Annotated in this window: 57 protein-coding genes, 2 tRNA genes and 1 pseudogene (1 of these 60 cut by a window edge); 1 reads left to right on the forward strand and 59 read right to left on the reverse strand. The window is 51.2% G+C overall.

All coding sequences use genetic code 11. The features are described 5' to 3' along the window. The 56 genes and pseudogenes from DG046_RS04635 to DG046_RS04910 all read right to left on the reverse strand — a co-directional run. A partial coding sequence (locus DG046_RS04635; RefSeq protein WP_199909583.1) for a transposase occupies positions 1–586 on the reverse strand: 586 nt, incomplete at its 3' end. Positions 587–722: 136 nt separating this feature from the next. Further along, complete coding sequence (locus DG046_RS04640) at positions 723–1,139, reverse strand: SoxR reducing system RseC family protein (RefSeq protein WP_108831390.1); 417 nt, start codon at positions 1,137–1,139, stop codon at positions 723–725. 4 nt (positions 1,140–1,143) lie between these two features. Further along, complete coding sequence (gene aspS, locus DG046_RS04645) at positions 1,144–2,922, reverse strand: aspartate--tRNA ligase (protein WP_108831391.1); 1,779 nt, start codon at positions 2,920–2,922, stop codon at positions 1,144–1,146. Between the two features lie 8 nt (positions 2,923–2,930). After that, positions 2,931–4,463 (reverse strand): Mur ligase family protein, encoded by a 1,533-nt coding sequence (locus DG046_RS04650; RefSeq protein WP_108831392.1) that lies wholly within the window; start codon positions 4,461–4,463, stop codon positions 2,931–2,933. Next, the gene (hemZ, locus tag DG046_RS04655) at positions 4,460–5,839 is read right to left on the reverse strand and encodes a coproporphyrinogen dehydrogenase HemZ (RefSeq protein WP_108831393.1); all 1,380 of its coding nucleotides are present in this window, start codon (positions 5,837–5,839) and stop codon (positions 4,460–4,462) included. The genes DG046_RS04650 and hemZ overlap by 4 nt, the downstream gene beginning before the upstream one ends. Beyond that, positions 5,836–6,456, reverse strand: coding sequence for an MBL fold metallo-hydrolase (locus DG046_RS04660; RefSeq protein WP_108831394.1), 621 nt, complete (start codon positions 6,454–6,456; stop codon positions 5,836–5,838). The genes hemZ and DG046_RS04660 overlap by 4 nt, the downstream gene beginning before the upstream one ends. Then, positions 6,456–6,905 (reverse strand): D-aminoacyl-tRNA deacylase, encoded by a 450-nt coding sequence (dtd, locus tag DG046_RS04665; RefSeq protein ID WP_108831395.1) that lies wholly within the window; start codon positions 6,903–6,905, stop codon positions 6,456–6,458. Before dtd ends, DG046_RS04660 begins: the two co-directional genes overlap by 1 nt. A gap of 9 nt (positions 6,906–6,914) precedes the next feature. Then, the gene (locus DG046_RS04670) at positions 6,915–9,074 is read right to left on the reverse strand and encodes a RelA/SpoT family protein (RefSeq protein ID WP_108831396.1); all 2,160 of its coding nucleotides are present in this window, start codon (positions 9,072–9,074) and stop codon (positions 6,915–6,917) included. A 4-nt stretch (positions 9,075–9,078) separates the two neighbouring features. Then, a complete protein-coding gene (recJ, locus tag DG046_RS04675; protein ID WP_108831397.1) occupies positions 9,079–10,794 on the reverse strand; it encodes a single-stranded-DNA-specific exonuclease RecJ in 1,716 nt (571 codons plus the stop codon). Further along, a complete protein-coding gene (gene scfB, locus DG046_RS04680) occupies positions 10,791–12,149 on the reverse strand; it encodes a thioether cross-link-forming SCIFF peptide maturase (protein WP_108831398.1) in 1,359 nt (452 codons plus the stop codon). The genes recJ and scfB overlap by 4 nt, the downstream gene beginning before the upstream one ends. A gap of 44 nt (positions 12,150–12,193) precedes the next feature. Continuing rightward, positions 12,194–12,340 carry a six-cysteine ranthipeptide SCIFF gene (gene scfA, locus DG046_RS04685; RefSeq protein WP_077075141.1) on the reverse strand — a complete coding sequence of 49 codons (147 nt, stop codon included), beginning with the start codon at positions 12,338–12,340 and terminating at the stop codon, positions 12,194–12,196. 9 nt (positions 12,341–12,349) lie between these two features. After that, positions 12,350–12,703: a preprotein translocase subunit YajC gene (yajC, locus tag DG046_RS04690; RefSeq protein ID WP_199909584.1), complete on the reverse strand. Its 354-nt coding sequence runs from the start codon at positions 12,701–12,703 to the stop codon at positions 12,350–12,352. A gap of 13 nt (positions 12,704–12,716) precedes the next feature. Continuing rightward, positions 12,717–13,835, reverse strand: a complete 1,119-nt coding sequence (gene tgt, locus DG046_RS04695) for a tRNA guanosine(34) transglycosylase Tgt (protein WP_108831399.1) — start codon at positions 13,833–13,835, stop codon at positions 12,717–12,719. After that, positions 13,832–14,863 (reverse strand): tRNA preQ1(34) S-adenosylmethionine ribosyltransferase-isomerase QueA, encoded by a 1,032-nt coding sequence (queA, locus tag DG046_RS04700; protein ID WP_108831400.1) that lies wholly within the window; start codon positions 14,861–14,863, stop codon positions 13,832–13,834. The genes tgt and queA overlap by 4 nt, the downstream gene beginning before the upstream one ends. A 10-nt stretch (positions 14,864–14,873) precedes the next feature. After that, entirely contained in the window at positions 14,874–16,103 is a 1,230-nt protein-coding gene (locus DG046_RS04705) for a SpoIID/LytB domain-containing protein (RefSeq protein WP_108831401.1), read from the reverse strand. Continuing rightward, positions 16,100–17,110, reverse strand: coding sequence for a Holliday junction branch migration DNA helicase RuvB (ruvB, locus tag DG046_RS04710; protein ID WP_108831402.1), 1,011 nt, complete (start codon positions 17,108–17,110; stop codon positions 16,100–16,102). The genes DG046_RS04705 and ruvB overlap by 4 nt, the downstream gene beginning before the upstream one ends. 9 nt (positions 17,111–17,119) lie before the next feature. Then, a complete protein-coding gene (ruvA, locus tag DG046_RS04715) occupies positions 17,120–17,710 on the reverse strand; it encodes a Holliday junction branch migration protein RuvA (RefSeq protein WP_108831403.1) in 591 nt (196 codons plus the stop codon). A 7-nt stretch (positions 17,711–17,717) separates the two neighbouring features. After that, positions 17,718–18,212, reverse strand: coding sequence for a crossover junction endodeoxyribonuclease RuvC (gene ruvC, locus DG046_RS04720; protein WP_108831404.1), 495 nt, complete (start codon positions 18,210–18,212; stop codon positions 17,718–17,720). A 38-nt stretch (positions 18,213–18,250) separates the two neighbouring features. Next, positions 18,251–19,009, reverse strand: coding sequence for a hypothetical protein (locus tag DG046_RS04725; RefSeq protein WP_108831405.1), 759 nt, complete (start codon positions 19,007–19,009; stop codon positions 18,251–18,253). A gap of 58 nt (positions 19,010–19,067) precedes the next feature. After that, positions 19,068–20,066, reverse strand: a complete 999-nt coding sequence (gene asnA / locus DG046_RS04730; protein ID WP_108831406.1) for an aspartate--ammonia ligase — start codon at positions 20,064–20,066, stop codon at positions 19,068–19,070. Positions 20,067–20,288: 222 nt separating this feature from the next. Next, on the reverse strand, positions 20,289–20,924 hold the full coding sequence (locus tag DG046_RS04735) for a zinc dependent phospholipase C family protein (RefSeq protein WP_108831407.1): 636 nt from the start codon (positions 20,922–20,924) through the stop codon (positions 20,289–20,291). Between the two features lie 67 nt (positions 20,925–20,991). Next, positions 20,992–22,662, reverse strand: a complete 1,671-nt coding sequence (locus tag DG046_RS04740; protein ID WP_108831408.1) for a glycosyl hydrolase family 18 protein — start codon at positions 22,660–22,662, stop codon at positions 20,992–20,994. 71 nt (positions 22,663–22,733) lie between these two features. After that, the gene (gene rplS / locus DG046_RS04745; RefSeq protein WP_108831409.1) at positions 22,734–23,078 is read right to left on the reverse strand and encodes a 50S ribosomal protein L19; all 345 of its coding nucleotides are present in this window, start codon (positions 23,076–23,078) and stop codon (positions 22,734–22,736) included. Continuing rightward, a complete protein-coding gene (gene trmD, locus DG046_RS04750; protein ID WP_108831410.1) occupies positions 23,065–23,814 on the reverse strand; it encodes a tRNA (guanosine(37)-N1)-methyltransferase TrmD in 750 nt (249 codons plus the stop codon). Before trmD ends, rplS begins: the two co-directional genes overlap by 14 nt. Then, on the reverse strand, positions 23,811–24,311 hold the full coding sequence (rimM, locus tag DG046_RS04755; protein WP_108831411.1) for a ribosome maturation factor RimM: 501 nt from the start codon (positions 24,309–24,311) through the stop codon (positions 23,811–23,813). Before rimM ends, trmD begins: the two co-directional genes overlap by 4 nt. Next, on the reverse strand, positions 24,295–24,534 hold the full coding sequence (locus DG046_RS04760; protein ID WP_108831412.1) for a KH domain-containing protein: 240 nt from the start codon (positions 24,532–24,534) through the stop codon (positions 24,295–24,297). The genes rimM and DG046_RS04760 overlap by 17 nt, the downstream gene beginning before the upstream one ends. Positions 24,535–24,827: 293 nt before the next feature. Further along, a pseudogene (gene rpsP, locus DG046_RS09715) lies at positions 24,828–25,073 on the reverse strand (30S ribosomal protein S16); the annotation flags it as partial. A 22-nt stretch (positions 25,074–25,095) separates the two neighbouring features. Further along, positions 25,096–26,433 carry a signal recognition particle protein gene (gene ffh, locus DG046_RS04770; RefSeq protein WP_108831414.1) on the reverse strand — a complete coding sequence of 446 codons (1,338 nt, stop codon included), beginning with the start codon at positions 26,431–26,433 and terminating at the stop codon, positions 25,096–25,098. Next, positions 26,423–26,782 (reverse strand): YlxM family DNA-binding protein, encoded by a 360-nt coding sequence (gene ylxM / locus DG046_RS04775; protein ID WP_159082066.1) that lies wholly within the window; start codon positions 26,780–26,782, stop codon positions 26,423–26,425. The genes ffh and ylxM overlap by 11 nt, the downstream gene beginning before the upstream one ends. A gap of 75 nt (positions 26,783–26,857) precedes the next feature. After that, the gene (gene alr / locus DG046_RS04780; protein WP_108831416.1) at positions 26,858–28,021 is read right to left on the reverse strand and encodes an alanine racemase; all 1,164 of its coding nucleotides are present in this window, start codon (positions 28,019–28,021) and stop codon (positions 26,858–26,860) included. 95 nt (positions 28,022–28,116) lie between these two features. Then, a complete protein-coding gene (ftsY, locus tag DG046_RS04785) occupies positions 28,117–29,610 on the reverse strand; it encodes a signal recognition particle-docking protein FtsY (RefSeq protein WP_108831417.1) in 1,494 nt (497 codons plus the stop codon). Continuing rightward, a complete protein-coding gene (gene smc, locus DG046_RS04790) occupies positions 29,579–33,142 on the reverse strand; it encodes a chromosome segregation protein SMC (protein WP_108831418.1) in 3,564 nt (1,187 codons plus the stop codon). Before smc ends, ftsY begins: the two co-directional genes overlap by 32 nt. Then, positions 33,129–34,121 carry an elongator complex protein 3 gene (locus DG046_RS04795; RefSeq protein WP_108831419.1) on the reverse strand — a complete coding sequence of 331 codons (993 nt, stop codon included), beginning with the start codon at positions 34,119–34,121 and terminating at the stop codon, positions 33,129–33,131. The genes smc and DG046_RS04795 overlap by 14 nt, the downstream gene beginning before the upstream one ends. Continuing rightward, entirely contained in the window at positions 34,108–34,782 is a 675-nt protein-coding gene (gene rnc / locus DG046_RS04800) for a ribonuclease III (RefSeq protein ID WP_108831420.1), read from the reverse strand. Before rnc ends, DG046_RS04795 begins: the two co-directional genes overlap by 14 nt. Next, positions 34,779–35,009 (reverse strand): acyl carrier protein, encoded by a 231-nt coding sequence (locus tag DG046_RS04805; RefSeq protein ID WP_108831421.1) that lies wholly within the window; start codon positions 35,007–35,009, stop codon positions 34,779–34,781. Before DG046_RS04805 ends, rnc begins: the two co-directional genes overlap by 4 nt. Continuing rightward, on the reverse strand, positions 35,006–35,956 hold the full coding sequence (plsX, locus tag DG046_RS04810; protein ID WP_108831422.1) for a phosphate acyltransferase PlsX: 951 nt from the start codon (positions 35,954–35,956) through the stop codon (positions 35,006–35,008). The genes DG046_RS04805 and plsX overlap by 4 nt, the downstream gene beginning before the upstream one ends. A 207-nt stretch (positions 35,957–36,163) precedes the next feature. Beyond that, positions 36,164–36,247, reverse strand: a tRNA-Leu gene (locus DG046_RS04815). A gap of 35 nt (positions 36,248–36,282) precedes the next feature. Continuing rightward, positions 36,283–36,359, reverse strand: a tRNA-His gene (locus DG046_RS04820). 58 nt (positions 36,360–36,417) lie between these two features. Continuing rightward, complete coding sequence (gene rdgB / locus DG046_RS04825; RefSeq protein ID WP_108831423.1) at positions 36,418–36,984, reverse strand: RdgB/HAM1 family non-canonical purine NTP pyrophosphatase; 567 nt, start codon at positions 36,982–36,984, stop codon at positions 36,418–36,420. A 36-nt stretch (positions 36,985–37,020) separates the two neighbouring features. Then, entirely contained in the window at positions 37,021–38,235 is a 1,215-nt protein-coding gene (locus tag DG046_RS04830) for an N-acetylmuramoyl-L-alanine amidase (protein WP_108831424.1), read from the reverse strand. 90 nt (positions 38,236–38,325) lie between these two features. Then, positions 38,326–39,336 carry an AIR synthase family protein gene (locus DG046_RS04835; protein ID WP_108831425.1) on the reverse strand — a complete coding sequence of 337 codons (1,011 nt, stop codon included), beginning with the start codon at positions 39,334–39,336 and terminating at the stop codon, positions 38,326–38,328. Positions 39,337–39,345: 9 nt separating this feature from the next. Next, the gene (locus DG046_RS04840; protein ID WP_108831426.1) at positions 39,346–40,842 is read right to left on the reverse strand and encodes a type IV pilus biogenesis protein PilM; all 1,497 of its coding nucleotides are present in this window, start codon (positions 40,840–40,842) and stop codon (positions 39,346–39,348) included. A 65-nt stretch (positions 40,843–40,907) separates the two neighbouring features. Then, positions 40,908–41,609: a prepilin peptidase gene (locus DG046_RS04845; protein WP_108831427.1), complete on the reverse strand. Its 702-nt coding sequence runs from the start codon at positions 41,607–41,609 to the stop codon at positions 40,908–40,910. Next, positions 41,606–41,974 (reverse strand): prepilin-type N-terminal cleavage/methylation domain-containing protein, encoded by a 369-nt coding sequence (locus tag DG046_RS04850; RefSeq protein WP_108831428.1) that lies wholly within the window; start codon positions 41,972–41,974, stop codon positions 41,606–41,608. Before DG046_RS04850 ends, DG046_RS04845 begins: the two co-directional genes overlap by 4 nt. Before the next feature lie 8 nt (positions 41,975–41,982). Beyond that, positions 41,983–43,173: a type II secretion system F family protein gene (locus DG046_RS04855; protein ID WP_108831429.1), complete on the reverse strand. Its 1,191-nt coding sequence runs from the start codon at positions 43,171–43,173 to the stop codon at positions 41,983–41,985. Between the two features lie 7 nt (positions 43,174–43,180). Then, positions 43,181–44,389 (reverse strand): GspE/PulE family protein, encoded by a 1,209-nt coding sequence (locus tag DG046_RS04860; RefSeq protein WP_108831430.1) that lies wholly within the window; start codon positions 44,387–44,389, stop codon positions 43,181–43,183. A 42-nt stretch (positions 44,390–44,431) separates the two neighbouring features. Next, the gene (gene topA, locus DG046_RS04865) at positions 44,432–46,522 is read right to left on the reverse strand and encodes a type I DNA topoisomerase (protein ID WP_108831431.1); all 2,091 of its coding nucleotides are present in this window, start codon (positions 46,520–46,522) and stop codon (positions 44,432–44,434) included. A gap of 23 nt (positions 46,523–46,545) precedes the next feature. Then, complete coding sequence (dprA, locus tag DG046_RS04870) at positions 46,546–47,619, reverse strand: DNA-processing protein DprA (protein WP_108831432.1); 1,074 nt, start codon at positions 47,617–47,619, stop codon at positions 46,546–46,548. Beyond that, the gene (locus tag DG046_RS04875) at positions 47,607–49,133 is read right to left on the reverse strand and encodes a YifB family Mg chelatase-like AAA ATPase (protein WP_108831433.1); all 1,527 of its coding nucleotides are present in this window, start codon (positions 49,131–49,133) and stop codon (positions 47,607–47,609) included. Before DG046_RS04875 ends, dprA begins: the two co-directional genes overlap by 13 nt. A 1-nt stretch (position 49,134) precedes the next feature. Further along, complete coding sequence (locus DG046_RS04880) at positions 49,135–49,494, reverse strand: YraN family protein (RefSeq protein WP_108831434.1); 360 nt, start codon at positions 49,492–49,494, stop codon at positions 49,135–49,137. Positions 49,495–49,690: 196 nt separating this feature from the next. Then, entirely contained in the window at positions 49,691–50,044 is a 354-nt protein-coding gene (locus tag DG046_RS04885; RefSeq protein ID WP_199909585.1) for a cytochrome C biosynthesis protein, read from the reverse strand. Between the two features lie 9 nt (positions 50,045–50,053). Then, entirely contained in the window at positions 50,054–50,590 is a 537-nt protein-coding gene (locus DG046_RS04890; RefSeq protein ID WP_108831435.1) for a hypothetical protein, read from the reverse strand. Then, complete coding sequence (locus DG046_RS04895; RefSeq protein WP_108831436.1) at positions 50,587–51,993, reverse strand: sensor histidine kinase; 1,407 nt, start codon at positions 51,991–51,993, stop codon at positions 50,587–50,589. Before DG046_RS04895 ends, DG046_RS04890 begins: the two co-directional genes overlap by 4 nt. Beyond that, complete coding sequence (locus DG046_RS04900) at positions 51,990–52,697, reverse strand: response regulator transcription factor (protein WP_108831437.1); 708 nt, start codon at positions 52,695–52,697, stop codon at positions 51,990–51,992. The genes DG046_RS04895 and DG046_RS04900 overlap by 4 nt, the downstream gene beginning before the upstream one ends. Beyond that, positions 52,694–53,275 (reverse strand): HD domain-containing protein, encoded by a 582-nt coding sequence (locus DG046_RS04905; RefSeq protein ID WP_108831438.1) that lies wholly within the window; start codon positions 53,273–53,275, stop codon positions 52,694–52,696. The genes DG046_RS04900 and DG046_RS04905 overlap by 4 nt, the downstream gene beginning before the upstream one ends. Positions 53,276–53,277: 2 nt before the next feature. Then, positions 53,278–54,336 (reverse strand): s-methyl-5-thioribose-1-phosphate isomerase, encoded by a 1,059-nt coding sequence (locus DG046_RS04910; protein WP_234411459.1) that lies wholly within the window; start codon positions 54,334–54,336, stop codon positions 53,278–53,280. A 59-nt stretch (positions 54,337–54,395) separates the two neighbouring features. Here DG046_RS04910 and DG046_RS04915 point away from each other — a divergent pair, with 59 nt between their 5' ends. Further along, a complete protein-coding gene (locus DG046_RS04915; RefSeq protein ID WP_108831440.1) occupies positions 54,396–55,121 on the forward strand; it encodes an MTAP family purine nucleoside phosphorylase in 726 nt (241 codons plus the stop codon). 53 nt (positions 55,122–55,174) lie between these two features. On the opposite strand, the gene pyrR is transcribed toward DG046_RS04915, so the two are convergent. The 3 genes in view from pyrR to lspA are tightly spaced (each overlapping or abutting the next) and all read right to left on the reverse strand, a layout consistent with a single transcriptional unit that may run on beyond the window. Next, complete coding sequence (pyrR, locus tag DG046_RS04920; protein WP_108831441.1) at positions 55,175–55,687, reverse strand: bifunctional pyr operon transcriptional regulator/uracil phosphoribosyltransferase PyrR; 513 nt, start codon at positions 55,685–55,687, stop codon at positions 55,175–55,177. Further along, the gene (locus tag DG046_RS04925; RefSeq protein WP_108831442.1) at positions 55,672–56,574 is read right to left on the reverse strand and encodes an RluA family pseudouridine synthase; all 903 of its coding nucleotides are present in this window, start codon (positions 56,572–56,574) and stop codon (positions 55,672–55,674) included. The genes pyrR and DG046_RS04925 overlap by 16 nt, the downstream gene beginning before the upstream one ends. Beyond that, on the reverse strand, positions 56,564–56,683 hold the 3' portion of the coding sequence (lspA, locus tag DG046_RS04930; RefSeq protein WP_108831443.1) for a signal peptidase II. 345 nt of this gene lie beyond the right edge of the window; only the last 120 of its 465 coding nucleotides appear in the window; its start codon lies off the right edge, out of view; the stop codon is at positions 56,564–56,566. Before lspA ends, DG046_RS04925 begins: the two co-directional genes overlap by 11 nt.

The following is a 56,683-nucleotide window of genomic DNA, read 5'->3' on the forward strand; positions in this document are numbered from 1 at the left end:
TCGGTGGTTTGAGGTCGTCTTTTCCGTGTGCGTTTCGATCGTCGGCAATTTCTTTTTCCAGTTGTTGTTGGTAGCTTCGCACGTGTTTCTTCACTGTGGCTTTTTTGTTTTTGTGGCGATTGGCATGGGCTTTGACGTGGGTGGCATCGACGAATTGGAGGCGTGTGTCGACGAAGCCTTGGTCCATGGCTTGTTGAAGGATGTTGGTGAAGATGGACTCAAAGAGGTCGGTGTCTTGAAAACGCCGACGGTAGTTTTGCCCAAAGGTGGTGAAGTGGGGGATTTTATCGTAGAAGTCGAGTCCCAAGAACCAACGATAGGCCAGGTTGACTTCGACTTCTTTGATGGTTTGGCGCATGCTGCGAATGCCATAAAGGTGTTGGATAAAGACGAGTTTAATGAGAACCACGGGGTCGATGCTGGGTCGGCCGTTGTCTAAGCAATAAAGGTCTTCCACCAGGTCATAGATGAAGTCGAAGTCCACGTAACGGTCAATTTTTCGCAAAAGATGATCTGCCGGCACGAGTTGGTCCAGAGCGATCATTTGAATTTGTTCTACTTTTTTCTTGTCTTCTTTGTGCAGCATAGCAACCTCCTTTTTCTCTATTTTACTATAATTGAAGCGAATGCTGTTTGATGACACAAAAAAAGGAAGGGTGAATCGGATGATTCTCCCTCCTTTGTCATCACTCTGATCCATGCCTCGCGGCATGGATTTTTGTTTAAAGAATTCGGACCATTTTCGGTCGGGCTTCATTGGCGTGTTTCTTGTCGACGGTTCGCAGGATAAAGTAGCTGACGACGAGAGAAAGGGCGCCGAAAATAAAGATATAGAGATCCCTTCTCTCCATGGCATCGGGGAGGATAAGCTGCCCCAGGCCGATGGCCAGTAAAAAGGCGATCAAGGGAATGCCGTAGAGTTTGTAAATGGAGTGGAGCACGAAATTGTCGTTGACGTACAATTCCACGCTGTCCCCTTCTTCGGCATTTAATTCGTTGGGAACGGAAATAAACTCCGACTTCGATTCACAGGCCGAGCTCTCGCAGACCGCACAGGCGGAGCCGCAAGCGCCCTTTCTGCTTACTTCCATATAGGCGAATCCGTTTTTTACGGATAGAATGTGTCCGATTTGGATCATAAGATCACTCCTCTATAACGCGAATGTGAACTTCCTCTAATTGTTTTTCAGGCAAGGCCACCGGCGCGCCGGTGAGCAAATCGCTGGCGGATTGGGTCTTCGGGAAGGCGATGACATGGCGCATGTTCTTTTCGCCGGTTAAAAGCATGATTAAGCGGTCGAGACCGTAGGCCAAGCCTCCGTGCGGCGGCGCGCCGTAGCGGAAGGCCTCGATGAGGAAGCCGAACTTTTCTTCAGCTTCTTCCGCGGTGAATCCCAAAGCCTTGAACATGCGGGATTGAATCTCGCTGTCGTGGATACGAATGGATCCGCCGCCCATTTCATCGCCGTTAATGACGATGTCGTAGGCTTTTGCACGGCAGGCGCCGGGATCGGATTCCAGCTTATCTAAGTCTTCGTCCATGGGCGATGTGAAGGGATGGTGCATGGCCACGTAGCGGCCTTCTTCCTCGTCGTATTCAAACAAGGGGAATTCCACGATCCACAAAGGTGCGATGACATCTTCGGGGATCATGCCCATTTCATCGGCAATGTGGTTTCTCAAATTACCCAGAGCGGCGTAGACCGTGGCATTTTTATCGGCCACGAAAAGCACCAAATCGCCGGCTTTGGCTTCGAGTTTTTCCAGGATTTTATCCATGCTTTCCTCGCCGATGAATTTTAAAATCGGCGATTGAATTTCGTCTTCTTTTACCTTGGCCCATGCCAGACCCTTGGCTTTGAAGTCTTTCACAAAAGCTTCCAGCTTGTCGATCTTCTTGCGGGAATAGGCTTCGGCGCCGCCTTCTACGACGATGGCGCGAACGCTGCCGCCGCTTTCCACGGCGGAGGTAAATACCTTAAAGCCGCAGTCCTTTACTAAATCGGAGACGTCTTTTAATTCCATGCCGAAGCGCACGTCGGGCTTGTCCACGCCGTAGCGATCCATGGCCTCTTGATAGGTCATGCGATCGAAGGGAACGGCCAAGTCTTTGCCCAGAACTTCTTTAAAGAGCATCTTTAAATACCGTTCGTTGACTTCGATGACATCTTCCGCTTCCACAAAGCTCAGTTCCATGTCGATTTGCGTAAATTCCGGTTGACGGTTGAAGCGCAAATCTTCGTCCCTGAAGCAGCGGGCGATTTGAATGTAGCGATCAAAGCCTGCCACCATGAGCAATTGCTTCATAAGTTGCGGCGATTGAGGCAGGGCATAAAACTCCCCGTCGTGAATGCGGCTGGGCACCAAATAGTCCCGCGCCCCTTCCGGCGTGGGCTTATTTAACATAGGCGTTTCAACTTCCACAAAGCCTTCGCTGTCGAAGAAGTCCCGCGTTAATTTATATACCCGAGAACGGGTGCGTAAAATCGACTGACTGCGGGGTTTTCTCAAGTCCAGAGCACGGTATTTTAGGCGCAAATCATCGGAAACATCGTCGTCGTCTTTGACGTAAATCGGCGGGACGTCGGATTCGGATAAGATCTTTAATTCCGAAGCCAACACTTCGATCTTGCCGGTGGGAATATTTTCGTTAATGGAGCTCCTCATGCGAACGGCGCCTACGACGGCGACGCAAAATTCCGAGCGAAGCTTCGTCGCCTTTTCGAAAATGGCTTCGTCCGTGTCCCCGTCGAATACCACTTGCACAATCCCCGTGTAATCGCGAAGATCGGCAAAGACAATGGACCCGAGATTTCTGGATTTTTGCACCCAGCCCATAAACGTTACGGATTCACCGATCTGTTCTTCTCTTAAATTTCCACAAAAATGACTGCGTTTTAATCCGCCTAATGCTTCTCCCATGATGCCTCCTAGCAAATTCTGTTTTCTATTTTCTTCATCCAATAGGATTTCTCGTCGCCTGTTGATTTTTCGGCCAAGGCTTCCCACACGTATTTGGCGCCGTGATCCATGCCTTGGCAACCGGCCAGTAAAAAGACGTCCTTTTCACCGACCTTACTCCATACCCCGTCGATGGCGCTTTTTAAATCGTCCATCACAGGCACGTCGTAGCCGGCATCGGCCATGACTTCTTTAAAGGCGGCCAATTCCGCATCCGTCACCTCGTCCTTTTTCGTGACCACTTCCTCGCTCCTGGTGGCGACAAAGGTCTTGAGGGGAAGCTTGTGCATCCACTTGACCATTTCCAGCGCATTGTCCCGATTTAATTCGGCCCCTCTTCCGCCTCGTACGGCGTAGAGAAGGTGGAGGTCCTTGTATTCCATGTGACACAAGGTTTCCAGGGTGACGGCGATGTTTTTTTCATTGGCAAAGTGATCATCCAGGATCATATACTCTTTATTATAGATCAATTCGAAGCGTCTTTCGACCCCGGAAAAATTTTGCATGGCCTTTTGAATGACCGCGCCGTCCACGCCTTCCAATAAGCCGTAAGTAATGGCGATCATGGCGTTTAATACGGAGTGGTAACCGGCTACTTCCAATTGAATGGGAAGCACCATGGGCTCCAGGGACCAACGGTCGCTGTGATGGGCCCGGCGCACGACGTAATTAAATTTCGCAAAGCCCGTGGACAAATCAATGGCCTCGATGCCAATGGATGCGTCTTTTTCGATGCCCGCCGAAAACACGTCGCCTTTTGTCTTTTCAATTAACCCTTCGATAAGGGGCGCGTCGATATTCAGGATGACCGCCGTCTTCTCGTCGGCATGACGAATCAAGCGGCTCTTGTAGTGAAAGTAGTTTTCAAAGGTGCCGTGTTGCTCCAAGTGTTCCACGGAAATATTGTTGAAGCTTACGATGTCGTAGTCGATGCCCCTGCTTCTGTATAGTTCCTGCGCGGAAGAGGACACTTCCATGACCACCACTTCCACGCCGGCATCGGCCATGTCGCGCAAGTGCTTTTGCAGATGAATGCTCTCGGGTGTCGTTAAAATCGAGGGAATGGACACGTCTTTGTACTGCACTTCCACCGTGCCGACGACGCCGACCTCATAGCCCGCTTCTTTAAATATGTCGCGAATCATATAGGCCGTGGAGGTCTTGCCGTTTGTGGCCGTGACACCGAACACTTTCATTTCCTTCGACGGATGATCGTAAAATGTGCAGGCCAAGTCGGCCAGGGCGATTCGCGGATTTTTTACCAAAATCTGCGGTATATCGTCGTCGGTGAAGTGATCGACCACGGCCAGTGCGGCGCCCTTTTCTTTGGCTTTTTGAATGTAATCGTGGCCGTCGGCCAAGACGCCCTTCATGGCGACGAAAATATCTCCTTCGCCGATTTCTCTCGAGTCGTTGGAAATGTGTTCGACGATGTGATCCTCGTCGATGACGCCTTTTTTATCAATGATTTCTATGGCGTCTAAGAGTTTTTTTAATATCATAGTACGTCTCCCAAATACTTCGCCTTCTTCTTAAGCACCTCGCTGAAGCGGTCGGTGTAGTCCCGCATGTTTCTGAAATTTGAAAATTTTCGAATGGTATTTCCCCGGGCATCCACCAATTTCGTCGTTGCGGACATGCCCACGCCGACGACGGTATGGATTTCTTCCATCATGACCATATTGTAGATGGATTCCGTGCCCTCTTTTGCGTAGCCGATATTTGCGCCGTTGCCCAGAATCCGCTTCTGCCGATACAGGTAGTAGGGATGGTAGCCCTTCTCTTCCAAAAATCCCATGGCGTAGCTTTCCATGGAGCGCGTGTTTTTTACAAAAACGCTGTTGTTTTCAAAAAGCTTCGAACCGTTTTTCAAAGACAACATGTGGACGGTAATATTCTCCGGCGCGAGAGCGCAGAGCTTATTTAATGTATAGTCCACATCGTCTACGGTTTCGTCGGCGAGACCTAAGATCATGTCCATATTCACCTGAAGATCGGTCCTCTCCCGCACCAATTTGTAGGCCTTTAAAATATCTTCGGCGCTGTGCGGCCTTTTTACCGCCTTCAGCGTTCGATCCACCATGGTCTGTGGATTGATGCTGATCCTCGTCACGGGATAGTCGCGGATCATGTCCACCAATTCCGTCGTAATGGTTTTGGGCCTGCCGGCTTCCAAAGTAAATTCCTTCGGCGTCAAATGGCGAAGCTCCTGAAAAATTTTCTCCAGATCCGCCACGGGAATGGACGTGGGAGTGCCGCCGCCGATGTAGACGGTCTCCGGTGAAGTGCCCATTTTATTAAGCACAAAGGACAGCTCCTTTAAGAGATAATCCATGTAAATTCGCACGGCCTCTTTGTTGTCGCTGCCGATGGTGGGATAGCTGCAGTATTCGCAGCGCGTCGGACAAAAGGGAATGTGAATGTACAAAGAGTAGCCCCGGCCCCAATTGTCGCCGATCAAGGCGCTTTCTCGCTTCGCAATGCGCATCAGTAAAGATGCCACGTCGGGATCAATAAGGTAATCCTTCGTCAAAAGCTCCATTACGCCGGCGTCGCCTAATTCGCGCCGATGCTTTTGCAAAAATTTAATGGGTCGGGTTCCGGTCAAGCTTCCCCACAAAGAGGGCTCTTTGTTCGGATGATCCACTTCTGATGCAATCCAGGCGCTGATCTTTCGCTTCAACTCATATTCATCTGTGCCGCTAAAGGTGTTCTCGTATTGATCGTCGTCGATCATTAAAGTTACGTGTTTATTTTCAGCTGTCGTGTCGATAATTAAAAACAGCTCGCCGGATGTCTCGTAAGCAGGAAAATAGATTCGAAGCAGCTCGTAAAATGTGTGCAGCTCCGAATCTGTGCCGTTAACTATTCGAATCATAAAATCTGCCGCATAAAGGGATTCATGCGTTTTTCCGTGCCGATGGTCGTGGCAAATCCGTGTCCGGAAAGCACCTTTAAGTCCTCATCCAATTTCGATAGTTTGACGAGGGATTCCATAATGGCCGCCACGTCGCCGCCGGGAAAATCCGTGCGGCCGATGGAGCCTTGGAACAGGGTGTCGCCGGTGAAAAGCGTATCGCCGTATAGGTAGCAGACGCCCCCCGGCGTGTGGCCCGGCGTAAAGAGAACCTTCACATCGCCTGCTTTGAACGAAATAACGTCCCCGTCTTGTAAGAGAACGTCGGGATTTTTGTTCGGGAGCTCGCCGCCGAGCATGGCGACAAACTGAGGCGATTGACTCAGGAAGTTGTCCAATTCATCTTTATGCATATAAACCTTCACGCCCAAGGCGTCGCGCACTTTATTTAATGCGGAAATGTGATCCCCGTGGCCGTGGGTGAGTAAAATGCCTTCGATATTTAAACCTAAATTTTTGACGTGGGCGAGGATCTTTTCAGCTTCCGCGCCGGGATCGATGATAAATCCGTTTTTGTCGTCATCGTAGACGATGTAACAATTCGTCGTACCGCCGACTAAGAGCGTATCAATTGCCATTAAAATCTCCTTTCGCTGTCGATTAAGATGGTTACCGGCCCGTCCGCCACCATGTCGATGGCCATGTCCGCACCGAAGACGCCGCGGGCGACTTTATGGCCCTTGGATTCGATGTAGGCGATCAGATCTTCGTACATGGGCTCCGAAATTTCGCCTTTCGCCGCCCGAATGTAGCTGGGGCGATTGCCTTTTTTCGCGTCACCGTAAAGGGTAAACTGGCTGACCACCATGATTTCGTTCTGGCTGTCGCCCACATTGACATTCATCACGCCGTTTTCGTCGTTGAAGACGCGCAGACCCACGATTTTGTTGCCGATGTATTCCATGTCTTTTTTCGTGTCGGAATCCGTGACGCCGACCAAGACCATAAGGCCTCCGCCGATGGAAGAGACTTCTTCCCCGCCGACGGACAGGCTGGCTCGTTTTACCCGTTGAATAACTGCTCGCATACTTCCTCCTTAACCGCTTACCCGATAAGCTTCATAGACATTTTCCACGCGCTCTAATTTTTTCAACAATCGTTCCAATTCGTCGATGTGATGAATGCGAACCACCGTGCGAATAATCAAATTGTGGTCCTTGTCCTCTCTGGCGGAGAGGTTTTGAATGTCCAGTCGGGCGTCGTGAATTCGATTGGCGATGTCGGCCAAGACATTGTTCTTGCTTGCGGCGCGGATTTCAATTTCCGCACTGTACATTTCCTTTTCGTCGATTTCCCAACGCACGGGAATGAGGCGATCTTCGTTCATATTGTTTTTCAGATTAATGCAGTCGGAACGGTGAATGCTCACGCCGCGGCCCATGGTAATAAATCCCACAATCTCATCCCCCGGAACCGGCGTACAGCATTTAGCGATGCGCACCTTCACATTGTCGATGCCCTTCACCACGATACCCCCGGCGTTTCGGTGGTTCTTCGACTCTTCATGCACGGCAATGTCTTCCACGGTCATGTTTTCCGCCATGGCTTTGCGTTTTTCTTCCTTGGCGTATTCCTCAAGCTTCGCCGTCACTTGGCGCACGCTCATGCTTCCGTAGCCGACTTGGGAATAGAGGTCGTTTAAATTGTCGAACTTCAGCCGTTGGCGCACGTCCTCCATCCAATCGTCGCGAACAAATTCCGACGGCCGGTAGCCCAGGCGCTTGGCCTCCTGCTCGATCATGGCCCGGCCCTTTTCGATGTTTTTGTCCCGGTCCTTGACTTTGAAATACTGTTTTATTTTCGTGCGGGCCTGGGGACTGGCGACGATGGAAAGCCAATCCAAAGACGGCTCGGAATTTTTATTGGTAATGACTTCGACGATTTCGCCGTTTTTTAATTTGTGGCTCAAAGAAACGATGCGGCCGTTGATTTTCGCGCCGACACAGGTGTTCCCAACAGCCGTGTGTACCCGATAGGCAAAGTCGATAGGTGTGGAATTATCGGGCAGGTTAATGACGTCGCCGTTCGGTGTGAAGACGAATACCTCATCGGCAAAAAAGTCCACCTTCAGCGTTTCCATAAACTCGTTCGGGTCTTTTAAATCCTTTTGCCATTCCAGCAGCTGTCTGAGCCAGGTCAGGTTTTCGTCGAAGGATGTGGATTTCTTCGCCCCTTCTTTGTACTTCCAGTGGGCGGCGATCCCGTATTCCGCCGTCTTGTGCATTTCCCAGGTACGAATTTGCACTTCGAAGGTTTCGCCGTTGTCGTCGATAACCGTCGTGTGTAACGATTGGTACTTGTTCTGCTTCGGCATGGAGATGTAATCCTTGAACCGGCCTGGAATGGGCTTGTACATCGTGTGTACCACGCCCAAGGCCCCGTAGCAATCCTTGACGTCGTCGACGAGGATGCGGATGGCCTGCAGATCGTAGATCTCTTCGAAGGTCTTTCCCTTCTTCATCATCTTTTTATAGATGCTGTAAAAATTTTTCGGTCGACCGTTAATGTCCGCGGCGATGCCCATGCGCTTCAACTGCTTGGAAATATCGTCGATTAAGGATTGAATCAAAGCTTCCCGCTCGCTCCTGCGGCGGTTCACCATATCCACTAGATTGTAATAATTTTCGGGATCCAGGTAGCGCAGTGACAAGTCTTCCAATTCGCTTTTGACGCGGCTCATCCCCAAACGATCCGCCAGGGGCGCATAGATTTCGATGGTCTCCAGCGCCTTGTCGTGCTTTTTCTCCGGCGTCATGTATTCCAAGGTGCGCATATTGTGCAGGCGGTCGGCGAATTTTACGATGACCACGCGAATGTCTTTCGCCATGGCCAGGACCATCTTGCGAATATTTTCCGCCTGCTTTTCCTGTTTGGTCTGGTAAGAAAGCATTTTTAATTTCGTCACGCCTTCGACCAAAATGGCGACTTCTTCGCCGAACCGCTCCTTTACATCCTCGTAGGTGACCTCCGTATCCTCGATCGTATCGTGCAAAAGGCCCGCGATGATCGTGGGAACGTCCATGTTCATTTCAGCTAAAATGAGCGCAACATTGAAGGGGTGAACGATGTAATCCTCCCCTGAATTGCGCTTTTGGCCTTCGTGATGTTTTTCGGCATAGTCGTAGGCTTCGCGAACTTTATCTACATCGGCCTCAGGGTTGTAAGACAAGATTTTTTCAATCAATTGTTCAATCATATAATCACCGTTTAGATCGTCTTAAGTCTTCGATTTGAAATTGAAGCGTATTTCTGTTATTAAATGTGTCGATGGCGGGCACATAGGCCATGTCGATGCACAGGCTGCCGTCCGGTGCCTTCGCCTCATTGGCAAAGGCCAGAAAATCCTCCGCCGGCATAAAGAGAATGCCGTCGTAGCGCGCCTGATTGTAGAACAGCTCCAATTTAATTACATTCCTATTCTTACCTAAAATTCGGTATTGTGAAACATAGACCCCGGTTGCGCCGAAAAGCGGTTTGGGATTTCCGTTTCCGAAAGGCTTCAGGCGATTCAATCGCTCCACAGTTTCAGCACTCACCTTGTCGAGCTGCATAATCGTATCCAGACGCACACGAGGCACCAAATCTCTGGGATCCAAATCGCTTTTTTCGATGGCATCGAGCTTAAAGGCGATAAACTGATCTTTTCTCAAGCTTAAGCCGCAGGCCATGGCGTGGCCGCCGAAGGAGGTAAGGTATTTTTCGCTCTTTCGGATCTGCTCCACCATATTATAAGCGTCGATGCTTCTACCCGATCCCTTCAGGCCGTCTTTGCCCGAGGTAAGCACGATGCAGGGGCGATGGTATTTTCCCTTAATGCGCCCGGCGATAATGCCGGCGATGGACTCGTCGATGGTTTCATCTTTTAAAATGTAAATGGGCTGCACCCTTTCCTTGGGACTGGTCAATTGTTTTTCCAAACGAGCCAGGCCTTCGGTGGTTAAATCTTGGCGCTTTTTGTTTAGCTCGCGCAAATAAGAGGCGGTCTCTTCAGCAAAGGCTTCGTCTTCCGTTAAAAACAATTCCACCCCGTCGGCGGCCGTATCCAAGCGCCCTGCCGCATTGATGGTGGGGCCGATGATGAAACCTAAATGGTAGGCGCCGATTTCCCCCTTGATCTTCGCCGCTTCCCTTAAGGCGTTAAAGCCTATGTTATCCGTTTGATTTAATCGGGCGAGGCCGCAAGTGACCAGATCTCTGTTTTCGCCCATTAGCTCCATGACATCGCACACCGTGGCCAGGGCGGCAAAACCGATCAGGTCTTCATCCATGGTCTCGATTTTTCCCGAAATCGTATAGAGATAGTTAATAAAATAATAGGCCAAGGCGCCGCCGCACAAGCCTTTGAAAGGATAGCTACAATCTTCCTGATGGGGATTGATTATGGCGTCGGCTTCCGGCAAGACTTCCTCGCCTTCCCGCCACACCACTTGATGGTGGTCGATGACGATGACCTTCAGGCCAAGGGCCTTCGCTTTTTCAATGGCTTCAAACTGCGCAATGCCGTTGTCGCAGGTGATGATCATCTCCACGCCGTCGGTCAGGGCTTCATCGGCCATAAAGGGCTTCATTCCGTAGCCGTCTTCCCGGCGATGGGGCAGGCGGTAGTCCACATCGTAGCCGAGACCGCCCAGGCCTTTCATAAGAATCGTCGTGCTCATGACGCCGTCACAGTCGTAATCGCCGATGATGCGGATTTTTCCCTTGACGCTTTGAACGAGATTGCCCGCTTTCACCATGTCTTTTAATGCGATGGGCGAATGGATGTGATCCATCGAAGGGTGCAAGTAGTTTTGAATCTTTTCTTTCGTGTCCACGCCGCGATTCACCAGAATGCGAAACTCCCATTCCTGCAGGCCCAATGCGCGAAAGTCGATGGATTCTTTCGGTTGTTCGTTTTTAATAGACCAGTATTTCATTCTTCACTCTGCTCATTGGCATAGACACTGAGGGCGCATTCCAGGCGCTTGCGCTCCATTTGGCAACCGATGTCGAAGGGCTCGTAAATGTCGCCGTTGTTGTGGTAAGCGTTGGCGTGGCAACCGCCGCTGCAAAAATACTTGGCCCAGCAATCGGTGCAGGCCTCTTTATGAAAGACGTCGGCCTTGTGGAAATGATTCTGTAGCTCTTTATTGACGATGCCTTCGTCTACATTTCCCAGGAGGAAATCTTCCTCGCCGACAAATTGATGGCAGGGATAAATATCCCCTGTCGGCGTTACGGCCACGTATTCGCTTCCCGCGCCGCAGCCGATGCTCTTTTTGTAGGCGCAGGGGCCGCCGGAAAGATCGATCATGTAGTGGAAAAAGAGGAAATCGGGATCCTCTTTTCGAATGCGCAAATAGTCTTCGCTGAGTTTTTCGTACTCTTTCAGGATTTGATCCAGATGCTCTTCGCGAATGGCGTATTCTTCGTTGGGATCGGTGACCACAGGCTCCATGGAGGTCTTTTCAAAGCCCAAATCGTGGAACAACATGACGTCTTTCGAAAAGTCTAAATTGTGATTGGTAAAAGTGCCGCGAATGTAGTAATCCTTATCTCCCCGCGAGGCGATTAATTTTTGAAAATTCGGGACGATGGTGTCGTAGCTGCCTTTTTTATTGACCGTGGGACGCATGGCGTCGTTGATTTCCTTGCGGCCGTCGATGGACAGGACCACATTGGCCATTTCCCGGTTTAAATACTCAATATTTTCATCGTTCAGCAAAAGGCCGTTGGTCGTCATGGTGAAGCGGAAATTCTTTCCGTAGGCTTTCTCCCGTTCTCTGCCGTAGCTGACCAGCTCTTTTACCACATCGAAATTCATCATGGGTTCGCCGCCGAAAAAGTCGACTTCTAAATTGCGGCGGTTTCCGGAGTTTTCCAAAAGAAAATCCAAGGCTTTTTTCCCGGTCTCGAGATCCATGACCATGCGCTCGCCGTGGAAATCCCCCTGAGAGGCGAAACAGTAGGCGCAGCGCAAATTACAGTCGTGGGAGACGTGAAGGCACATGGCTTTAATGTGGCAATCCGGATTAAAGCCGCTTAAATCCACCGGCGTGTCCTCAGAATAGAGCAGGCCCTCTTCAATAAGGTAATCCAGCTCATCGTAGCCCTGTGCCACCTCACGGGGATCGTAGCGACCTGTGTATTTTTCCACCATGGCCTCTTTCGACAAATCCAACATGTCTGCGGCCATGTCGAAAATCATGGGATCCACCACGTGCACCGCGCCCGATGCCACGTCCAGTAATATATGCTTGCCATTTCCTTGAAAACGATGAATTTTACGCACAAATTTCCCCTTCTAAAAGAAAAAGGTGTGGGAATCCCACAACCTTATCTATCCTTATTTTCGCACTTTTGATTGCCGACGGTACAAGAGGTCTTGCAGGCCGATTGGCAAGAGGTTTGACATTCGCCGCAGCCGGCTTTTTCTAAACCTTTACGCAGTGAACGTTTCGTCAGTGTTTTTATGTATTTCATAAAATGCTCCTATTCTTCCTCTTCGTCTTCTTCTTTTTCAGCTTTCCGTCCCGACGGTTTCAAGACATTCTTAACCGCCCATTTCATAATTTCCAGGCGCGTCTTCATGCCCGTGGATTCGATGACGATCACATCGGCCTTCACCTGCACGATCTTTCCGACGATGCCGCCATAGGTATAGATAACGTCGCCGACGGCCAGATTCTCCATCATTTCCGCCGCTTCTTTTTCCTTCTTTTTATTCGGACGAATAATACCGAAGTAAAAGATGGCGATCATTAAAACGACAGAGATAAGTGTAGGGACCATTGAATTTCCCCCACCGATCGCTCCCAGCGGGAAAAGACCATCTCCAAATTCCATACATACCTCCTATCTATTTCTTATTATTATAACCATATTTTCCGTAAAAGTCATCTTTATATTGAAGGAAGTTGTCCTCTTCAATGGACTTTCTTATATTGTCCATGAGATTTAAGAGAAAATACAGATTGTGATAACTGGCCAGGTGCATGCCGAGAATTTCATTGGCTTTAAACAAATGGCGAATATAGGCTCTGGAGTAATTTCGGCAGACGTAGCAGTCGCATTCCTCGTCCAAGGGCCGGAAATCGTGGGCGTATTGGGCGTTTTTTATGACAAGCTTGCCGTGGCTTGTCATGCAAGTGCCCTTTCTCGCGTTACGCGTGGGAAGGACACAGTCCGCCATGTCGATGCCCCTTTCCACGGCCTCAAAGAGAAAATCCGGTGTCCCGACGCCCATAAGGTAGCGGGGCTTGTCTTTCGGCATAAAGTCCGTGGTATGGTCCAGAACGTCGCACATGGTTTCGATGGGCTCGCCGACGGAAAGCCCACCCACGGCGTAGCCGGGAAAATCCATGGCCACCAATTGCTCGGCGCTTCGTCTCCGAAGGTCCTTGTACATGCCCCCTTGGATGATGCCGAAGAGGTTTTGCCCCGGCTTGTCGTCGTGGTAGATCTTGCAGCGCTCGGCCCAGCGACTTGTGCGCTCGGCGGAGTGCATGATGTAATCTCTCGATGCGGGATAGGGCGCGCATTCGTCGAAGGCCATAATAATGTCCGATCCCAAAATGTGCTGGATCTCGATGGATTTTTCCGGAGAGAGGAATTGCTTCGATCCGTCGATGTGGCTGCGGAAAGTGACGCCTTCTTCCGTGATTTTTCGCCTGTGAGATAAACTGAAGACCTGAAAGCCGCCGCTGTCCGTCAAGATCGGGCCGTCCCAATGCATAAATTTATGCAGGCCGCCGGCCTCTTGAATGATCTCCGTGCCCGGGCGCAGGAACAAATGGTAGGTGTTCGACAAAATGATTTGCGCGCGGATTTCACGCAAATCTTCCGGTGTCATGGTCTTAACCGTGGCCTGGGTGCCCACGGGCATAAAGATCGGCGTTTGTATTGTTCCGTGATCGGTTTCGATGATGCCCCGCCGCGCCTTCGTGTTCGAAGATTCATGGGTTAGTGTAAACTTCATGATTCTCTCTTTTCTATAAACATGGCGTCGCCGAAACTGAAAAAGCGGTAGCCTTCTTTCACGGCGTGGCCATAGGCTTTCAGTATGGCGTCTTTTCCGTAAAAAGCCGAGACCAGCATAATCAAGGTGGATTCCGGCAAGTGGAAATTCGTCACGATGGCGTCGACGATCTTAAATTCGTAGCCGGGGTAGATAAAAATCGACGTGTTGTCGGAATCGGCACAGATCTTGCCGTTTTTTTGCATGCAGCTTTCCAAGGTGCGAATGGAGGTGGTGCCCACGGCGATGACTCTGCCGCCGTTTTTCTTGGCGCGATTGATGGCCTCCGCCGCCTTCTCGTCGATTTTGTAATACTCGCTGTGCATTTCGTGGGCTTCCACCTCGTCGGTCTTTACCGGACGGAAGGTTCCGAGGCCCACGTGGAGGGTGATCTCCGCGATTTCCGTGCCCTGTGCGCGAATGGCATCCAAAAGCTCATTTGTGAAATGCAGACCCGCCGTCGGCGCCGCAGCGGAGCCTTCGTATTTGGCGTAGACCGTTTGGTAACGATCCTTGTCCTTTAATTTTTCGTGAATGTAGGGCGGCAGGGGCATTTCCCCGAGGCGTTCCAAAATTTCAATGAACACGCCTTGGAAGGAGAATCGAATGTGGCGCAAGCCGTCTTCCGTCACCGCTTCCACTTTTCCCGTGAGGCCCTCGCCGAATTCGATGGTGCCGCTGACTTTCATCTTTTTGCCCGGGCGCACCATGCACTGCCAAAGATCCTTTTCGATTTCTTTTACGAGAAGCACTTCGATATGCTCCTCTTTTCCCGGACGATGGCCGTAGATCCTGGCGGGAAGAACTTTCGTATTATTGATCACCAGCACATCTTCGGGGCGAATGAATCGAAGGATGTCTTTAAAGGTTAAATCTTCCACTTCGCCATTTGCCATGGCGTGCAAGAGCCTGGATTCGTCGCGCTTATCCGCCGGGTGTTGGGCGATTAATTCTTCGGGAAGATCGTAGTAAAACTCGCTTGTTTTCATGCTGTCCTTTCTATCGTAATTCCGTGCCGGGATAGTAAAAGCTCAAAATCGCTCTGTAATCCTTGCCGGCCTTGGCCATTTCAATGGCGCCGTATTGGCTGAGGCCCACGCCGTGGCCGTAGCCTGTGCCCTTTAATGTAATCGAGCCTCGAATGGGCATGACATCGTTATACGTCGCCGTTTGTGCACTTGCGCTCTCCAAGCCATTGGCGCGGATCACCGAATCGGCGTTACCTGTGCGGATGCCTGCGGCGGAAATAATTCGGACCTTTGCATAGGGCCTGATTCCCGTCGAGGTGATCACCGTCAACGGTTTTTCAACCCCGCGGGACCTCGCTTCCGTGCCAAAGTTTGCGCTCTTTACCTTAATGGGGCCTAATTTCATGCGGAATTGATTGCCCGTCACGACTTCTCGTCCCGAGGTACCCACCACGGCCATGGATTTAATGCGCCCTGTGGAGGAGCGCTCCGAGACTTCCAAAGAAGTAGGTTCTCCCACAGAGGGAAAGGCCCGGCGAATGTCGGCGGATGAGAGCGTCGCCTCCCAAGTGGCGTGGCGCGTATTCAGGGAATAAGGATCTTTTATAGCCTTTAAGTAAGGAGAGGGATTGCCGCCCCATACTTCTTCGATGGCTTCCGTTTCGCCGCCGCTGGTGGCGTGAAAAATCGTATTGGCCACTTCGCCTTGGTAGTAAAGAATTTGGTCCTTGGTCTCCGCCACGGCCCGGTCGGTCATGGGCGACTCGACGCTCATGCCTGCGTAAGCTTGGGAGGCGCTGGAATCGTCTAAATTATAGCCGTACTTGGCAAATTTGTTCCAGTTGGCGTAGGCAAAGCTTCTGGAGACTACGGCCTGAACCTTTAATGCTTCGATGGGCGTGGTGGTGCCGATTTCTTTCGGCAAGACGCCGCGAATGTAGTCGTCTACATCGACGATGTTCACCGATTTCAACTGACCGCCCGACTTCACAAAGCGCACACTTCCCCGGTAGGGCTTCCCGCCGATTGAAATGTAGCCGGCGGTGGAAGAAAATACATCGGTCTCCGATACATTGGATGCCGTGGCATTAAAGCTGCTTCCCACGGGGCTGCCGTTTTTCATTAAACCGCCGTCGGTAGAAAGAGTGATGGAAGAGGAAGTGGGGCCTACTTTAACGTGAATGGGCTCCGATTGCGCGAACACCGGCGCGCCCATTACGAGTACGGCGACAAAGGCCAGTAAACTAAGTAATTTTCTCATGACTCGTCCTTTCTGTAAGGAATGCCTAAATGATCGTAGGCCCGTTTCGTGGCCATGCGGCCCCGAGGCGTTCGTTGAATAAAATTTATTTGAAGCAAATAGGGCTCGTAGACGTCTTCGATGGTAATGCGCTCCTCGCCGATGGTGGCGGCAATGGTGTCGATCCCCACAGGCCGACCTTCGTAGTCTAAGATCATGGTCCTCAAGATTTTTCGGTCCAAATCATCCAGTCCGTAATCGTCCACGTCTAAAAGCCGCAGGCCTTCTTTCGCCACATCCTCGTCGATTAATCCGTTTCGCTTCACTTCCGCAAAATCGCGAATCCGCTTCAACAGGCGATTGGCGATTCGAGGCGTGCCTCTGCTCCTTTTAGCGATTTCCATGGCGCCGGAGGTGCTCAAAGGAATATTTAAAATCTCCGATGAGCGCAGTAAAATGGTCTTTAAGCTCTCCACGTCGTAAAGCTCAAGGTTTAAGAGCACGCCGAAGCGGTCCCTTAAAGGCGAAGCCAGCTGACCGGAGCGGGTGGTGGCGCCGATTAATGTAAAGTGATTGAGGTCCAGACGCAGGGACCTCGCCGAAGGGCCCTTGCCCACGATGATATCCAAGGCAAAGTCTTCCATTGCCGGGTAGAGAATTTCTTCCACGGTGCGGGGAATGCGGTGGATTTCGTCGATAAAGAGCACGTCGTTTTCATCTAAATTGGTCAAAATACTGGCCAAATCTCCCGGCCGCTCGATGGCAGGCCCCGAAGTCACCCGCATGTTGACGTGCATTTCGTTGGCGATAATATTGGCCAGGGTGGTCTTGCCGAGCCCCGGCGGTCCGCTCAACAGGGCGTGGTCCAGGGATTCGTCGCGGCGCCTGGCCGCCTCAATGAAAATTTCCAGCTTTTCCTTCGCCTTGTCCTGGCCGATGTATTCCGAAAGAAATTTCGGACGAAGGGCCGTTTCCAGGCGTTCTTCCTGAGGCAACACGGTTTTTGAAACTAATCGTTCCTCTTCCATAGGCCCTCCTTACCCCTTCATGGCGAGACGCCTAAGCGCCGCTTTTAACAAAACTTCCACATCGTCGCTATCGATGCCTTGAATCGCCGCCTTCGCTTCATTGGTGGCGTAGCCGAGCCCTTCAAGGGCGTCCATGGCCTCTTGCACGGCACCCTGCGCAGAAACGGGCGCAATATCACCTCGAGGCGCCGCCACGCTCAGCCCCTTCACTTTGTCTTTAAGCTCCAAGAGCAAACGCTCCGCCGTCTTCTTTCCGATGCCCGGCGCTTCCGTTAATGATTTCGCGTCGCCGTTTTGAATGAAATAAATCACATCGTCGGCGGAAAATCGACCGAAAATACCCATGGCCACTTTCGGGCCCACGCCGGTGACGCCGATTAACAGGAGAAACAATTCCCTGTCCTTCTCGTCTAAAAAGCCGAAGAGGGAAAATCCGTCGTCTTTTACTTGCAGATACGTATAAATCGTCGCGCGATCCCCTTCGTCGATTCGTCCGAGATCGGATCCGGGGAGATAGACCAAAAGGCCGAATCCTCCCGTTTCCACGACGACGCTATCTAATTTCTTTTCTAAAATCATGCCGCCTATGCGATCGATCATATGCCACCTACTTCAATTCAAAATGTGCTTTGCTCTTCGCCGAATGGATATGGGTGATGGCGATGGCCAACCCGTCGGCGGCATCGTCGGGCTTGGGAATGTCTTTTAAATGCAAAAACATCTTCACCATTTCCTGTACCTGATGCTTCTCCGCCCGCCCGTAACCGACCACGGCCTGCTTAATCTGAAGGGGCGTGTACTCGTAAATCGGCAGGCCCATTTCCATGCAAGTCAATATTTCCACGCCCCGGGCCTGAGCCACGGAAATGGCCGTGGTAATATTCTTATTAAAAAACAGCTCCTCCATGGCCACCTCGTCGGGGCAGGTATCTTCGATGATTTTTTTCAGTTCCACGTGAAGCTGAAACAGGCGTTTCGGATAATCCGTCTTGCTTGCCGTTTCAATGGTGCCGTACTCCACGGCACAGAGGCGATTGCCCTCCACGTCGATAATACCATAGCCCATGGTGGCGAGGCCCGGATCGATTCCCAAAACTCTCATAAAACTCCTTAAAAAAAGGGCCCCTCAGAGCCCTTCGATTACGGACGATATCTTCTTAAAACCGAATCGTTGATGCCGCACCAGTAGGCCGACAAATAGATTCTGAGTCCGTCTCGGTATAAAAAATTCTTTAATTTGCGATTTAAACCGACCAGCTCTTCCCGGGTCAATACGTAGTCCGACTCGCGATACAACTTTTTCGGGCTTTGAAAATCCATTTGCAATTGCCGGTCCACATAGTGGTTTAGGGTCAACACTTTGCGTTTTAGTACCGCTTTCGAAAACCGACGGGCCTGTTCCTGAATGGGCGCGCCGCCTCCGATGGAGCACATGTGCCGATTAATGGCCTCCTTGCGGAAGCGCCGCACATCCTCAAATTCCACATCGTAGTGGAACAGCACCTTTCGCTCAAAGAGATGGCACAGGTCGATGTGCCTGAGGGCGATGACCTCCAGTTCGTTGGCCTCCGATGCCGCACTGTAACCGCATTTGTAGCCGGCCAAATACATGACGAGCTCAAAACGATTAATGTCGTCGTAAATCGCGTCGGTCAGGCTGTTTGCAAAGAGGGCGCGATTTTCTTTACGCCGCAGAAAGGACAAAATATCCTTCTTAAGATTTTTCATCGAGACGTAGGAAGGAAAGATGTTGTGGATCTTCTCTTCCAGGTCATACAAATTTAAAAGGAGTTGCATGGCCGAGCTGTCCGCTCCATACAAAAACTTCTGTGTGAGCTTCGCTTTCATGTCGACGAAATTTAACGTCTTGTCATTCAGTTGCGCGTTTTGTACGGACATGCCTTTCCTCCTTATTGTGCTTTATTTTATCATAAAGCACGAGAGAATTCACGGCCTTTTAAAGCACATCTTCTCCCCGGAGTTTCGATTCCAGGAGAAAATCCTCGGGCCATACGGACGCTTGCACCTCGGCGATGGACTTCTTTTCCAAAAAGAACATGCAGATTCGCGATTGACCGATGCCGCCGCCCACGGTATAGGGGAGCTCCCCGTCCAAGAGATCCTTGTGGTACTTCATCTTCAGGCGATCCGTTTCGCCGGCCACTTCCAATTGGCGCATTAAGCTTTCTTCGTCCACGCGAATGCCCATGGAGGAAAGCTCGATCACCGAATCCGTCGTGGGATTGTAGAATAAAATGTCCCCGTTTAAATCCCAATCGTCGTAGTCCGGGCTACGGCCGTCGTGGGGTGCGCCGCCTGCAAGTTCTTTTCCGATGCCTTGTAAAAACACCGCTTTTTTCTCGCGGCAAATAGCGTACTCCCGGTCCTTCGGGCTCAGATCCGGATACTTGTCCTCCAATTCCTGTGCCGTCATAAAGTAAATGGATGAGGGCAATTTTCTCGAGAGAATATTGGGGTAGACGCTGTTAATGTAGGTCTCCGTGCGTAGAAAAACCGAATAGATTTCCGAAACGATAAAATGCAAATAGGCGTCGGTGCGATCTTCCTTGCGGATCACTTTTTCCCAATCCCATTGGTCGACGTAAATGGAATGGATGGCGTCCAGCTCTTCGTCGGGGCGTATGGCGTTCATGTCCGTATAGAGGCCTTCGTAATAGTCGAAGCCGTAGGCCTTCAGGGCGTTGCGCTTCCATTTCGCCAAGGACTGCACGATTTCCACGTCGATGTCGTATTTGCGCAGTTTGAACGATACGGCCTTTTCCACGCCGCTTAAATTGTCGTTTAAGCCCGTTTCCGGACGCACAAACAAAGGCGCCGAGACGCGGGTCAAGTTTAATGTATTCGCCAAATCCCTCTCAAAATAGTCTTTTAAACTTTTAATGGCGATTTGCGTTTCTTTGATTGTAAATTTTGTCGCTTCAGAATTGTTTCTCATCTTTTCTCCTTCAATACAAAAAGCGAATTCTTCATCAAACGGACGAAAAATTCGCTATGCCACCTGTTCGAGTACTTCATACTCTATTACAAAATAACGGGTAAAACCGTCTGCCCTTTTGAGAGCAGAGCCTCCGAGATGTTTTCCGCAGGGACCTATAAGCATCTTTCACCGACATGCCTCGCTGAATATAAGCCGTCCTACTTCCCTTCTCTTCAAAGGTTATGCCATTTGAACTTGTCCGGCCTTCTGATAGCTTAAGGCCGCTTCGCAAACTACATTTGATATAAACACATTGACGATATAGGCGAAATTCGCATCGTTTCTGAATGTGATGGTTTCTTTTTTATAAAGCTCGATCAAGGCCGCGATCTGCTCTTTTACATAGACGCGAAGATCATCCTTGTCGCCTTGGAAGCTGCCCATTTCCATGTTGGAAATAGAGTCCCGATCGACGCCGTGTTTTTTTACGTGGCGGTTCAGATCTTTTTCGTAAAGCATATGGGATTTCATATCTTTCATGGAAGTGCAGCGAATGCGGCGAGCATGGGGATGGGTCATGTAGTCGCACAGATAGTGGCTGATGACGCCGATCTTGTAGCTGACAGGAAGATTTAATAAACCTTTCCACGCCGTGTCATTGGCCAGCTCCGACATATAGGGAACCAAGGCCACAATTTTTTCGACGACGTAATCGATGCTTTCATCATAGTAATGGGGAATAAATTTATACTTGGGATACACATCCGGCGCAATGGATCCGCGCAACATTTTCGATTCATCCAAAATAATGCCGTAATCCTCTATGATGCGATCTCGCACCTCACCGGCGATAATGCGATGTGTTTCAGGTACCATGAACACTCCTTTGTCTTTATTCCGTCTTCCTCTGCCATTATATCAAAATTTCCGAAATATGCAATTTCTATTGATAGGGATAGCGGTATTTACTGAATTGATCCGCCATGGCACCCCACACATCGGGTGTCTCGAATCCGAGACGCCAGGAAGAAATCCCCGCCAAATTGTATTTGCGCATCAAAGACACCTTCCAGCTGACGGATTCCGCGTTTTCGATCCAAATCTTTTCGCTCTTTCCGTTCACGCTCTGCTCGATGGTGTACTGCTTCGCCTCATCGTCCCACGTAGGATTTAAACCATGGGCCGTGACGTAATCGGCTGTGGTTTTCATGCCCACGGCACTGGATGTAAGCCCCTTATCTCCTTCTTTCCACAGACGGGCATAGAAGGGAACGGAGAGAATGAATTTTTCCGGCGGAATATCTTTTAGGCTGAGATTGATATTGCCTTCCACCCATTTGTATTCTGCGACGGATCCGGCTTTTTCGGAGCTTCCCCAGTGTTGGTCGTAAGCCATTAAGACCACGTAGTCGCAGATCTCGGCCAAGGCCTTTCTGTCATAAAGCTCGTTTTCCACATTTTTTGAAATTTGCGGCGTGACACAGACAGAAACCAAAAGGTTTGCCGCCCGGGCCTCTTCGGCCACTTCTCTGACAAAGGTTGTTAAGGCATCGCGATCTTCCACTTTGATGTTTTCAAAGTCGATGTTAATGCCCTTCATGCCGTAGGCTTTTGCAAAATTGATATAGGTGGATACAGCCCTTTTCCGCGCCTCTTCATTTTGCAGGAATTGATGGGTCAGCTCGGGATCGAAACTGTTGTCCAGATAGGCCCAGGTGGCCACGCCTAATTTGGCGTAATTTTCGACGTAGCGAATATCGCCGCGGTCGCGAATGTCTCCTTGGGCATTTTCCACGGAAAACCACGTGGGAATCACCACGTCCAAACCGTCGATTTTCTTGATACCCGCAATGACTTCGTCCTTCACTTGGGCGTAGGTGTAATCGTAGGTAATATTCAGAGGCTTTTTAACGGCTGATTGCAGCACGAGGCCGCTGTCCGCCGTGTATTCGCCGCCGTCGAGGGTTTCAACCTGCAAATTATCTTCGCGAATCCACCCAAGGTAGCCGTCTTGTTCTCTGACGCGATACCAATCGCCTTTTTTGCCGTAAACCCTAAGCTTGGCATCGGCCTTCAAGGTGGCGACAATGGGCGAATCCGTGGTGCCGGATTCACGTAAATTCACGCCGTCTCCAGCCAGTGTGCCGACCGCGTGTTTTTTCATGCGATTGTCCATGACCAGGACATTTTTGTCCTTTTCGTAATTCATGGCAATGGGATAATCGTGAACGAAGGCTTCCACCGGAATAAAGATTTGATCGTCCTTTTTCACGAGGGGATCTCTTAAGCCGATTTTGCCGCCGTTTACCGTGGCTTCCTTGCTGTCTAAAGGCAAGACTTTTTCGCCGCTCTTGTTGTTGAAGACGACGGCAGCTTTTGCTTCGTCGTAGTGTGCCGTATCGTCCAGGTATTTTTGCACGCCTTCAAGGGACATGTAGTACTGACCGTCTTCGCGCATGGAAAATTTTGCCGGCACGAGTTGATCTTCGTAGATAATGTGGAAGGTTTTGTACGTTTCAGAGTATTGATTGTTGCCGCCCGCTTTATTTAAAACGGTGTAGCCGCCAAATAATACGCCGGCAAGAACCAATAGCAATATAAGTAGTTTTTTCATGGTACCTGCTACTTTCTTAAACAGGAAAAGATTTTAAAAGAATAGGCACTGCAAAAGCAATGCCTAAACAATTAAAACTTCTTTTCTTTAACTTTGGCCGCTTTACCTTGGCGATCGCGTAAGTAGTAAAGTTTTGCACGACGAACTTTACCGCGCTTTAATACCTTGATTTCGGCGATTCTCGGAGAGTGTACCGGGAATGTTCTTTCGACGCCGACACCATAGGAAAGACGTCTGACGGTAAAGGTTTCGTTAATGCCGCCGCCTTGACGTTTGATAACGGTGCCTTCGAAGGCTTGGATTCTTTCTCTGGAACCTTCGATGATGCGGTAGTTTACTTGTACGGTGTCGCCTGCTTTAAATTCAGGCACATTGTCTTTTAATTGCGCTTGTTCAATGGATTTAATGATGTCCATGCTTTTCCCCCTCTTGTTTTTCTTTAAGAGCTTTTATGAAACTCTTGTCCGTCTCCGAAAGCGCCGCTGTCTCTAACAGATCGGGCCTACGTTCGTAGGTCACTTTCAGAGCTTCTCTTCTTCTATATTCTTCGATCTTTCGGTGATTGCCGCTCATAAGCACGTCGGGTACGCAGTAGCCCCTGAAATTATAGGGCCTGGTGTAGTGCCCGTGTTCCAAAAGGCCTTGGCTGTGGGATTCTTCCACGGCCGAATCTTCGTTACTAAGGACGCCCGGAACCAGTCGACTGACGCCGTCGATTAAGACCATGCTCCCCAGCTCCCCGCCGGAAAGGACGTAATCACCGATGGAAATCTCTTCGTCGATGTAGTGATCCAACACCCGCTGATCGATGCCTTCGTAATGGCCGTTGACCAAAACGAGGTGCTCTTTCTTTGCCAGTTCTTCCAGCTTCGATTGCGTCAAGACCTTGCCTCGCGGCGATAAATGGATGACGTGACCGTCCCAACCGCGTTTTTTTAATATGGCATCGGCAACCGGCTGAGCCTGTAAAACCATGCCCGGTCCGCCGCCGTAGCTGTAATCGTCCACATTGTTGTGTTTGTCCGTGGTGTAATCCCGGATATTGACGCAGTCCAGGCGAATCAAGCCCTTATCCACGGCTCGCCCGATGACGGAATAACCCTTCATGGATTCCACGAATTCCGGAAATAAAGTCAGTACGGTAAATCTCATGGAAGCATCCCCTCGATGGGCTCGACGACGATGCCGCCCGTATCGACCGAACGAACAAAGGCTTTGACAAACGGGATAAGCACCTCGCCTTTTTCCGTGTCGATCACTAAAATATCGTTGCCGTGTTGGGTCATCACATCGGTAAGTTTGCCGATTACATCGCCTGAGGGCGTCGATACGGTCAGGCCGATTAAGTCGTCGATAAAAAACTGGTCTTTTTCAAGGGGCTTGCGATCGTCGAAAGGAATGAATAATTTCTTTTTCAAAATTCCTTCCGCCGCGTTTCGCGTATCCACACCCTGAATTTTTACAAGGGCCATGTTTTTTTGAACCGACGCCGACTCGACGGCCCGAAGCTCGTCGTCCCCTTCGATGTAGACGCGCTGAATCGTGTGGAATCGATCCGGCGAATCCGTATAGGGATAGACCTTCACCATGCCGCGAATGCCGTGGGCCGATGTGATTAATCCGACGAGGACTTTATCCTTCTTTGGCATCGAAATCCACCGAGACCATTACTTGTTCTTTCGTTCCCACCGCTTTGGCGATGCTGCGAATGGAGCGGGCGATCTTTCCTTGACGTCCGATGACGCGCCCCATGTCGTCGGGATTCAGATACACTTGGATGTGGACCTCGTCGCCGTCTCTGGTTTCGATCACTTCGACGGACTCGGGATCCATGACGAGCTTCGAGACGATGTAGTGAATTAACGCTTCCATGGTCTCACCTCCTGGTTCGAACCTTATGCTTCTTCAGCAACTTCTTCCGCTTCAGCTTCTTCTGCGACTTCTTCTTCGCCTTCAGCTTCTTCCGCTTCAGCTTCGGCAGCTTCTGCTTCAGCTTCAGCTGCGGCTGCGGCTTTGGCTTCTTCCGCTTCTTTGGCTTTCTTTTCTTTTGCTTCTTCGTCTAAGCGATCCAATTCAGCTTCTCTTTCGGCCCGTGCCTTGCGTTCGGCGGCCATTTTTTCTTCGCGTTTTGCCTTTTGTACGTCGGTGTTATCGAAGTTGCCCGTTGCTTCGTAAACGGCATTTTCCTTGAAGAGACGTTCGACGGTATCCGTGGGTTTTGCGCCGTTTTTAATCCAGCTGTTTGCCTTGTCGGCATCGACGCGCAAAATCTTCGGTTCCGTTAAGGGGTTGTAATAACCGATTTCTTCAATGAAACGACCGTCTCTCGGTTTTCTGGAATCTGCTACTACGATTCTGTAAAAGGGATTCTTCTTGGAACCCATTCTCTTTAATCTGATTTTTACTGCCATTATATCCTCCCATATTTCTCATTTAAAACGGAAAAGGCATCTTCATTTTGCGTTTGCCCTTTCCTCCATTCATCGCGCCGAGCTTTTTCATCATTTTTCGCAATTCTTTAAATTGCTTTAACAGCCCGTTCACCTGTCTTACATCGGTACCCGATCCTTGGGCAATGCGCTTTTTCCTCGAACTGTCGATGATCTCCGGGTGGGTTCGCTCTTTTTTCGTCATGGATTGAATGATCGCCTCCACGCGAGCGAATTCCTTCTCGTCGATCTTTAAATTTTTCATGGCCTTGTTGTTCATGCCGGGAAGCATGCCCAACAAGTCTTCCAGCGGACCTAAATTTCGCATCTGCTGCATCTGGTCCAGAAAGTCGTCGAAGGTGAAGGTTTGGGAACGAATTTTTTCTTCCAATTCCTTGGCTTTCTTCTCGTCCACAAATTCTTCGGCCTTTTCGATAAGGCCCACCACGTCGCCCATGCCCAAAATGCGCTTCGCCATGCGATCCGGGTGGAATACTTCCAGTGCGTCCAGTTTTTCGCCTAAGGCGATAAACTTAATGGGCACGTCCGTTACCGAACGAATGGAAAGTGCCGCACCGCCTCGGGCGTCGCCGTCCAACTTCGTGAGGACAACGCCTGTTATGGACAGGGCATCGTTAAATGCCTGAGCCACTTTCACCGCATCTTGACCGGTCATGGCATCTAAAACCAAGAGGATTTCCGTCGGCGCCGTGGCCTCTTTTATCCCTTTGATTTCATCCATTAGGGCCTCATCCACGTGGAGGCGGCCCGCCGTGTCGATGATGACCACGTCGTTGCCGTTGGCCTTGGCGTGCTCGACACCGCGCCGTGCAATGGCCACGGGATCTTCGTCGGTTCCCTGAGCGAAGACGGGAACCTGAACTTGCGATGCCAATACTTCCAACTGCTTAATGGCCGCCGGGCGGTAGACGTCGCAGGCCACGAGCAGCGGCCGCTTGTTTTGCTTCTTCAATAAGCGCGCCAGCTTCGCCGTGGTGGTGGTCTTGCCGGCCCCTTGCAGACCGGTCATTAAGATGACCGTCGGATTTTTGGAAAAATCGATTTTTTCCGCGTTGTCGCCCATTAGGGCCGACAGCTCTTCCATAACGATTTTAATGACCTGTTGGCCCGGCGTCAAACTTTCCATGACGTCGCTGCCCAAGGAGCGTTCTTTTACTTTTTTTACAAAGGATTTGACGACTTTAAAATTGACATCGGCCTCGAGCAGTGCCAATTTAACTTCGCGCATCGCCTCGTCGACATCTTGCTCGGTTACTTTACCTTTGCCGCGCAATTTGCCGATCGTGTCTTGCAATTTATCGCCCAGGGATTCAAATATCATAGTATCCCTCCTTATCTATACGAGTTTCAATCGAATCGATGATTTCATGAAAACGGGCCTCCCGGGAAAAGAGCCTGAGCTCTTCCAGGGATGCGACGATGGCTTCCCCGTCTTCTTTCCATCGCTTCGTTTTTTTGGCGAGCTTCAGGGTCGACTCGTAATTTTTCAGCGCCCCTTCCGCGCGTTTAATGTGCTCGGAAATGGCTTGCTTCGAAATACTCAACAGATCGGAAATCTCGTTTAAGGAGTAGTCCTCCTTATAGTAGAGATCCATCACTTGCCTTTGCCTGTCGCTTAGCAATTCATCGTATAAGTCTAACAAAACATTGACGTGTACTGTCTTATCCATGATCACTCCCATAAAAAAAACAGGGTCAGGTTAATTCCTTGACCCTGTGAATTATACTATCCCTTCGGGATATTGTCAATATTCGATGTGCATAATTTCATCCACGGTTTTGTACCGCATGCCGCCTTTCATATAGACCTTCGGCAACCGTTGTTTGAAGTGGGTTACGAAGGAGGTCGGGATTTCGTTATTGGCTGCGGCGATTTCTTCGATGGTAATTTCTTCGTCGCCTTGTCTACCGATAATAACCACTTCGTCGCCAACTTTGCAGTCAACGCCGGTAACATCCACCATCATTTGGTCCATGCAGATGCGGCCGATTTGCGGGCAGCGCTTGCCGCCGACGAGGACGTCGAATTTTTCAGACATGCTGCGTTCCATGCCGTCGGCATAGCCGATGGGAATGGTGGCGATTTTTGTTTCGCCTTCGGTGACGTAGATTTGACCGTAGCTGACGCCTTCGCCTGCACCGACGGTTTTTACGTGGCCGATTTCAGCCTTTAATTGCGCGACGAAGTGAACGTCGAAGTCTCTTCCGCCGGGATCGCCTTCCGTGGTGCCGTATTGAATAATACCGGGGCGAACATATTCTAAGTCGAATTCTCTGAAGTTCATGAGGGCGTGGGAATTGGATACGTGGCGGTTCAATGTAATACCCCGTTTTCTCAATTTTTGATAGACCCAATCGTAGCGTTCGTATTGTTTTAATGTAAAGTCGCGATCTTCATCGGCCAGGGCGAAGTGGGTGAACATGCCCTTTACTTCGATATTGTCCATGCGAACGATCTTTTCGATGGCATCGACGCTTTCATCGGTGGGTTTGAAACCGATCCGGTTCATGCCCGAGTCGATGGCGATATGCACGCCGGCTTTCTTTCCCAAACGGCCGGCAAGTGCGTTTAATTTTTCGGCGACGTCCAGGCGATACATGGCCATGTCGATGGAGTTTTCAATCATCATGTCGGAAACTTCTTCCGGCGTGTAGCCTAAGACTAAAATATCGACTTTCGGCAGGGCGCGGCGCAGGGCGATCCCTTCGTTTCCGGAAGCGACGGCGAAGTGGGTGACGCCGCATTCTTTCATGGTCTTTGCAATTTCAATGGCACCGAAGGAGTAAGCATCCGCCTTCACAATGGAAATGACTTCAGTCCCTTCCTTTACGTGGCGTTGAATTTCCAGCATGTTTTTCTTTACTTGATCGAGATTAATTTCCAGCCAAGCGGGACGTGTGATTTTCATAATTACCTCCTCCAATCGCGCTTCGGATATAATTTCTTTTCTCTATTATCCGACTTTCTTCAATAAATTGCAAGAGGTAGATGAAAAAACAAATATTATTCCGCGCTAATTAACGCATTTGCAAAATCTTTTCCGGAAAAATCCTGAAGATCCAACATGCCTTCGCCTACGCCGATGAGTTTGATGGGGATATCCAGCTCCTGTACCAAGGGTAGCACCACGCCGCCTTTGGCCGTGCCGTCTAATTTCGTGAGAATTAAACCGCTTAAGTCGGTGACTTCATCGAAGGTCTTCGCCTGGAGAATGGCGTTTTGGCCGGTGGTAGCGTCGAGAACCAAGAGGGATTCTTTCTGCGCATCCGGCGCTTCTTTTTCGATAATTCGGTGAATTTTCTCCAGCTCGTTCATCAAATTCTTTTTGTTGTGAAGACGGCCCGCCGTATCGCAAATTAACACGTCGATGTTTCTGGATTTTTGCGCTTGGATGGCGTCGTATACCACCGCCGCCGGATCGGCCCCTTCTTTGTGACTGATCACCGGCGTGCCGGAGCGCTCGCCCCAGGTTTCGATTTGTTCGATGGCCGCCGCCCGGAAGGTATCCGCCGCAGCGATCAATACGGATTTTTCTTCGCGCTTAAAGCGATAGGCCAATTTCCCGATGGTCGTTGTTTTGCCGACGCCGTTGACGCCGACGATGAGAATGATGGCGGGGGAAGGCTCCACGTGTAAGCGGTTCCGTTCCGGATCCCCTTCCAATATGGCGCGGATCTCTTCCGCCAAAAGGCCCTTCACTTCTTTCGGGTCTTGGATTTGTTTTTCGCGAATGCTTTCTTTAAGGCGGTCGATTAAAGTCATGGTGGTTTCCATGCCCATGTCCGAGGAGATCAGGAGATCTTCCAAATCTTCCATCATTTCGTCGTCGATCTTGACGTAATTGCCTAAAATGTCGTTGATCTTATAGTTCATGTCGTCTCTGGTTTTTTCAAGCCCTTGTTTCAGGCGCTTAAACCAGCCGACTTTCTCCTCAACTTCGTCGGATGCATCTTCTTTCGGATTATCTTCTTCTGTTGCAGGCGCTTCTTCCTCGGCCTCTTCGGAGTTTATTTCAACTGCTTCCGACGTTTCTTCTTCCTCGACTTCTTTTTCGCCGGGGGTTTCTGCTGCCTCCACATGGTCTTCTTCAATTTTCGTTTCAGATTCAGCCGCCGGCGCATCCGCATCGGCCGGGACGATTTCACTTTCTTCGACGGGAATTGAAGTTTCTTCTGTCGAGTCTTCCTCGGCTTGTTCCTCTGCCGGCTCTTCTTCCTCGGGCATTTCCTCTGTCGGTTCTTTTTCCGGTTCGACGTCAGCCTCCGGTTTTGCTGCTTCCTCTTCCGGTTTGGAAAAATCGTAGGCCTTGTGTTTTACGAGATCTGCCGCTTCTTTCTGTTCTTCTTTTTCGTCCGCCGGCACTTCGTCGGCGCTATCCACAGCTTCCTCTTGAGCCTCCTCAGCCTTTTCCGATTCCGCTTTGTCTATGTCCTGTTTTTCTTCCTTCTCCTCATTGGCATCCTGTTTACCGATTTTTCGCTTGATCCACTCCAACATGAGATTCGACCTCCTCTAATTCTAAAAATAACAAACGGGAAATTCCTTTTTCCTCCATGGTGACGCCGTAAATTTCATTGGCCATTTCCATGGTCTGCTTCCTGTGGGTAATCATAATAAATTGCATGTCATCGATTTGTTTCACGTAATTGGAATAGCGGCGAATGTTGGCATCATCCAGGGCCGCGTCGATTTCGTCGACGATGCAAAAGGGCGACTGGCGCATGCGCAACAGGGCGAACAAAAGGGCCACCGCCGTCATGGAGCGCTCGCCGCCGGACAAGAGGGAAAGGGATTGAAGCTTTTTCCCCGGCGGTTGGGCGGAAATTAAGATGCCCGCCTCCAATATATCTCCTTCGTCCCAAGCCAGAGAGGCTTTGCCGCCTTGAAAGAGCTCGCGGAAGATATCGTTGAAGTAGCCGTTGATTAGTATTAAAGCTTCTTCCAATTGCTTGCGCATGTCTTTGTCCAGGCGCTTGATCATTTTTTCCAATTTTTCCTTGGAAAGCACCAAGTCTTCTCGCTGCTCCGACAAAAAGTCGACCCGTTCTTTCCAAAGGCTGTATTGCTCCAGAGCATCGCCGTCCACCGGACCGATTTGCAGAATTTCTTTTTCAATGGCGCCTTCTTTATTCCTGAGCGTCGTGACGGAAAGGTTCAGGAGCGCGTCGATGTCTCCCGGGTCGCTGCTTTGCGCCAGGGCATCAGTGAAGATAATCGCCGCACGATCCGCCTCTTCCAATTGATTTTGTAGGCGGACCAAATCTTTTTCCAGGGCAAAGGCCTGCTCCTTCTTCGCTTCAAGAGCCGATTTCTCTTCCCGAAGCTTTTGCCTTTCGGCGGAGACACGCTCTTTTAATGCCGCGAGGGATTCGCGCAGCACCACCACCCGCTCTTCCATGCGGGCCTCTTTCGGTTGCGCCTCTGCCACAGATGCCTCCAGCTTTTCCGTTTCATCGGCCATGGCACGAGCTTCTCTTTCAGCGGCTTCGAGGCGGGTTTTTGTGCCAGCAGCGTCGCGCTGAATTTGCTCCAGCCGCAGGGATTCTTCTCTGTAAGCGGCGATAATTTTCTGATGCTCGATTTTCGCGCCGTTTATTTCCTCGCGCTTTTCATCCAAGTTGCGGTGCCAACGGTCGCTGTCGTCGTCTCCTTGCGATGTCCACTCTTTCTCCGAAGCTGCAATTTCCGAGAGGGCCTCTTCTTGTTCCTTGCTCTCCGATTCGTCGCGACTCGCGGCCGCCGTTTCCTTTTCAATTTCTGCGTCTAAGGACGCCAGTTGCTCTTCACTGTGCTCCAGGGCGGAGCGCAGGCGATAGAGCTTCTCTTCCGCCTTGCGGCACGCTTCATTCTTTTCCTCGTGGGCTTCGGCCAGCTCTTTTTCTTTATTTTTTAAATCGCCGTAGGCTACAAACAAATGCTCGTATTGTTCCTTCGCCTCGTTTAGCTGCTCGGAAACCGCCACCAGCTCCGAAGCTTTTTTGGCAATTTCGCCGTCTCGCGTATAGAGATCCGTGGATCCGCTTTTCGCCTGGCCGCCGGTAATGGCGCCACCTACCTGAAAGACGTCGCCGCCTTTGGTGACGATGCGGTAGCGGTGCTTTAAATCCTTGGCCAGTTGCTTCGCCTCATCCACCGTCTCCACTAATAGGATGCGGCCCAAGAGAAAATTCGCCACCGGGCGCAGGGAATCCTCGCAGCGGACGCAGTCCGATGCCACGCGGAAGGGAATGGACGTTTGTCGAGAAAGATCAGCGGGGAGTGGGCGTGGCGTCAAGTTGTTTAAGGGAAGGAAGGTGAGTCGACCCATTTTCCGGCTCTTTAGGTAGGAAAGGATCGCGCCGATTCTCCGATCATCTTTTAAGATGATGTTTTGCCCGCCGTAGCCCAGCGCCGTGGATATGGCCACAGCGTCGGCTTCCTCCACATGGAGATGCTCCGCCACCGGCCCGATCACGGAACCAAAGAAGGATTCCGACCAGGCAGCTTTCAGAAACTGCTTGACGCCATGTTGAAAGCCTTCGTGATTATCCCGAAGACGTTCCAAGTATCGCTTTTCGCGCTCGATCCCCTCCATGCCCATGGTCAGGTTTTTTATCTGCCCGTCGATTGCGTCGATTCGGCTTTTCATGTCGACGAGGGAATCGCGGGTTCCCGAAAGTCGGGTTTCTAAATCCGCCGACGCGCCTTTTAATTGCGATTCTTTCTCTTCGTCATCAGAGAGGTTTTTCGCGAGCTCTTCTGTGTCCCGCTCCCATTCCTTCCTTCGATCCTTCAGCTGTGCCAGCCGTTCTGCGCGCTCTTTCAATAAGTAGTCCAAGGCCTGCAGGCGCGATTCCAGGGAGTGACGTCGATCGGCCAATTGATCCAAGGCCTCGCGGCGGGATTTTTCACCTGAATCCACGGCCGCCACCTTTTCCGCGACGCGCTCGTAGTCGGCCTTCATCCCATCGAGATCCGCCGCTTTTTCGTCCATGCGCCCTTTAAGGGCACGCACCTCTTTTTCCTGCTTTTCCGATGCGGCTATAAGGCCTTCCAGTTCCGCACGCAGGGTTTCAGCGGCTGCTTCTCTTTCGGTTTTCGCTTCTTTTAAGTAATTGGTTCGTTCGATTTTTGAACGCAGATCTCCGGAGGCCTGCTCCTTTTTTCGAATAAGGGTCAGGATTTCGTCGTTAAGGGCTCCTTCGCTGTCGCCGTCGGATTCGATCTTTAATTCTTTTTCCCGAATCGCAGCTTCAAGGAGGTGATTCGCCTCTTTCTCTTCCTGCCAGGCGGCCTCCGATTCCTTGTAGCGCGCCCGTATTTTCTCCTGTTTTTCTTTCGCCGAGGCCACTTCCCGCGTGAGGAGCGCATAGCTATACTTTTCCTTTTCCAATTCCAATTCATTGAGGCGCAGGGCCTTCTCCCGCTTCTCTTCCATTTCGCCGGAGCGGCTCTTCAATTCGGAAAAAATATCGTCGATGCGCTCGATATGGTCCGTCGTTTTATTTAAATTCCGAAGGGTTTCCTCCTTGCGTAATTTAAATTTGCTGATTCCAGCCGCTTCTTCGAAGGCATTTCTGCGGTCCTGGGGACGGGTACTTAATATCTCTTCGATTTGGCCTTGGCCGATAAAGGAATAGCCGTTTTTTCCGATGCCCGTGTCGAGAAAAATCTCCCGCACGTCTTTTTGACGCACACGCTTTTTGTTAATGGTGTACTGACTTTCGCCGGAGCGGAAATACTTCCTGGACACGGAGAGCTCTTCGTAGGGCAAATCAAAAAAGCCGTCCTTGTTATCAAATGTGAGAACGACTTCTGCAAAATTCACGCCTTGATGGCGATCGGTGCCGCTGAAAATAACATCTTCCATTTTATTTCCACGGAGTTGTTTGACGCTGGATTCGCCTAAGGCCCACATAATGCCGTCGACGATATTGCTCTTGCCGCTGCCGTTGGGCCCGACAATGGCCGTAATGTCTTCGGAAAATCGGATGCGCGTCCGCTTGGCGAAGGATTTAAAGCCGTAAAGCTCCATTTCAATTAAATGCATGGGTGTATTCCTCTCCGTTGATCTGCAGTTCTTCCCCGACTGAATCGTTACTTCGAAAGGCCACGGGCCCGTAAACGGCCTCGAGGGATTTCCTGCCGTAGCCGAAGGGGCCGACCAGGCGATTAATGGCCCTATGGCTTCCCTCCACCGATTCGACGGTCTTGTACTTTTTAAAAATCGGCGCCAACAGGCGGTAAGACTCTGCGAATTCCCTGAAGTTATCGTGGTAAGGGCCTTTTACATAGGCGCCGCGCTCCATTTGCGGCAGTCCCACGCGTATGACGGGGACCGATGCGGCGTCGTAAATATCCAAAAGATATGCCGCCCGCTCGATGGCCTCTTTTAAGGGCAGGGGATGAAATTTTCCTTCCGCAACCATGTCGTAGAGTTCCGTGTTCTTAAAGACCACCGTGGGATAGATCCGCGCAAAATCCCCGCGCTCTGCGATCCAACGAGCCGTCTTTACATCTTTTTCAAAGGAATCTTCCGGCAGGCCGATCATCTGTTGCAGGCCCACATTAAGTCCCGCAGCTTTTGCCAGGGCGACCGTGCGGTCCATTTCCTCGACGGAAACGCCGCGCTTTGCGGCTTTTAAAACAAAGGGATCCACCGATTGAATGCCGAACTCAATGGTTTTTACGCCGTAAGATTTCAGCCGCGCGAAGTCTTCTTCCCATAATTTCTCCGGCCGCGTCGACAGGCGTATGCCCGAGAGGGCGCCGGAGCTGATAAAAGGCTGTGCGGCCTGAAGAAGCTCGTTTTGTTTCTCCACGGGAAGCATGGTAAATGTGCCGCCGTAAAAGGCCACCTCCGCAGGCGTGTGGGCGCCGTTTTCAAGCCCCCTTGCGATTTGATGAGCTACGTCCTCGCCCGAAACAGTGCTCGCAATGCCGGTGATTTGATTTTGATCGCAGTAAACGCACTTCACCGGGCAACCGGCGAAGGGTATGAAAATGGGAATGATACTACGCTTCGCCATGATCCATCTTTCTCAGCGCTTCGGCGGCAGCGGCGCCCTCGGCGGTCTTCCTGTTGCGTCCCCGACCCGTGGCCACAGCACGGCCTAAGACATAGACCGTGGCTTCAAAGCGGTCTTCATCGCCGATGGCTGACGGATCGATTTCACGGAGATCATAATCCACGCCGTTTTTCCGGTACTTCTTTTGCACCACTTCCTGCAAGAGGGATTTGTAATCCGCCCGCAGATTTCTGCGCCCGCTCAGCAATGTTTTTTCCACAAAGGCGCGGGCCGCATCCAAGCCTCGGTCGCAGTAAATAGCGCCGAGTAGGGATTCGTATAAATCGTCGCTGTGGATGTTGAACTTCTCGTCTTTCTTCAATTCCTCGCCCATCAGCAGGAAAGACCCTAAGTCCAGCGCTTCGGCGGCCGCCTTTAAGGCCGATTCGCATACCAAGTCGGCACGCATCTTCGTCAGCGCACCTTCTTCTTCCTCACAGCGCGAGTACAGATAGTCGCCGACGATAAAATTCAACAAGCTGTCGCCTAAAAATTCCAAGCGCTCGTAGGACGGAGTGTTTCTCTCTTTGCTGTACGTCTTGTGCGAAAAAGCCTCGATTAACAGGGCCGGATCCTTAAATCGAATGCCGATCCGCGCCTCCAATTCGTGAAAGGACGTCAATCCAGATCAAACTCTTCCAGTAAGTCCAACACATCGCCGATGCTGCGGACTTTCTCCAGGCGATCCTCGTCGATTTCGATGTCGAATTCATCTTCCACGCTCATAATCAACTCCACCAACTCGATGGAGTCCATGTTTAAATCGTCGATAAAATCCATGGAAGGGTCCAACTCATCTACGGAACGGTTCACCTGTTCGGCGATAATTTCTAAAATTCTTTCTCTCATTGTCCTGCTCCTTCTCTATGTTCTTCTCCTCGTACCATGCGAACCAATGCCTCCGTCGCCGATAAAATGGCCTCGGAATTGGATGCGCCGTGGGCTTTAAATACAGGTTTTTCCAGCCCGAGTAAAGGCACGCCGCCGTAACGGCTGTAATCAAGATCCCCTAAGATGCTCCCCGCCAGCATCTTTAGTTCGCCGGCCTTCTCGCTCCCTTTGGCAGCCGATGCCACGCCGCGTTGAATGTATCCCACCGTACCTTCGATGGTCTTCAGTAAAATATTTCCGGCGAAGCCGTCGGTGACGATGACGTTCACATTGTTAAAGAGAACATCCCTCGCCTCGATGTTTCCGGCGAAGTGCTCGATGCCGTCGGCCATGAGCTCGTAGGCCGCCTTGACCTGTTGATTGCCCTTGCCTTCTTCCGTGCCCACGTTTAGCAGGGCCACCGTCGGCACTTCCACGCCTTCTACATCGCGCAGGTAATTTTGGCCCATTTCGGCGAAACTTAAAAGCATTTCAGGGGAAGCGTCCATATTGGCGCCCACATCTAAAATTAATTTCTTTTGGCCGCTGATTTCCAAATAAACCGGAAGCGCGGCCCGTTCAACGCCTTCTTTTCGCTTCACGATAAACATGCCGCCGGCCAACAAAGCGCCGGTGCTTCCCGCGCTGATCATGCCGTCGACTTTTCCTTCTTTTAAGGCGCCGAGACCCATGACAATGGCGCTGTCCTTCTTTTTCCGAATGGCAAGGGCCGGGCTGTCTTCCTGAGTAATGGCCGAGGCGCAGTGAACGATGTGGGCTTCATCCACGCCATCTATGGCTTTTAGAAGCGCCGCGTCGCCGAAAAAGATCGGCTCGATGCCCAAGGCCTCTTTCGCCTTCAGGGCCCCTTCGACAATCGCCTGAGGCGCGTGATCCCCGCCCTGGCAATCAAAAGCTATTTTCATGTGCGTTCTCCTTCTATATAAACCGGAAAAAAATTCTACTCTTCGATCCAACCTATTGTAATATAAACCCTTCCCGTCATTCAACTATTTGGCCAAAGACGAGGAGTTTTCTGCAAAAAAATAACCTTACAACTCTGAAAGCTGTAAGGTTAAACACGTCAATGCGATCCCGCCACCGAGAAATACGCTCGGTATAGGGAGTCTACATGGTGCGGGAAAGAGGACTTGAACCCCCACGTCGTTGACACTAGATCCTAAGTCTAGCGCGTCTGCCAATTCCGCCATTCCCGCGTACTCGCGATGCGAGTTGAAATCCCGAAGGATTATGGGGTGGATAGTGGGAATCGAACCCACGATCTCCAGGACCACAATCTGGCGCCTTAACCGACTAGGCCATACCCACCACAAAATTTGACGATGGATATATATTAACATCATTTAATACCCATGTCAAATGTTTTTTAGCTTTTTAATGATTCCACAAAGGCGCGTAGGGCGCGACCGCGGTGACTGACGGCATTTTTCTCGTCGTCGGTCATTTCGGCGAAGGTTTTGTCATAGCCTTCGGGAACGAAGAGCGGATCGTAGCCGAATCCTCCCACACCGCGAGGCGATTCGGTTATGTGTCCGGGACAGATTCCTTCCACCGTGTAGATCTCATTCCCTCGCTTCACGGCGATGACCGTTTTAAAATAGGCGCTGCGATCGTCTTTTCCTTCCATCTCCCGCAAGAGTTTCTCGCGATTTTTTTCGTCGTTTCCCTCTTCGCCGGCGTAGCGGGCGGAAAAGACGCCGGGACGTCCCTGAAGGGCGTTGACAAACAAGCCCGTGTCGTCGCCAATGACGATTTCACCTTCGAGTGGTTTGATTTTTATCATGGCATTGGCTTTTAGGGTATCGCCGTCTTCCACGGGATGAATGTCGCCGTAGCCGGCCTCGGTTTTCGATAGCACGCGGAATTTCCCATCGACTAATTCGCGAATTTCTTTTAGCTTGTGTTCGTTATCTGTGGAAAGGATGATGTTCATGGTTTCTCCTTTAAAAAAGGAAGGCTCCCGCCTTCCTTACATGTATTTACGATTGTAATTTTCGATTCCCTTCACGATGCCATTGGCCAATTTGTCCAAATAGCTGTCGCTTTTTATTTGTTCGAGCTCGCTGGGATTGGACATAAACCCGCCTTCTATTAAGCAGGCCGTCATATTCGTGCGACGAAGCACGGCCAGTTCGGGCCGATTTTTGATACCGCGACTGTTTGCGCCGGTTTCCTTCAGCAAGGCGTTTAAAATTTCCCGGGCAAGTTTCGTTTGATCGCCACAATCTTTTTTCAACTCGACATCATTTTCCGATGCATAAAGCACTTCGATGCCATAGGCCGAAGAGCTGCCTGCAGAGTTAAAGTGCATACTTACGAAAAGATCCGCATTGTTACGATTAGCAATATCCGCCCGCTCACTTAATGCAATAAACTCGTCGGTAGTGCGGGTCATAATGACATTATAACCTTTCGCTCTCAGCATGGATTCCACCCTGGGTGCCAAGCGTAGCGTCAAGGATTTTTCCGTGGTCTTATCTTCGGCGACGGCACCGGAATCTTTACCGCCGTGACCGGGGTCTAAAACGATGGTCAAATTTTTCTTTTGACCCGGCTCCATGGGTTGGGGCTTCGCATCGTTTACTTCCGGCTCTTTCGGCAGAGGCATGGGCTCTTTCGTTTTTTCAACGGGGGCTTTCGTCTCTTGGACCGGTTTCGCTTCATTCTGTTGTTGCGGCGCTTGTACGACGCCGTTGTCGATCATCGCCAAGCGTTTATTTTGATCCCAATCGACGCTGAATCCCAGAGACTCCGACAAGAAACGCAGAGGCACCATGGTCTTGCATTCATTGTTTTGGGCCGTGTACTGGGTCAGTTTCGGCACCGACGCGTCGTCGATGCGCATTTTCTTTCCGTTGACGTAGACGACGGAGCTGTTGATCTTCAACTTCACGTCTTTGTCCATCATGGAAATGCTCACCGATTTGGTTTTTTGATTCCATTTAACATTGGCTCCCATAAGTTCCGTGAGCTCGCGAATGGGAACGAAGGTGCGGCCGTTGTCTACATAAGGTTTATATTCACTGTATAGGTCAAAGCCGTTTACCTTGACATTGGCGACGCTGACCTTTCGATTGTTGCCATTGGTTTTAACACGCATGGTTGCGCCAGCCGCTTCCGAAAATCCTGAAAAGATTAACATAAACGCGAAGCAAAGGGCGAAACTTCTTAGAAATCGTTTCAAGGGAACCTCCTTCAAATTGGTAACACTTTGTCACTAATTATTATGGTTCCCTCGCCTTTAAATGTCAAATAGTCCGTCGCTTTTGTAACTTTACTGTAATCTAACTAAAGCCGTGTAGAGGGCGTCGGGGCCGGGGGAGGCGATTTCTTGTTCCGAGCCGTCTTTCATTTTGTAGACGACGCGGTTTTCATCGGTCACTTCACCGATTTTCGTAAATAAGATGCCCCGATCGGTTAATTTCTTTTGCATGGGTTCAAAATCATCTTTATCCAATACAACCAACATGGAGCCACTGGAAATAAGGCGGTACAAATCCACCTCGGCCTTTTCCGCCACGGCTTTTGTGGATTCCAATACGGGAATCGCCTCTTTGTCGATGGCCACGCCCACTTTTAGCGCCTGTGCCATTTCCCAAATGGCGCCTTCCACGCCGCCTTCGGTGACATCGTGCATGGCGCGAATGCGAAAATCTCCGGCTACCTCGCCTTCCGTTTGGACGCTGAGGGCATCGATCAGTCCACGGCCTTCCCGAAGCAGTTCCTCGCCGATCTCCTTTAATGCCTCGGCGCAATCCGTCGCAAGGATGGCCGTGCCTTCAAGGCCGGCGTATTTGCTCATGGCCACCACGTCGCCTACCCGCACTTTCGACGGATCGGGCACTTTGTCTTTACTTACACGGCCCACGACGGTGGAGATCATAATGGGTTTGGACACGGTGTCGGTAATTTCCGTGTGGCCCCCGATAATATCCATGTTCACCGCATCGGCGGCCTTTTGCGCGTCGGCCATAATGGTTTCGATGTCTTCCGACGTGGTGTTCACCGGAAGGAGCAAGGTCAGCAGCACGCCTACGGCGTCGGCGGATTTCGTCGCCACGTCGTTGACGCTGATATGAATGGCCAGTGCGCCCAAGTTTTCCGCAGCCCCTGTAATGGGATCGCTACTCAATACGATCAGATCGCCGCCGAAGTCCAACATGGCCGTGTCCTCGCCGATGGAGGAGGCGCCCAAGACTTCGCTTCGCTTCGATTTTATTTTTGAAAGAATCAGTGAATCTAATTCTTCGTTGGATAGTTTTCCTACGTCCTTATAAACTTTCATTTATGACTCCTATATACTGGCGCTGTTGTCGCCGGCGTCGTTTACCGTCATCTCATCGCCCATCATCGCGTCGCCTGCGGAATCCATGCCGTCGTCCGTTTCTTCCGAAGAGGCGGAATCACCTTCATCGCCGCCGATTAAATAGGCCGTTAATTGGAAGTAGATCACATCGCCGACCGTCGCCGTCGGTTCTTCTTCCACTTTAACTTTCAACACGTCTTCCAATTGGTTGCGCCAGTTTTGTATTTCGTTGGCATCTTTTGCTTCGCCGCGAATGGACAGGGTGCCGTTTTGGTAATCCATGCCCGTTACGGTCAGGGTGTCCGGCGCAGAGGATTTTACCTTGGTAATGGCATCGGCAATGTCGGCGCTCTTTTGTGCACCGCTTGCGTCTTCAGTCGAATCCGATTCGTCTTGCGCCATTTCCTGTTCGTGGGTCCGGACGATAAGGTCTCGGTTTTGCTGCTTTAATTTTTCACCGTAGACAAAGGAGCCGATGAGAATGGCAAAGGCCACGACAAGGGCACCGATGGGCAGGTAGTAGTTTTTGCCTCCCCCGCCGGAGCGTCTTGCACCGGAGAACATGGCGGCGACATCGCCGTGTTCCGCCGCTGCGGCAAGGATGTCCCCTAAGTTCAGCGGCTTATACACTTCCTCGTCCATCAGCGCGGCAAAGAGGCCGCTTTCCACGAACGATCCTGCGATTAACTGCCTGTCGGCCAAGGCAAAATCGCCGCCCATATGCTCCACATGGCCCAAGGCTTCGTAATAAGCCGATTGCATTTCCCTTTTCATGGCGTCGGGATCCACATCGCTCATGCGCTCGTCGAAATTTTCGTCTTTAATGCGCAAGACATCTTCCGCTTCCAGTTCGTTTCTACGCATAAAGTCCAAAACGGAGTCGTTGACCTCCGTGCGGTCGAAGAAGCGGTTTTCGTGGCCGTAGTAAAAGCCCAAATGGCTCGTGCCGACGAAATTCACCCTCGCGCCGCCCAGCCAATGGGCGTACTCCAGGCATAAAGTTGAAAAAGGAATGATGCCGCGAAGTTTTATTTCGCATTTTTTCGCCAAATCCCTGTAACCTTCCAAGATTTCTTCGGGACAAATCGTAATTAACAGATGATGGATGTCGTCGTCACTTTTTAAATCCACCGAATCCAAGGCATATTCCTCTAAATCCTGCGGAAAAAGGGACGGACACTCGTTTTCGATTAACGAAGCCCTCTCCTTCTCCGTCATAGACGGCACGTGCATGGTGCGGTTTACCGCTGAGGCGGAATTTATGACGAACAAGGCATGGCTCTTGGTCAGCTCGTTTTCTTCCAAGGTCTTTTTCAAAAGATAGTGCAACTGTGCGCTGTCTAAAATTTCGCCGTCACTCAAGACGTTCATCGGTATATCAAAAGAATAAAGTGCGCTTACGGATTTGTTTTCGTCAACATTTGCTACATAACAGCGACGATCTTCGAAGTAAATAATCGCTTCGCGCTTATTAAATAATTTCATTTCGCCCTCCTACAAGCATTATATCCCACGAATGCGTAATTTTTATGTAATTTAAATAATTTCGTTCACAAATAAATTCCTACGATCAAAAAACCCAACAGAAAAAAGGGAAACATGGGGACGGTTCTCTGTTTGAGGACTTTGAAAAAGTAGAGGCCCCCGCCGATTAGAGCGGCCGAAACAAAGGTGACGGTGAAAAATAAATAGCTTCTCCAAATCTCCCCGATGCCCAAGGCGAGAATCGAAGCATAATAAATGTCCCCCTCGCCCACCGCCTTGGGAAAGAGAAAATAGAGCGCGCCGATCAGGCAAAAGAGAAACGTGCCGCTTAGTGGATGAAAGGACTCATCGAGAATCAGAGCCGCGACAAAGAAAACGCCGCCTACGACGAGATCCCCTGTAAAAACATCCCGATGGCGACTGTCTTCCAGAGCCAAAAGATACATGACAAATACGGCGGCCACCGGAAGGACGGAGGCCTTCTCCATACCCAAATGATGGAGCAAAAAGATGACAAGCGCGCCTCCGATTCCTTCGCTCAGCGGATGGTAGAAGGAGATTTTTTCGCCGCAAGTGCATCGCCCGCGGCAGAAAATATAGCCGAGGACGGGAATTAAATAGGGCCAAGGAATCCTGCGGCCGCAGGATTCGCAGCGGCTTCTTCCCCCGATCCAATTTTCGCCGCGCCGGCGCCTGTCGTCGAAAAGATTAAAAAAGGACACGAAGGAGGTCGCGAGAAAAAAAGCGGCGGCATTCAGTATAATCATTTCTTCGTCGTATCCGGTTCCAGCTTGTCGCCATTGACCTTGACCATGCCGGGCTCGACGGTAATATTTCCATTCTCGGCCTTTACGGTAAATGCATCCTTCTTTAAGGCCTTTGCCGGTGTGGGGACTTCGCCGGATTCCAGATAGGGCTTGAGGTCGTCTAATTTAATCGTCCCTTCGGTCGGTTTGTCCATGGAATAAAGGATCGCCGCATTCTTTATGACCCGCACATTGGCATTGTGGGCCGTGGCCTGAGCGCTTAAATTGGAGCGTTGGTACCGCGGTATGGCGATGGCGATGAGAAGAGCCAAAATGGCGATGACGATAATGAGTTCGATGAGGGTAAATCCCTTTTTCTTTTTCATAATTCCTCCTAAAAACTGTTTACCATATCAAACATGGGAATGGCAATGGAAAAAATAATAAACCCGACGACGACGGCCATAATCAGAATCAGTGCCGGCTCTATGTATATGCTTATGCGCTCGGCGCGATTTTTCTGCCGCTCTTCCTCCAAATGGATAGCCACGGCGAGCATCTCACTTACGGCGGAAGACGCCTCGCCTAAGGCGACAAAGGAGCAGTTCTGCGCTTTAAACAAATCGCTTTTCTCCATGGCCTGAGAGAGCTCCTCCCCTTTCATCAAGCCGCGAATCATCTCCTGTGCCTTTCTTTCGATGTAGGGATTTTCCGCCCCTTCGTTCATGTTTTCCATAATGCGCAACAGGTCCACGCCGTTATCCATTTGCATCTTCATGGTTCTTAATTGCCTAAGCTCAAAGGGATCGCGATAAAAAGGCGCGGCGATGGGCAGATGGTACCATCTGCGGTAGAAGCCGTCGGCGGTTTTCGGATGATTCTTCAGTAGCAAAATCATAAGCACCAAAAGGAGCAGTGCCGCGATGTAGAGAAGGCCGAAGCGATTAAAATGGTCGGCGATGGCGATGAGCATGCGGGTCATCAGGGGCAAGGGCACCTGTCGGGATTCAAAGACGTCGGTAAATACGGGAAGAACCGAATGAAGTACCACCTGCAAGACGAAGAGGGATGTAATCATAAGGATGACGGGATAGGCCAGGGCGTTTGCAAGCTTTCTGTGCATTTGTTGTTCCTCGTCGAAGAAATCCGCCAGCTGGCGAAAGATGTCGCCCAAGGTGCCCGCCGCCTCCCCGCTTCGGATCGTGCCGGAGACGAAGTGAGGAAAACAGTCGGCGTCGTGAAAAGCCTCGGAGAGGAGCTTCCCCTGCCGCACCGCCTCCACGATGAATTGGAGTTTTTCTTTCTGAAGGCCTTTGGACTCCCGAGCCATTAATTCCATGACCGTGACGATGTCCAAGCCGCCTGAGGACATAAGGGCCAGTTGGGAAAACAATAGGGCCAATTGGCCTTTCGCAATCACCCGCCGCGGCTTTGTTAATTGAAGCCGCCGCCCTTCTTCTTTCAAGGCGACGATGCGGTAGCCGGCTTCGTGGAGCTTCTCCCGCGCCTCTTGTATATTATCCGCGTCCATTTCATCGGTCACGAGGTTCGACTGTGCGTCGATGATTTTATACTTAAACTTCATGGCTCACCTACATGGTCATAATGGTGCGGTAGGCTTCGTCGAGGCTGATGGCTCCCGCAAGAATCTTCTCACGCAGAGCGTCTCTCAATGGAATCATGCCCGAGGCTACCGCCGCATCCCGCAGGGCATCTAAAGTGACGCCGGGCTTAATTAAGTCGCGGATTTTTTCGTTCATGGCCATTATTTCGAAGACGGCCTCCCTGCCGGTGTAGCCCTCAAAACAGTGTTCGCAGCCCACGGCCTCGTAGGTGGCCCCGTCGATATGGAAGTAATCGTCTTTTCTGTAAACTTCTTTTTTACAATGGTCGCAAAGCCTTCGAACGAGGCGCTGGGAGATCACGCCGATAATTCCTGCCGACAACATGTAGGGCTCGATGCCCATGTCCATGAGGCGGATGATGGCCGAAGGCGAATCCGTGGTGTGGAGCGTGGAGAAGATCAGGTGCCCGGTGATGGAAGACCTCAAGGCGATCTCCGCCGTTTCCATGGAGCGAACTTCCCCCACCATCATGACCTCCGGGTCCTGACGCAACATGGCTTCCAGACCCGTGGAGAAAGTGATGTTCGCCTTGGGATTCACCTGCATTTGATTGATCCCTTCCATGGCAAATTCCACGGGGTCTTCGATGGTCAGGATGTTTCGCTCTACACTGTTTAAGAGCTGAATGAAGGTATAGAGGGTGGAAGTCTTCCCGGAGCCCGTGGGCCCGCAGATTAAAACCAGGCCCAGGGGCTGGCGCAGCAGCTTTTCAACCAAGGCCAAGTTCTCTCCATCCAAGCCGATGCCTTCCGGCGTGTAGTTTAGGCCGCTTCTGTCCAAGAGGCGGAGCACGAGCTTCTCCTCGCCCTTCACGGGAATGGCCGATGCCCGCACGTCCACGTCGCGACCGTCGTGATTAAAGGTGAAACGGCCGTCTTGGGGCTTTCTTTTTTCGCCGATGTCCATGGAGGAAAGAAATTTGATCCGCGTGACAAATTCCGAGTACAATCGCTTCGGGTAGGTGTCATACAAAAAGAGCGTGCCGTTACGACGCATACGAACCCGCCAGTTTTCACCGGCCGGTTCAATATGCACGTCGGAACAGCACGCTTCGGCGGCATCATTTAATATTTTTTCGCTTAATTGGACGGCACTGACGCGGCCCGCCGAAACAGTCGATTGGGCATTCATTTGCCCTTTATCTTTCGATGCGGAAAAGGAAAATTTCTTGTCCATCACTGCCTCCAAAAATTGCGGTCCATCCCATGCCCGCCTTCACTATGATTCTTTTGACTCGTCGCCTTCCGTGCGTTGGTAATCGCAATCCGAATTGTGGCATTGGATGCGCGTACCGCGTTTCGTGGTCTTTTTCGTCAATATATCGCCGCATTTCGGGCAGCGCTCGTCGATAGGCTCGTCCCACGAGACGAAATCGCAATCGGGATACTTGTCGCAGCCGAAGAACTTCCGCCCCCGCTTGCTCCTTTTAATGACGATTTCCCCTTCGCCGCATTTCGGGCACTTCACGCCGATTTTTTCCACCAAGGCCTTGGTGTTTCGGCAGTCGGGAAAGCCCGGACAGGCGAGGAATTTGCCGTAGCGACCCATTTTAATCACCATATTCCGACCGCATTTTTCGCAGATCACGTCGGTGGGCTCGTCGCGAATTTCAACTTTTTCGATTTCTTTTTCCGCTCGCTCCAGGTACTCGGCCAGTTGCTTGTACACGGGATCCACGGCTTTTTGCCAGGCGAGTTCCCCGTCGGCCACGGCATCCAAACTGTGTTCCATCTTCGCCGTAAAATCCTCGTCCACAAACATGGGGAAGTAATCCGTTAAAAGATCATTGACCGTTTCCCCGAGCTCCGTGGGCACGAAGCGCCGCTCCTCGCTCACCACGTAGTAGCGGGAAAGCAGGGTGTTAATAATCGGCGCGTAGGTACTGGGGCGGCCGATGCCCAGCTCTTCCAAGAGCTTAATCAGGGACGCTTCGTTGTATCGGGCCGGCGGCTGGGTAAAGTGTTGTTCCGGGAAAATCTCTTTTACTTTTACGTGTTCCCCCACTTCGAAGGCGGGAATCTCCTTGTCCTTTTGATCCTTCGAGGGAAAGACCCTCAAAAAACCGTCGAACACCAGGGTATTGCCGTTCACTTGAAACATTTCCGTGCGGCTTGAAAGCTTCACTTTTTGCGTATCGTAAAGGGCCGCCGTCATTTGCGAGGCCACGAAGCGGGACCAGATCAATTCATAAAGGCGGAACTCGTCGCGCCCCAAACTTTCCTTTAAGCTCAACGGCGTGCGACTCACATCCGCCGGGCGAATACATTCGTGGGCGTCCTGGGTGTTTTCTTTCTTCTTCGACCAAGTGGAGGGTGCGCTGTATTTTTCCCCGTAGGCCTTTAAAATATGGGCCTTCGTTTGGGCCACGGCCTGTTCGGAAATCCGCGTGGAGTCCGTACGCATGTAGGTAATCAAACCCACGGAGCCTTCCCCGGGAATGGTGATCCCTTCGTAAAGCTTTTGCGCCACCTGCATGGTCTTGCGGGTGGTGAAATTCAGGCGCTTGTTCGCCTCCTGCTGCATGGTGGAGGTGGTGAAGGGCGCCAAGGTGCGGCGCTTTCTCGATCCCTTTTGAATGTCCGAAACCACCAATTCCTTCTCGTCCATGCGCTTCATCACGGCGTCCACATCGGCTTTGGTATTTAAAGTCACCGATTGAATTTTTCCGTCTTTAATGGTGCCGAAATACTTCGCCTCGAAGGTTTTTCGGTTTTTCAGGGCTTTCGCCACGATGGTCCAGTATTCCGAGGGTTCAAACTCGTTGATCTCCTCTTCGCGGTCGCAAATAATCTTTAAAACCACCGACTGCACCCGCCCGGCGCTGAGCCCGGATTTGACCTTCTTCCATAAGAGCGGGCTGATTTTATAGCCCACCAGGCGATCCAAGATTCGCCGAGCCTGCTGAGCGTCGACCAATTCCATATTGATGGGCCGAGGATTTTTTATCCCGTTTTTCACGGCATTTTTCGTAATTTCGTTAAACGAAATCCGTACATTATCCTCGGGATCCATGTCCAAAATATGGGTCAAATGCCAACTGATGGCTTCCCCTTCCCTATCCGGGTCGGTTGCGAGAAGCACTTTGTTGGCTTTTTTCGCTTCCGCCTTCAGCTCTTTAATAACCGGGCCCTTGCCCCGAATGTTAATGTACTTCGGTTGGTAATTGTCTTCTATATCGATGCCTAATTTCGACTTAGGCAAATCGCGAATATGCCCCACAGTGGCCACGACTTTATAATGGCTGCCCGCCATTTTGCGGATGGTCTTTGCCTTTGTGGGTGACTCCACGATGATCAGATTCCTTGCCAAATTATTCCAAATCCTTTCCTGCACTAAAGTATTTCGATGCAGTTGCTATCCACACCTGTAATGTAATTTTTTAATTCTAACATGGTTAATACGCTTAACACGTCGGTAATATCCCAACCAATATGCTCCATAAGGGCCTCCGTATTTTGATGGCCGTCCCTTATACTATCATACAATGTTTTTTCTTCCAAAGAGAGTTCGGAAAGATCCGGCGAAGTTTTCTCTTTTTTCATCTGATAGACCGGATGATCCAGTATGTCTTCCGGGGAAAGGGCGATGGACGCGCCGTCGAAAATCAGGCGGTTGGTGCCTTGACTGTAAATGGAATCCACATTGCCGCAGACGGAAAATACTTCTCTGCCGTATTCCGCCGCCAGGCGCGCGGTGATCAAAGAGCCGCTTTTTTCTTTGGCTTCCACCACCAAGACCCCATCGCCTAAAGCCGCAATGATGCGATTTCGCTCGGGAAAGCGGAAAGGCTGGGGCGATGTGTAGGGCGGATACTCGCTTAAAATCAGCCCCGTGGCTTTAATGGCCTCGTAACAGGCCCGGTTGCTCCTGGGATAACAGTCGCCGATGCCGTTTCCCAAGACGGCGATGGTTTCGCCGCCGGCGTCCAGCGTGGCCTGATGGGCCAGCTTGTCGATCCCGAGAGCCAGGCCGCTGATGATGACGAGGCCCGATGCCGCCAGTTGAGACACGAATTTTTTGCACACCCTCTGGCCGTAATCCGTGTGTTTTCTCGCGCCAACCACGGAAAGGGCCGGCTTCGCCATGAGTTCCAAATTGCCCAAGGCATAGATCACCATGGGCGGATCCGGTGTAAGGGCCAGTTTCTCGGGATAAAAATCATCGCCGACAACTAATGTCTGTATGCACTGGGTTTCAAGAACGCTTTCTCGCTTGCTCAAATCCCGTTTCAAAAACATGTCCGTGCGCGTCTTTAACTTTTCCGGAATGTTGTCGTTTTCGAAAAGGGACAACTGTCCTTCCTCTTCGGTTATGTAGCCGTAAAGCTCCATCATTTCGGCATTGGGCATGCCGGCGAGGGACAATCGGACAAACAGGGACCGTAAATCTTCTCTTATTCCGACCAATATTTTCCCTCCACAGATTTGTAGCGCACGGCTTCTAAAACGTCTTGGTCCGTAATGGGCCCGCCGTCCCGTAAATCGGCGATGGTACGGGCCACCTTCAGCACTTTATGTAGGGAGCGTCCGCTGAATTTATATTTCTTATAGGCCATGTCCAGGAGTTTTTGCGAACTCGGGGACAAACGGCAGTATTTTTCCACGTCGCGATCGGGAATATCCGCATTGGTCATAATGCCCGTGCCTTCGAAGCGAGCTTTTTGATAACCGCGGGCCCGTTCCACACGCTCCCGTACCGTTTTCGAATCTTCGCCCTGTGCCGTTTCCTTCATGTCTTCGTAACTAATGGGTTTCACTTCCACCTGCAAATCGATGCGATCCAAGAGGGGATGCGAAATCTTTCCCAGGTACTTTTGAATCTGCTGCATGCTGCAACTGCACTCGTGATTGGGATCCTGATAATAGCCGCAAGGGCAAGGATTCATGGAGGCAATGAGCTGAAAATCCGCGGGAAATTCCAAACTTGCCGTGGCTCGAGCCACGTGAATTTTCCCGTCTTCCATGGGCTGGCGCAGCACTTCCAAAACACTGGACTGAAATTCCGGAATCTCGTCCAAGAACAAGACGCCGCGGTGGGCCAAAGAAATTTCTCCCGGCTTCGGAATGCGACCGCCGCCGATTAAGGACACGCCGGAGGCCGTGTGGTGGGGCGAGCGGAAAGGCCGCTCCGTCATCAGCCTGTTTTCCGCTAAAAGACCGGAGACGGAATAGATCTTCGTCACTTCGATGGCCTCTTCGAAGGCCATGCGCGGCAAAATCGTGGGCAGGCGCTTGGCGCTCATGCTCTTTCCGCTTCCCGGCGGGCCGATCATTAAGAGATTGTGGGCCCCCGCCGCCGCTACTTCCAGGGCGCGCTTCAATTGACTTTGCCCCTTAATATCGGCAAAGTCCACGTCGTAGGTCTTCATGTGATCCATCGGATTTTCCACCACGGCCTCGTCGATGGTGGATTCGCCGGTCAGAAGGGAGACCACTTCTTTTAAATCGGAGGCGGGATAAATGCTGACATCGCGAACAATGGCCGTCTCGTTTTCATTAGCCTTCGGAACGATGAACTTCTTGTAACCCAGCTCACGTAGAGAAATCACCATGGGAAGGGCGCCGCGAATAGCGGAGATTTCGCCGTTTAACTGAAGCTCTCCTAAAAATATGTAATCGTCGATAACTTTCGGATCGCCGAAGCCTTCAGCGGCCAAGATGGACACAGCCACGGCCAAGTCCATTTGGGATCCGTCTTTTCTGCGATTTGCGGGAGATAAATTCACCGTAATGCGCTGTTGGGGGTAAGGCATGCCGATGTTTTTAATCGCCGCGTGAACCCGCTCGCCGGATTCGCGAATTTGCGCGTCGGGCAAGCCGACCATAAGAAAGCGCGGAAGCCCGCGACTTAAATCGCATTCGACTTCCACGACAAATCCGTCTAATCCTTCTAAGCTACAGGTTTTCACTCTGGCATACATGTCATTCCCCCAAGTCATTTCCGTCGAAGGCATTTTTTATGTGATGAATCATCGGCTTGTCCGTTAAAAACACTTCGATCACATCGAAACGGGCCGCACGGTAAAAAGGCGATCGCTGCGTCAGGTAGTGCTCCGCGGTCATATAGATCTGGCGCCGTTTAAAGATATCTACGGCATCCTTCGGGTCGCCGTAGGAGACATTGGTCCGCGTCTTCACCTCTGTAAAGACCACGATGCCCTTCGTAAAGCTTATGATATCGATTTCACCACGTTGAAATCGAAAATTTCGCTCCAGGATTTCGTGGCCCTGTTTTTCCAAAAACTTCGCCGCAATCCCTTCGCCCGTTTCGCCGACGTTCATAAATCCTCCCAGCTATACTCAATAATATATACTAAATCCCCATTTAGCACAATTGTTTTATTCCTCAATTTTTGATGCCGTCAAAATTCAGTTGGCATTTCTCTTCCTCTTATGCTCTTTCCCACTATTATAGCAAGATTGTTTTTTAAAAATACAAAAAAATTTGCCGCCTAAGCGACAAATCCATTTCTTCTGTTTAGTTTTCTCTCCGGCGGCGCTCGCTTTCCCGGGAACCGTCCGGGTAGCGGTCTTTATTGTAGATGCCGATGCACAGGGCGAAGAGCAGAGAGCAGATGCCCGCCGTGATACAGACCACGGAGATAAATATATTGGTGAGACTTGAGCGCTCGAAGAGGCGATTCAACACCATAATCAATGAAAACATGCCGATAAATACCAGGGCCAAACCGGGTAGGTAGCGCATAAATTTCATTTGTTTCCCCATCATATTGATGACGAAGGTTAGAATAAGGGCGATGATTACCGCCAGTACCAATATGCCTATATACTGCAAGTTTCCGTTTAAACTTTCAGAAATTTTCGATATCATGTGATCCTCCTACTTGCCGGGCACCCGGGAGTAATACGTCCGATGGGGGTCGGCCTGTTCCATAAGATTTTTTAATTGACGCTCGTCGAGGCTGCCTTTCGTCTTGACCAATTGCAAGAGATTGCCGTAGATGTCCATGTATGCCACATCGTCTTTTTCGCGGTACACGGTAAAGAGTTTTTCATCGTCTTGGTAGATGTCGATGATAAACAAATTGTCTCCGGCGATGCCCACGTCGTCTTTCGTCTTATTATACCCTACTTTCATTAAATAGTCAGTCTTGCCTTTGCGAATGACATAGGTGGGATTCTCGATGCGCTGGCCGTTAAAGATGCCGCCCATGGGGGCGAAAATGGCGTCGGATCCGATGACGGGCCGAAGGTCGACGCTGTCGTCGGTGACGGTTTGAATCTTCGTCACCACCCAACGGCCCTGAAGGGGGGATCGGTTGAGGGCGGGCTTTTCGATGATGCGGTAGTCGCCCTTAATGGGGCCGCAGGCCGTTAAAAACAGGAGCAGGAGTAGGATCGGAAGTTGTTTTTTCATGCGTCCGCCTCGCTTCCCAAGGGTATGATGATTCGAATGGTGGTTCCCACGGATTTTTCCGATACGATTTGTATGGCGCCGTTGTGAAGCTTTACGATTTCATCGGCGATGGAAAGGCCGAGGCCCGAGTGGGAGTTGGAGTGTTTGCCCTTGTAAAACTTTTCCTTGGCCAGGGCCAGTTCGTTTTCGTCCATGCCCACGCCGTTATCGGAGATGATCATTTCGTAGTTCGGGAAATTTTTTCGCGCTTCAAAAAGCACCCATCCGCCGGGATCGGTGAATTTTATGGCGTTGTCGATGAGATTAATGAGCACCTGGCGCAGGCGGTCTTCATCGGCTGTCAGAAGCACCACTTCTTCATTGATTTCGTTAATTAAGTGAATGTTCTCTTTCGAGGCTCGAGGCTTCATTTGCTTCCACACATCTTCGCAGATGGAGGTAATGTCGAAGCGATCTTTTTTCAGGGTGATCCGCCCGGAAATGTACCTGGAAAAATCCAAGAGTTCTTCCACCATTTTCGACAGACGATCCGTTTCTTTTTCGATAATTTCGAAGCCTTCGTTCATGACTTCGGTCTCCGACGGATCCGTGTCCTTCAGCACTGCTGCCCAGCCTTTGATGGAAGTGAGGGGCGTGCGCAGTTCGTGGGAAATGGAGGAGATAAAGTCGTTTTTCACCTGTTCTTTTCGCACGATTTCCGCAGCCAGCGTGTTAATGGACTGGGCCAATTGCCCCAATTCGTCGTCTCGCTTCATGACGATGTGTTTTTTGTACTGCCCGTCGGCCAATTGAATGGCAGTGGACTGAATCTCCTCGATGGGCCTTGTAATGCTCTTCGCCAACATGCGACTGACTACGACGGCAATGGCCATGACAAAGGCCGTTAAAAGAAGCAGGTAGCGGCTCAGGGTCCAGACGGAGTGAATGGCCGGTCCCAAGGACGAGGAGTAGCGCAAGACGCCGATCACTCGATTGTCATTGGAATAGAGGGGGCGGGAGACGGACAAGAGTTTCGTGTCGGAATAAGGCACGGGGCCGATGCGAAAGCCGGCTTTTCCTTTCAGCGCCTGAATGACATCCGTATAATCTTTCACCGGATCGTTGATGGCGCCGATGGAATCGTAGACCAACTGGGCGTCCTTGTCGATCATCTGCACCTGGCCGCCGAATTGATTAAAGATCATGTCGTAGTCGCCGTCCAAAAGTTCGTCGATGCTTCGGCTTTTAAAATAGCGGTCGTAGGTGTAGACGGCGCTGTCCAATTGTTGATTTAAGTAGAATTTTACCCCGCCGTAGGTGTATTCGCGAAAGCCTAAAATCAGAGCCAAGTCCAAAAGGCTCACGGTTAAGAGAATCAGGGCGACGAAATTTCGCGTCACCGTTTTACGAATGGAGTGCTTCATGCGTCGTTGGCTGTGTTTTTCCAGCGATAGCCCACGCCCCACACGGTTTCAATATAGACGGGGTGGGCGGCGTCCTCTTCCACTTTCGAGCGGAGGCGGCGAATGTTAACGTCGACGATTTTGCTGTCCCCTAAAAATTCTTCGCCCCACACGGCGTTTAAAATCTCGTCGCGACTCAAGGCGCGGTTGGCGTGGGTAATGAAAAACTTGACGATTTCGTGTTCCGTGGGCGTCAGCTCGATTTCCTTGCCGTTTTTGTAAAACTTATGGCCGAAGACGTCCACTTTAAAGATCCCCGATTCCAAAAAGCGCTCGCCCTTTTTCTCGCCTCTGTCTTCGCCGCCGAGGCGTCGCTCCAGGGATTTAATCCGCAGAGTAAGCTCCGTGGGATTAAAGGGCTTGGTGAGATAGTCGTCGGTGCCGCTTTGCAGGCCCATAATCTTGTCGTAGTCCTCGGCCTTTGCCGTGAGCATGATAATGCCCAGGTGCGGGAAGGATTTTCTCAGGCGATCGCACACTTCGAATCCGTCGATGCCCGGGAGCATAATGTCCAAAAGCACGATGGCGGGCTTTTCCCTTTCGGCGATTTCAAGGCCCTCTTCGCCGCTTCCCGCTTCGTATACGTCGAAGCCTTCCCGCTCCAAATTAATCTTAATAAATTTACGAATGGATACCTCATCTTCGACGAGTAGAATCTTCGTCATGGACTCACTCTCCCTTCAAAATGCGCGTCGACTTTTTCTTTGATCATGGCGTACAGGGGCGGAAATTCCCGCACCGGCTCGATGCGCGCGTAGACGTCTTTCTGCTTGATTTCGTGGCTTGTCCAGGTGCCGCCGCCACCGGCCGCATTGAGCAGAATGGGCTCGATTCGGTCCATGGCCAGGGCGAAATGCGACTCCGCCGTCTCTTGGGCTTCAAACTCTTCCCAGAGAGCGCGCAGCTCTTTTCCCTGCTCTTCGGGAAGCATGCCGTACAAATGCTCTGCCGCGCGCACTTCCCTCTCCCGCTTGGTCTTGTTGTTTTCCGTGTCGTAGGCGAAGGTGTCCCCCGCTTCGATTTCCACCACATCGTGGAACAAGAGCATAAACACCACCCGCTCCATGTCCACACCCTCCGGGGCATATTCCTTTAAAATAAAGGCCATGGCCGCAATATGAAAGCTGTGTTCCGCGTCGTTTTCAAAGCGATCGGCGTGGAGGAGATGGGTTCTGCGGTAGACGCTTTTCATTTTTTCCAAAGCGTAAATAAATTCGATCTGCTTGTCTAATCGTTGGCTCATACTTATACGGCGAAATAAAAATCGCCCACTCCTTTTTTCTTTTCGTATTCCTTTAATTCATTCGATTTGAAAATGCCTAAATCCGTCACCACGCCGGTAACAAGATTCGGCGGCGTCACGTCGAAGGCCGGATAATAGCCCTTCACGCCTTCTACCGTGTGTTTAATGCCGTGGGCGCTCAGGCTTTCCTCGGGATCCCGCATTTCGATGGTTAAGTCCTTTGCACTTTTTACGTCCATGTCGGGAATCCCCGTAGCGTAATAGGGAACGCCGAAGTACGCCGAGACGATGGCGATTTGGTAGGTGCCCACTTTGTTTACGATGCTGCCGTCCATGCAAATAGAATCCGCCGCCGAGGTAAACAAAGTGATGCCGTGGTTTTCAATGTAGGCCGCCACCATATTGTCCGTGATCACCGTGGTGTCCAGGCCCATTTGAGACAGGACCGAGGCGGTAAAGCGGGCGCCCTGCAGGAAGGGCCGGGTCTCCGGGCAGACAAAGCTGATGTCTCTGCCGCTTTTTATAATTTCCCGCGCCAACATGCCGATAATGGTTTCGCCGAAACATTGGGTCATGACCGTGCCCTCATCGGGCAACAGCTCCATGAAATTCTTCGCCACGCGGTGGATAGTGGCGTAGCGCTTTTCCATGGAATGAAGGGCGTGATCCCGAAGGATCAAATCCAAATCCTCGTCGTCCAAATGATCCTTTGCCACAGAAAGGGCGCCCCTCGTCACCTGTGCCATGCGCATGGCCGTGGTGGGGCGACCGCTCGCCAGCACCTCCGCCGCTTCTTCCAAGTAACGAAGCCGCGCCTCACCTTTTAAGTGGCGGGATTCGTGGGCCGCAAGGGCCATGCCCATGGCCGCCGCCGTGTAAGGCCCCGCCGATTGGGTCACCATGTTTCTCAATGCGTCGCGAACCTCCACATGGGTTTTGCAACGCACGTATTCCACCCGCACCGGGTAAATGCGCCGGTCCAAAATCGACACGACGCCGTCTTTATAATAGGCCACGTGCTCCGCCTGAAGCATGTAGGCTAAATCTCCGTCAAATTCCATACGAACCTCTCTTTCCATGTATAATAGTACCATATTCAGGAAAGAGAAACGAGGTTATCATGCATTACGGAATCATCGGCGGCACCGGCTTTGAAGCCCCCTTTTCTCCCGCCAAAGAAGAAATTTTTTCCACGCCCTACGGCGAGGCCAAGCTTATTTATCCCGAAAACAAGCCCTATGTTTTCGTCTCTCGCCACGGCACGGATCACACCATTCCTCCGCACAAGGTGCCTTATCGGGCGAATATTTGGGCACTGAAAGAAATCGGCGTCACGGAAGTGTACGGCATCAGCGCCGTGGGCAGTTTAAAAAAAGCCTACGGCCCCGATTCCGTCGTCTTATGCGACGATTTTTTAGACTTTACGAAGACCCGGCCCCACACCTTTTACGACGGCGATCACGAGGCGGCGAAACACATCGCCATGGGCGAGCCCTACGACTCAAACTTAAATGACGCTTTCGAAGCGGCCTTCGGCGAAAAGCTTCCCCGCGGCGTCTACGTGGCCACGGAAGGCCCGCGCTTCGAATCCCGCGCGGAAATAAATTTTTACGCCTCCATCGGCGGCGACGTGGTGGGCATGACCAATGTGCCGGAAGTGGTTCTTGCGCGGGAAATGGGCCTCCACTACGCCAATATTTGCCACGTCATCAACTACTGCACCGGCGTGAGTGACACCATGGTTATTTCCAAATCCGAAGAGGTGAGAAACAAGATTATCCGCGCCGTGGACGAGGTCTTTACTTCGGAGCGCGTGCCGCGAGAGGCGCGCATCGATCTCTTGTAATTCATCCGAGAAAAAACCGGCGACGCGATCATAAAGATCACGCCGCCGGTTTTTTATCCCTCTACATAGACGGCATCTTCGCCGTCGCATTCTTTAAAGTGTACGATTATTTTTTCCGACTGTGCCGTGGGAACATTCTTGCCGATAAAATCGCCGCGTATGGGCAGCTCCCTGTGGCCACGATCCACGAGGCCCACCAGTTCCACGAGCTTGGGCCGATCTTTCACCATCAAAGCGTCCATGGCGGCGCGCACCGTGCGGCCCGTGTAGAGGACATCGTCCACCAAGACCACCCGCTTGCCGTCGATTTTTCCCATAAATTCCATGGGCAAAAAGGCCTCGTCCCGTCGATCGTCTCTGAAAAAACTCGGATCAAGGGTATAGACCGGCACATGCACGCCTTCGATTTGTTTCATCTTCTCCTGAAGGCGGCGAGCGAAAAATTCGCCCCGCGTCACGATGCCGATGAGGACCACGTCGTCCAGCCCTTTGTTTCGCTCGATTATTTCATTGGCGATGCGAGCCGTGGCCCGTTTCATGGCAAGTTCATCTAAAATCTTGTGCATCGGTCCCCTTTCTCCTTTCGTATATAGGCGAGCATGCGCTCGGGAAGTTTCGACGTGACGGCCACTTCATTCCCCGTAATCGGGTGGGTGAAGGCCAAATGGCAACTGTGGAGCAAAAGTTCTTTTTCCCTGTCGTTCTTTGCCCCGTATAGGGGATCGCCTAAAAGCCCGTGGCCGACGGATGCCATGTGTACGCGAATTTGATGGGTGCGCCCCGTGTGAAGGGCCACGCGAATCAGGGTGGAGTCGCGAAAAGCGAGCACCGGCGTATATTCTGTCAGAGCTTCCTTCGAAGGATACACATCGGCCGCCATGCGAATGCGATTTTTCGGATCCCGCCCGATGGGCGAGTCGATGATGCCCGCCTCCCGAATCACGCCGCGGCAAATGGCGTAATAGATCTTTTCCACCCGCCGATCCTGAAACGCTTCCACCAATCCGTCGTAGGCGGCGTCGGTTTTCGCCACCACCATGACGCCGGAGGTATCCTTGTCCAGGCGATGAACGATACCCGGGCGAAGGGGATCGCTTCCCTGCGCCAAGTGATCGAAGCGGTGCAGCAGTCCGTGAACCAGGGTTTCTTCTTCCCGGCCCGCCCCGGGATGGACCACGAGGCCGTAAGGCTTGTCGATGCAGGCCAGGTGCTCGTCTTCGTAGAGAACTTTGAATGGCACGTCCTTCGGCTCAAGTACATAGGGCGCTTCTTCTTCGAAGGAAATTTCATCCTCCTCTTGAAGTTTATAGCCCGCCTTCACCTTCTGTCCGTTTACCGAGACCCGCCCTTCGTCTACGGCCCGCTTCACTTGGGAGCGGCTCATTTCGAGCTTTTCGGCAAGAAAATTGTCCAAGCGGATGCCGGCATTCTCCGCCGTATATTTATGAAGCATGGCTGTTTTTCTCATCTCCGAAAAGGACGTGGACCATAAGCAAAATCGTGCCCACGACGATGAAACAATCGGCGAGATTAAAGACGGCGAAGTCCCGGCCAAAGAAGCG

The organism is Aedoeadaptatus coli, from assembly GCF_900343085.1.
GTDB lineage: Bacteria > Bacillota > Clostridia > Tissierellales > Peptoniphilaceae > Aedoeadaptatus > Aedoeadaptatus coli.

Excerpts from the sequence above, each read along its gene's own strand:
- DG046_RS04640 (WP_108831390.1), bottom strand. The coding sequence starts at position 1,139 with ATGATCCAAATCGGACACATTCTATCCGTAAAAAACGGATTCGCCTAT.
- aspS (WP_108831391.1), bottom strand. The coding sequence starts at position 2,922 with ATGGGAGAAGCATTAGGCGGATTAAAACGCAGTCATTTTTGTGGAAAT.
- DG046_RS04650 (WP_108831392.1), bottom strand. The coding sequence starts at position 4,463 with ATGATATTAAAAAAACTCTTAGACGCCATAGAAATCATTGATAAAAAA.
- hemZ (WP_108831393.1), bottom strand. The coding sequence starts at position 5,839 with ATGATTCGAATAGTTAACGGCACAGATTCGGAGCTGCACACATTTTAC.
- DG046_RS04660 (WP_108831394.1), bottom strand. The coding sequence starts at position 6,456 with ATGGCAATTGATACGCTCTTAGTCGGCGGTACGACGAATTGTTACATC.
- dtd (WP_108831395.1), bottom strand. The coding sequence starts at position 6,905 with ATGCGAGCAGTTATTCAACGGGTAAAACGAGCCAGCCTGTCCGTCGGC.
- DG046_RS04670 (WP_108831396.1), bottom strand. The coding sequence starts at position 9,074 with ATGATTGAACAATTGATTGAAAAAATCTTGTCTTACAACCCTGAGGCC.
- recJ (WP_108831397.1), bottom strand. The coding sequence starts at position 10,794 with ATGAAATACTGGTCTATTAAAAACGAACAACCGAAAGAATCCATCGAC.
- scfA (WP_077075141.1), bottom strand. The coding sequence starts at position 12,340 with ATGAAATACATAAAAACACTGACGAAACGTTCACTGCGTAAAGGTTTA.
- yajC (WP_199909584.1), bottom strand. The coding sequence starts at position 12,703 with ATGGAATTTGGAGATGGTCTTTTCCCGCTGGGAGCGATCGGTGGGGGA.
- tgt (WP_108831399.1), bottom strand. The coding sequence starts at position 13,835 with ATGAAGTTTACACTAACCCATGAATCTTCGAACACGAAGGCGCGGCGG.
- queA (WP_108831400.1), bottom strand. The coding sequence starts at position 14,863 with ATGAAAACAAGCGAGTTTTACTACGATCTTCCCGAAGAATTAATCGCC.
- DG046_RS04705 (WP_108831401.1), bottom strand. The coding sequence starts at position 16,103 with ATGAGAAAATTACTTAGTTTACTGGCCTTTGTCGCCGTACTCGTAATG.
- ruvB (WP_108831402.1), bottom strand. The coding sequence starts at position 17,110 with ATGGAAGAGGAACGATTAGTTTCAAAAACCGTGTTGCCTCAGGAAGAA.
- ruvA (WP_108831403.1), bottom strand. The coding sequence starts at position 17,710 with ATGATCGATCGCATAGGCGGCATGATTTTAGAAAAGAAATTAGATAGC.
- ruvC (WP_108831404.1), bottom strand. The coding sequence starts at position 18,212 with ATGAGAGTTTTGGGAATCGATCCGGGCCTCGCCACCATGGGCTATGGT.
- DG046_RS04725 (WP_108831405.1), bottom strand. The coding sequence starts at position 19,009 with ATGTCCGTACAAAACGCGCAACTGAATGACAAGACGTTAAATTTCGTC.
- asnA (WP_108831406.1), bottom strand. The coding sequence starts at position 20,066 with ATGAGAAACAATTCTGAAGCGACAAAATTTACAATCAAAGAAACGCAA.
- DG046_RS04735 (WP_108831407.1), bottom strand. The coding sequence starts at position 20,924 with ATGGTACCTGAAACACATCGCATTATCGCCGGTGAGGTGCGAGATCGC.
- DG046_RS04740 (WP_108831408.1), bottom strand. The coding sequence starts at position 22,662 with ATGAAAAAACTACTTATATTGCTATTGGTTCTTGCCGGCGTATTATTT.
- rplS (WP_108831409.1), bottom strand. The coding sequence starts at position 23,078 with ATGGACATCATTAAATCCATTGAACAAGCGCAATTAAAAGACAATGTG.
- trmD (WP_108831410.1), bottom strand. The coding sequence starts at position 23,814 with ATGAGATTTACCGTACTGACTTTATTTCCGGAATTCGTGGAATCCATG.
- rimM (WP_108831411.1), bottom strand. The coding sequence starts at position 24,311 with ATGCCAAAGAAGGATAAAGTCCTCGTCGGATTAATCACATCGGCCCAC.
- DG046_RS04760 (WP_108831412.1), bottom strand. The coding sequence starts at position 24,534 with ATGGAAGCGTTAATTCACTACATCGTCTCGAAGCTCGTCATGGATCCC.
- ffh (WP_108831414.1), bottom strand. The coding sequence starts at position 26,433 with ATGATATTTGAATCCCTGGGCGATAAATTGCAAGACACGATCGGCAAA.
- ylxM (WP_159082066.1), bottom strand. The coding sequence starts at position 26,782 with ATGGATAAGACAGTACACGTCAATGTTTTGTTAGACTTATACGATGAA.
- alr (WP_108831416.1), bottom strand. The coding sequence starts at position 28,021 with ATGAAAATCACACGTCCCGCTTGGCTGGAAATTAATCTCGATCAAGTA.
- ftsY (WP_108831417.1), bottom strand. The coding sequence starts at position 29,610 with ATGTTGGAGTGGATCAAGCGAAAAATCGGTAAACAGGATGCCAATGAG.
- smc (WP_108831418.1), bottom strand. The coding sequence starts at position 33,142 with ATGCATTTAATTGAAATGGAGCTTTACGGCTTTAAATCCTTCGCCAAG.
- DG046_RS04795 (WP_108831419.1), bottom strand. The coding sequence starts at position 34,121 with ATGGCGAAGCGTAGTATCATTCCCATTTTCATACCCTTCGCCGGTTGC.
- DG046_RS04805 (WP_108831421.1), bottom strand. The coding sequence starts at position 35,009 with ATGAGAGAAAGAATTTTAGAAATTATCGCCGAACAGGTGAACCGTTCC.
- plsX (WP_108831422.1), bottom strand. The coding sequence starts at position 35,956 with ATGAAAATAGCTTTTGATTGCCAGGGCGGGGATCACGCGCCTCAGGCG.
- rdgB (WP_108831423.1), bottom strand. The coding sequence starts at position 36,984 with ATGAACATCATCCTTTCCACAGATAACGAACACAAGCTAAAAGAAATT.
- DG046_RS04835 (WP_108831425.1), bottom strand. The coding sequence starts at position 39,336 with ATGAAAGTTTATAAGGACGTAGGAAAACTATCCAACGAAGAATTAGAT.
- DG046_RS04840 (WP_108831426.1), bottom strand. The coding sequence starts at position 40,842 with ATGAAATTATTTAATAAGCGCGAAGCGATTATTTACTTCGAAGATCGT.
- DG046_RS04845 (WP_108831427.1), bottom strand. The coding sequence starts at position 41,609 with ATGATTATACTGAATGCCGCCGCTTTTTTTCTCGCGACCTCCTTCGTG.
- DG046_RS04850 (WP_108831428.1), bottom strand. The coding sequence starts at position 41,974 with ATGAAAAAGAAAAAGGGATTTACCCTCATCGAACTCATTATCGTCATC.
- DG046_RS04855 (WP_108831429.1), bottom strand. The coding sequence starts at position 43,173 with ATGAAGTTTAAGTATAAAATCATCGACGCACAGTCGAACCTCGTGACC.
- DG046_RS04860 (WP_108831430.1), bottom strand. The coding sequence starts at position 44,389 with ATGGACAAGAAATTTTCCTTTTCCGCATCGAAAGATAAAGGGCAAATG.
- DG046_RS04875 (WP_108831433.1), bottom strand. The coding sequence starts at position 49,133 with ATGTATGCCAGAGTGAAAACCTGTAGCTTAGAAGGATTAGACGGATTT.
- DG046_RS04880 (WP_108831434.1), bottom strand. The coding sequence starts at position 49,494 with ATGAACGTCGGCGAAACGGGCGAAGGGATTGCGGCGAAGTTTTTGGAA.
- DG046_RS04885 (WP_199909585.1), bottom strand. The coding sequence starts at position 50,044 with ATGATATCGAAAATTTCTGAAAGTTTAAACGGAAACTTGCAGTATATA.
- DG046_RS04890 (WP_108831435.1), bottom strand. The coding sequence starts at position 50,590 with ATGAAAAAACAACTTCCGATCCTACTCCTGCTCCTGTTTTTAACGGCC.
- DG046_RS04895 (WP_108831436.1), bottom strand. The coding sequence starts at position 51,993 with ATGAAGCACTCCATTCGTAAAACGGTGACGCGAAATTTCGTCGCCCTG.
- DG046_RS04900 (WP_108831437.1), bottom strand. The coding sequence starts at position 52,697 with ATGACGAAGATTCTACTCGTCGAAGATGAGGTATCCATTCGTAAATTT.
- DG046_RS04905 (WP_108831438.1), bottom strand. The coding sequence starts at position 53,275 with ATGAGCCAACGATTAGACAAGCAGATCGAATTTATTTACGCTTTGGAA.
- DG046_RS04910 (WP_234411459.1), bottom strand. The coding sequence starts at position 54,336 with ATGGAATTTGACGGAGATTTAGCCTACATGCTTCAGGCGGAGCACGTG.
- DG046_RS04915 (WP_108831440.1), top strand. The coding sequence starts at position 54,396 with ATGCATTACGGAATCATCGGCGGCACCGGCTTTGAAGCCCCCTTTTCT.
- pyrR (WP_108831441.1), bottom strand. The coding sequence starts at position 55,687 with ATGCACAAGATTTTAGATGAACTTGCCATGAAACGGGCCACGGCTCGC.
- DG046_RS04925 (WP_108831442.1), bottom strand. The coding sequence starts at position 56,574 with ATGCTTCATAAATATACGGCGGAGAATGCCGGCATCCGCTTGGACAAT.